We start from the raw sequence: 56812 nt of genomic DNA on the forward strand, positions 1-56812 counted from the left end.
CGCGACCCTCGACTTCGGCGACGGGCGCGTCGGCGTGTACGACTTCATGAACATGCAGTGGTGGAACCCGCTGCTGGCCCGCCGCGTCGTGGTGCGCGGCACCCTCGGCGAGCTGGTCGACGACACCGTGACCTCGTGGGACGGCCACGACCCGGTCACCTCCCGGATCGAGTACCGCCGGACCGGCGTCGACATGAACCTGGAGGGCAACGAGGTGGTCCACGCCTCGTTCAACGGCACGGTGGTGTGGCGCAACACCTGGGTGGGCACCCGTCTCTCGGAGGACGACCTCGCCGTCGCCGACCACCTGGTCGCCGTCGGGGCGTGGGCGCGCGGTGAGGCCGAGGGCCCCTACTCGCTCGCCGCCGCCTGCCAGGACCACGCGCTCGGTCTCGCGATCGAGGAGTCGGCACGCACGCACCAGGACGTCGTCGTCGAGGGCGAGCCGTGGGCATGAGCGCCCCGGTGCCCGTGGGCGGGCTGATCCAGGTGGCGCTCGTCGTCGAGGACATCGAGGCGTCCCTCGACCGGTGGTGCGCCCTGTTCGACATCGAGCGGCCCGAGGTGGTGACGCTGGAACCCAACCCCGACGAGACCTACCGGGGGCAGCCTGCCGGCTACCGGCTGCGGCTCGCCGTGATCACGGTCCCCGGCAGCCAGGTCGTCATCGAGCTCAACGAGCCCGACGCCAACCCGTCCACGTTCCGCGAGTTCCTGACCGAGCACGGCGAGGGCGTCCACCATCTCGGCTTCGCCGTCGGTGACGCGCGCGACGCCGTCGTCGGCGACCTGGAGGCAGCGGGCTACGCCAAGCGCGTCGAGGCCTACTACCCGGGAGGCTCCTGGACCGTCATGGACACCGAGGCCGCGCTCGGCGTCAACCTCAACCTCAAGCCGCACGCCTGATGTTCGTCGACACCCACGTGCACCTCTGGGACCGGCGCGAGCACGACCTCGGGTACGGGTGGCTGGACGGCGACGACTTCCCCTTCGGGGATCTCGTCGCCGTCCGCACCGCACGCTTCTCGGTACCCGAGCTGCGTGCGGAGGGGCGCCTGGCCGGGCTCACCAAGGTGGTGCACATGAACGCGGCGTCCACCGCCGGGGACCCCGTCGCGGAGACCGCCTGGCTCCAGCGGCTGTCCGACGAGACGGGCTGGCCCGACGCCGCCGTCGTGACGTGCGACCTCGCCGCTCCCGACGTCGCCGCACAGCTCGCCCGGCACCGCGCCCACCCCGTCTTCCGGGGCGTGCGCGAGATGGGGCCCGTCGCACGGTTCGCGGACCCCGCCTTCCGGCGTGGCTACGCCGAGCTGGGCCGGGTGGGCGGGCTGTTCTTCCACACCGTCGGCCTCGCGGGCACGGCGGCGGCGCTCGACCTCGTGCGCTCCTGTCCGGAGACGGTGTTCGTGCTGGACCAGGCGGGCATGCCGCCGGACCGTGGCGTCGACACGTTCGAGGCGTGGAGGGGCATGCTGCGGGGGCTCGCGGCGGAGCCGAACACGCTCTGCAAGGTCTCCTCGCTCGGTATGGCCGATCCCGTGTGGACCCCGGCCTCGCGCAGGCCCTGGGTGCTCGCACCGATCGAGGCGTTCGGCGCCGACCGGGTCTTCCTCGGTTCGAACTGGCCGGTCGAGCGGCTGTACTCCAGCTACACCGACGTGGTCGAGGCCTTCCGGCACGCGGTCCGGGACCTCACCCCCGCGGAGCGGAACGCCGTGCTGGCGGGCACCGCCGAGCGGGTGTTCGGGATCTAGCGGGGGCGTTCCAGGGCGCAGGTCAGGGCACCCGCCGGCCGCCGGAACACGACCGCGGCGAGATCGGTAGGCTCCGACCGTCACTCGGCCTGCGGGAAGCGCGGGACGACGAACGGGAGAGAGATCCATGGGTACCTGGGGCCCGGGCAACTTCGACGACGACACGGCCGCGGACCACCTGTCGCGCCTCACCGACCAGCTCGCCACCGAGGTCGCCGAGGCCATGGCCGGCGACCCGGTGGGGCTGGAGCCCGACGAGTACTGGGGCGTTGCCGTCCCGGCGAACCTCGAGCTCCTGGCGGTGCTCGCCCGCACGAACTACGTCGGCGTCCTGCTGCCGGAGGTCGCGACCCTCGAGACGTGGAAGAGCACGTTCCTGGAGATCTGGGACGGCTCGATCGACGGGCTCGAACCCTCCGAGGCGTTCAAGGAGGCCCGGCGCTCGGTCCTGGTCCGCACGTTCGACGACCTCGTCGAGCTCAGGAAGGCCGAGGACGCCGGCTGAGCACCGGGCCTATTGTCTGGTAGGCGGCCCGTCCGACAGGTCGGACCGGCGAGACACGGCGGGGGACTTGCCGCTGCCGTCCGAGCGCAGGAGAGACATGAGCACGGAGCAGGACGGCGCCGGCGCGCCCGCCGCCGCCCCGCGGGACCTGATCCCGTTCCGGACCGCCGTGCGCGCCTGGTTCGCGATCTCCTGGCAGACGTTCGGCGGCCCGGCCGGCCAGATCGCCGTCATGCAGCGCACCCTGGTGGACGAGAAGCGGTGGATCGGGCAGGGCCGGTTCCTGCACGCCCTGAACTACTGCATGCTCCTGCCCGGCCCCGAGGCGCAGCAGCTCGCCGTCTACACCGGCTGGCTCCTCAACGGGTGGCGCGGCGGCCTGGTCGCCGGGAGCCTGTTCGTGCTGCCCGGGATGCTCGCCCTGCTGCTCCTGTCCGCGGTGTACGTCGCGTTCGGCGACACGACCGTCGTGGCGGGGCTGTTCGCCGGCTTGGCGCCGGCGGTGCTGGCGATCGTGGTCCAGGCCGTGCTCCGCGTCGGACGGCGGGCCCTGACCAGCCCCGCCCTCGTGGTCCTCGCGGTGGCTGCCTTCGTGGCGCTGACGCTGTTCGCGGTCCCGTTCCCGCTGGTCGTGCTCGGGGCGGGCGTGGCGGGGTGGTTCGTGCACCGCTTCGCGCCGTCCTGGATCGCCACGCCGACCGCCCGGATCCAGGACGACGGTGCCGCGCCGCTCATCCCGGACGACTCTCTGCACGCCGAGCGACCGTCGGGCCGCCGGGCCCTGCGCGTGCTGCTGCTCGGCCTGCTCGCGTGGTCGCTCCCGGTCGCCGCGGTCGCCCTGCTGACCGGCGTCGACAGCGTGTTCACCCAGCAGGGCCTGTTCTTCTCCGGGAGCGCCCTGGTGACGTTCGGCGGCGCGTACGCCGTGCTGGCCTACGTCGCCCAGCAGGCGGTGCAGACCTACGCCTGGGTGACGCCGGGGGAGATGACGCGCGGCCTGGCGCTGGCCGAGACCACGCCGGGGCCGCTGATCATGGTCGTGCAGTTCGTCGCGTTCCTCGGCGCCTACCGCAACCCCGGCGACCTCGACCCCTGGGCCGCGGCGCTGCTCGGCGCGCTGCTGACCACCTGGGTCACGTTCGTGCCCTCGTTCCTGTTCATCTTCCTCGGCGCGCCCTACGTCGAGCGGCTGCGCGGCAACCGCACCCTGTCCGCCGCGCTCGCCGCGATCACGGCGGCGGTGGTGGGCGTGATCGCCAACCTCGCGCTGTACTTCACCACGCACACCCTGTTCGCCGACTCCACCACCTGGACCGCCGGACCCCTGAGCCTCGACGTCCCCGACCTGACGACCCTGGAGCCGGTCGCGCTCGGCATCGCCGTCCTGGCCGCGCTCCTGCTCTTCGTCGTCCGCTGGTCGGTGCTGCGCACCCTCGGCGTGTGCGCGGTGCTCGGCCTCGCGCTCGGGCTGGCCGGACTGGTCTGACCGCCCCGTCTCAGCCCGTCGCCTCCGTGAGCAGCACCCCGAGCCGGTTCAGCGCGCCCGGCACCACCGAGTAGTAGGCCCACTTGCCGCGCTGCTCACGGGTGAGCAGGCCGGCGTCGACCATCAGCTTGAGGTGGTGGCTCACCGTGGGCTGGGACAGCCCGACCGGCTCGGTGAGGTCGCAGACGCACGCCTCGCCGCCGTCGTGCGCCGCGACGATCGACAGCAGGCGCACTCGGGTGGGGTCGCCGAGAGCCTTGAACACCCGGGCCAGCTCGGCGGCGGTCTGCGGGTCCGCCGCCTCGCGCACGAGGGGCGCGCAGCACGCGCCCGACGCCGCGTCCGGGCTGGTACGCGACGTGTCCGTCAGGGTGAGAGTGGTGACCATGCCCCCATCTTGCCACGCATCGAAGATTATGGATATGTTGCACACGTCAACCCATCGAGAAACTTCGATCTGAGGAGTGGGTCATGTCCGAGACGTCCCGCGAGAACCTGCCCGTCGTCGTCATCGGCGCCGGGCCGGTCGGTCTCGCCGCCGCGGCGCACCTGGTGGAACGCGGCCTGGAGCCGCTCGTGCTGGAGGCCGGGGGCGGCCCCGGCGCCGCCGTCGCGTCGTGGGGCCACGTGCGCCTCTTCTCCCCGTGGCGGTACGACGTCGACGCCGCCGCCCGCCGTCTGCTGACGGGAACGGGCTGGTCGGAGCCCAACCCGGACGCCCTCCCCACCGGCCGCGACCTGGTGGAGAACTACCTGACACCTCTGGCCGACGCCCTCGGCGACCGCGTCCGTTACGACGCCCGCGTCACCGGCGTGGCCCGGGACGGCGCGGACCGGTCCCGGTCGCTGGGCCGCGAGCGCAGGCCCTACCTGGTGCGGTACACCGCCGGCGGGCAGGTCCGGGAGGCGCGGGCGAGCGCGGTGATCGACGCCTCGGGCACCTTCGGCACGCCGAACCCGCTCGGGCTGTCGGGCCTCCCTGCGATCGGCGAGGAATCGGCGGACGGCCACCTGAGCGGTGCCCTGCCCGATGTGCTGGGCGTCGACCGGGAGCGCTTCGCCGGGCGCACCACTCTGGTGGTGGGCATGGGCCACTCCGCGGCGAACACCCTGCTCGGCCTGGTCGAGCTGGCCCAGGCCGAGCCCGCCACGCGGATCGTGTGGGCCATCCGCGGGGGTTCCCCGCGCCGTCTGTACGGCGGCGGATCGGACGACGAGCTGCCCGCCCGCGGCCTGCTCGGTACCCGGCTGCGCGACGCCGTCGAGGCAGGTGGGGTGCGCCTGCTGACCCGGGTGGCGATCGAGCGGCTCGAGCCCGAGGGGCAGGGAGGCGTCCGGGTGCTCGGGACGGCGCGTGCGGACGGCGTCGACGGCGCCCTGGACCTGCGTGTGGACACGGTCGTCAACGCCACCGGGTTCCGGCCCGACCTGGGCATGCTGCGCGAGGTGCGCCTCGACCTGGATCCCGTGGTCGAGGCGCCGCGTGCCATCGCGCCGCTGATCGACCCCAACCTCCACTCGTGCGGCACCGTGCCCGCGCACGGCGAGACGGAGCTGGCCCACCCCGACGACGGGTTCTACCTGGTCGGCATGAAGTCCTACGGTCGTGCGCCGACGTTCCTGCTGGCCACCGGGTACGAGCAGGTGCGGTCCGTGGTCGCGGCCCTGGCAGGGGACCGCGCCGCGGCCGACGCCGTGGAGCTGAACCTGCCGCAGACCGGCGTCTGCTCGTCGGACCTGGCGTTCGCCGCCGACGCGGACGGCGTGGTCTCCCCGGCGGCCCTGGCGCTGGCGGACGCGTCGGGCGGCGGCTGCTGCGGTGCGCCGTCCGGCCCGCAGGCGGTGACCCTCGGCCTGGGTGCGCCTGCCGAGCCAGCCCAGGCCTGACCTGGGCCGCTACGCCACGGGCTCGACGCCGAGCTGCGCCAGCAGGCCGCGCACGCGGAGCTCGATCTCGTCGCGGATGGGCCGCACCGCGTCGATGCCCTGGCCGGCCGGGTCGTCGAGCTCCCAGTCCTGGTAGTCCTTGCCGGGGTAGTAGGGGCAGGCGTCGCCGCAGCCCATGGTGATGACGACGTCGGAGGCCTGCACGGCCTCGTTCGTCAGCACCTTGGGCTGCTCGGCGCGGATGTCGATGCCCCGCTCCAGCATGGCCTCGACGGCGGTGGGGTTGATCATCTGCGCGGGCATGGACCCGGCCGAGCGCACCTCGACGGCGTCCCCCGACAGCTCGCGCAGGAATCCCGCGGCCATCTGGGAGCGGCCCGCGTTGTGCACGCAGACGAACAGGGCGGACGGCTTGCTGGTCTCGGTGCTGCTCATGAGGGTTCTCCGGCTCTGTGCGGGTGGGTCAGGCGGCCTGAGGGGCCAGGTCGGCGAGCAGGGCGCGCACGCGCTCGTCGAGCTCGTCGCGGATCGCGGCGACGCCGGCGGGTGAGGCGAGGGCCGGGTCGCCCACCATCCAGTCCTCGTACCGGGTGCCGGGCAGCACCGGGCAGACGTCACCGCAGCCCATGGTCACCACGACGTCCGCCGCGCGGACCGCGTCGTCGGTCAGGGGCTTGGGATAGAAGCGCGTCACGTCGTCCACCTCGTCGGCCGCGGCGGCGTCGCCCAGCTCCTCCAGGAGCCCGCGGACGCCGGCGTGCACGTCGGCCGCGGGCGCCGAACCGGCGGAGCGGACCACCACCCGGTCGCCCGCGTGGTGGCGCATCAGGGCGGCGGCGAGCTGGGACCGCCCGGCGTTGGCCACGCAGACGAACAGCACCTGCGGCGGTCGGCGCGCGCCGTCCGCGCCGGTCTCGCGCGCGTGCGCCCGCTCCGCGTCGACGATCCGCTGCCGGGCGAAGTGCTCGGTGAGCGCGACCAGGTGGGTGGCCTCGCCGCCCCGGCGGACCAGCGCCGTGTACGACTCGCGGACCACCCGCAGGCACTCGCCCCGCGGCGTCGCCGGGAACCGCTCGGCCAGCGAGGTGGCGAGCCGGTCGAGGGCGGGATCGACGTCCTTCAGCGCGGTCAGGTGCGCCCGGCCCGCCACGTCGACCGCCGCCGGGGCGAACCGGTCCAGCAGCGTGGTCACGGCGCCGCGGTAGGCGGGCTCGATGCGGTACCAGACCGAGGTGCCGCGGCGGTCCGCGGTCAGCAGGCCGACGTCGCGCAGCACCCTGAGGTGGTGGGAGACCGTGGGCTGGGACACGTCGGTCAGGGTGGCGAGCTCGCCCACGGTGATCTCGCCGTCCGGGCTGGTCGCGATGGCCGACAGCATGCGCAGCCGCAGCGGCTCGGCCAGGGCCTTGAGCGTGGACGCCACGGCCGCCGCGGCGTCCACGCCCATCGCGTGCGACTCCAGCCCGCGCGCGCCTGACGAGGTGAGAGCTACCATCGCCGTCCTCCCGTATATCGACTTGTGTCTATGTTGACAGTTGTCGATACAGGACGGCAAGTCCGCTCAGGAGCAGCCGGCCAGCTCGCCCTCGTCCGGGGTGAACCGGATCCAGTCGAACTCCGCCGTGAGCTCGGGCGTCGCCGCCGGCCCGCGGTAGGCGAACGGCCCCACGCCGGTCGCGGCGAGCTGGCCGGCCGGGGTGGCGCGCCCGAGGTTGACGAACGTCGCGCCGTCCACGCTGTACGAGGCGGTCAGCCAGTCGCCGTGGTGGGTGATCCGCAGCCACACGGTGTCGCCCGTCTCCGGCGGGGCCAGCGCGGAGTCCTCCGCCGTCCACGCGTTGTTCCGGTCCACCCCGTTGTTGCGCCAGACGAAGTCGAACCGCTTGCCGGCGTCGACGTGCGAGATGTCGATCCGCACCGAGTTGGCGTCGTCGCGCCGCACGATCAGCCCCGCCTGCTGGAAGTTGACCTGCGGATCGAGCGTGACCTGCGTCGTCACCTCCCAGGGCGGCTGCGGCACCGGCTGCAGGTTCAGCGGCGCCGACGTCGAGTTGCCGGCGTAGGTCGGGATGCGCCACGCGCCGTCGGCCACGACGGAGCGGTCCAGGGTGCCGCGGACCGCCGTCGACCAGAGCGAGCGGTCCAGGGACGAGCCGTCGAGCTCGTCGGAGCCCGCGCCGGTGCACTGCGCGTACATCGGGTCCTCGGGGCGCGTGTTGAGCGGGTCCCGGACGCCGTCGGGGTCGAGCACCGCGTGCCCGATCGTCGTGTGCGACCGCTCGCCGTACTCGTAGATCAGGTGCGTCCTGCCGCGCTCGGTGACGATCTGCGGGGACGACGCCCGCCCGGCCTCGGGCGGCGCCGGGCGCGGGACGAACAGCGGCTCGGGCTCACCCACGTCGGTGAGGGTCCGGTCCACCTGGCGCGCGAAGATCGTGCCGACGGTGGAGCCGTAGACGATGTAGTCCTTGCCCTTCCAGCGCCACAGGTCGGCGGCCGACACGTTCGTTCCCTCCGCCGGTCCGGGCGTCACGATCGGCTCGGGCTCGACCTGCCAGTCCCGGCCGTCCCGCGAGTAGGCCAGGTTGATGTGCCGCACGTTCGTGTCGTAGTTGGTCATGAACAGCATCGCCCAGCGCTGCGGCGACGACCGGTCGGGGTTGGGGAAGACCCGGGCGTACGACGTCTCGGTGGCGTGCCGGCCGGGCTGGGCGGCGTCGACCATCTCGGTGGTGACCGCCTCGTCGCCGTAGTCGAAGGTGACGCCGTCGGTCGATGTCGCGTAGCGGGTCACCGTGTTGTCGCCGTGGAAGTACAGGTACATCCGGCGCTCGGCGGCGTTCCACACGGCGTCGGGGGAGGAGACGTGCGGCACGTCGTAGACGCCCTCCCACTGGTTCGAGACCACCGGGCTGCCCTCGTACTGGGTCCACGGCCCGTCGAGGGAGTCCGCGTACATCAGGTTGATGCCGCCCGGGTCGTCGTGCGGCGCGTAGTAGACGTACCACTCGCCCAGCGGGTCGCTCAGGTGCGCCCCGGCGTGGAACACCGACGGGAAGATGAACTCCTGGTTGGGGTTGTGCGGGAGCGTGTCGTCGAGCGGGTCGACGATCGCGCCGGTCGAGGCGAAGACCGGCAGCCCGGCCCCGGGCGCCGCGGGTGCGCCGTGACCCGGGGGCGCGGCGGTCGCCGCCTGGGTCATCCCGGGTATCAGCGCGACCACGAGGGCGAGCGTGGCGCCGGCGAGGGCTCGGCGCGCGGTGAGAACAGCCATGATGCGTACTCCTTCGTCGCAGTGCCATGACGTCGTGTGTCACGACCGCGCCAGCCTTCGGGCGCACCGGACGGCCGGTCAAGGGAGGTAATCAAGTCCATCGACGCGGGCGGTGATAATGCGCCACATCCGGCGCCGACGGCGGTCCAGGCGGCCGTTCCGGCCCGCGCGGGCCCTCCGGACGGGGTTGCTAATAATGCGCATCATCAGATTGACCGCACGCTCGGCCTCCCGTGAGACTCCCGGGGTCAACGATGACCCGACCGGGCGTTCGAGGAGGAGCCGTGCCACGTCGTCGCATCACCCAGACGGACGTCGCCGCCATGGCGGGCGTCAGCCAGGCCACCGTCTCGTTCGTGCTCAACGGCAGCACCCCGGCCGGCGTGCGGATCAGCGAGGAGACGCGCCAGCGCGTGCTGGACGCCATCCGCATCACGGGCTACACGGCCAACCCGGCCGCGCAGCGCCTCGCGGGCAGGCTCGCCCAGATCCTCGGCGTCTTCACGTACGAGGCCACGTTCCCGCGCGCCAGCCGCGACTTCTACGGGCCGTTCCTGACCGGGATCGAGCACGCCGCCGAGCGGCTCGGCGTGGACATCCTGCTGTTCACCAGCGCCCCGGTGGCGGACGGCCGCCGCCGGCTCACCCGGGACGGCTGGCAGCGGCTCGGCGTGGCCGACGGCTGCCTGCTGCTCGGGCAGCACGAGCACCGGGGCGAGCTGCAGCACCTGCTCGACACCAACTACCCGTTCGTGTTCATCGGCAAGCGCGGCAGCGACGGGGGCCGGCTGCCCTACGTGGGCGCCGACTACGTGGGCGGGACCGTGCGGCAGATCGACCGCCTGGTGGCCCACGGGCACCAGCGCATCGGCTACGTGGGGATGCGCGGCACCGACCAGCCCACGCTCGACCGCGTCGAGGGCTACCGCACCGCGATGAAGACGCACGGCCTCACGACGCGGTTCGTCGAGCTGGAGGACGTCGCCGCCACCGCGGCCGAGATCGTCGACCAGCGCTTCACCGCCGTCGTCGTGGCCCCGGAGAACCACCCCGAGGAGCTCGCCGACGAGCTCGAACGGCGCGGCAGGCGCGTGCCCGACGACGTCTCGGTGCTGCTGCTCGGGCAGCCGCACCACCCGCGGCGCGGCGGCCGGCAGTGGTCCGGCTTCTCCGTGCCCCGCGAGGAGATGGGCGCCCGCGCGCTCTACCTCCTCTCTCGCCTCGTCTCCGACGACGGGCCGCGGCGGGAGCGCGACGCCCGGCGGCCCGCCGCCGTGACCGACGCCGAGCTGCACCAGATCCTCGTGTGCCCGGACGTGGAGGGCGCCACCGTCGCGCCGCCGCCTCCGGGCCCCGGCCCCCGAACCGCAACTCACGACAGGACGGACCACGCGTGACCCATCAAGACCTGCAGACCGACGTGCTCGTGGTGGGCGCGGGGCTCGGCGGCATCGCCGCCGCGCTGGCCGCCGCCGACCGGGGCGCCAGCGTCGTCCTCACCGAGGAGCACCCGTGGATCGGGGGGCAGCTGACGTCGCAGGGCGTGCCGCCGGACGAGCACCCCTGGGTGGAGCGGTTCGGCGTGACGGCCCGCTACCGCGCGCTGCGTGACGGGATCCGCGACGTCTACCGGCGGCGCTACCCGCTGACGGACGCCGCCCGGTCGTGGGAGCAGCTCAACCCGGGCGCCGGGTGGGTGTCCAAGCTGTGCCACGAGCCGCGGGTCGCCGTGGGCGTGCTGGAGGACATGCTCGCCCCCTACCGTTCGGCGGGCCGCGTCCGGCTGCTGGAGCGGGTCCGCCCGACGTCTGCCACCACCGACGGCGACCGGGTCACCTCGGTGACGCTCCGGTCCGTGGTGGACGGCGAGGACGTGACGGTCGTCGCGGCCTACACGATCGACGCGACCGAGACCGGCGAGCTCCTGCCGCTGACCGGCACGGAGTACGTGACCGGGTTCGAGTCGCGGCACGAGACGGGGGAGCCCAGCGCCCCGGACGAGGCCCAGCCGGACAACGTCCAGGCCCTGAGCGTGTGCTTCGTCGTCGAGCACACGGACGGCGACCACACGATCGACCGGCCCGAGCGCTACGACTTCTGGCGCACGTACGCGCCCGCCGCCTGGGGCGGCGAGCAGCTGCTCTCGTGGACCGCGCCCAACCCGCGCACGCTCGCGCTGGAGAAGCGGTCGTTCACCCCCAACCCGGGCGACGACCCGCTCGCCGTGGACGCCGACCAGTCGAAGAACGCCGGCGACGGCAACCTCTGGCTGTTCCGCCGTATCGCCGCGCGCGACCTGCACGCCCCCGGCTTCTACGCCAGCGACCTGTGCCTGGTGAACTGGCCGAGCATCGACTACTTCCTGGGCCACGTCCTGGACGTGCCCCGCGAGGTGGAGGAGGCCCGGATCGCGGACGCCCGGCAGCTCAGCCTGTCGATGCTGTACTGGATGCAGACCGAGGCGCCGCGGGCCGACGGCGGCACCGGGTTCCCGGGGCTGCGGCTGCGCCCCGACGTCATGGGCAACGCGGACGGCCTGGCCCAGGCGGCCTACCACCGCGAGTCCCGCCGCATCAGGGCAGTCACGACGATCACCGAGAACGACGTGTCCTACGCCGTGCGCGGCGACCGGGGTGCCACCCGGTACGCGGACTCGGTCGGCGTGGGCATGTACCGGATCGACCTGCACCCGTCCACGGGCGGCGACACGTACATCGACGTGCCGTCCACCCCGTTCGAGATCCCGCTCGGGGCCCTGCTGCCGCGGCGCACGACCAACCTGCTCGCGGGCAACAAGAACATCGGCACCACGCACATCACGAACGGGTGCTACCGGCTGCACCCGGTCGAGTGGAACGTCGGCGAGGCGGCCGGCCACCTGGCCGCGCACTGCCTCGCCACCGGCCGCACCCCGCACTCCGTCCAGTCCGAGCCGGACCTGCTCGCCGAGTACCAGGCCGAGCTCGTCGCCTCCGGCGTCGAGCTCCGCTGGCCGGACGAGGCCCACCCCTACTGACGCACCCCCTGTTCAAAGGAGAACTGATGTCTGCACTGCACCCCCGGACCCGCAGGACGGCGGGAACCGCCGCCGTCCTCGGGACGGCCCTGGCCCTGACCGCGTGCGCGGGCGGGACCGACGCGCCCGTCGGCGAGCCCGAGACCCCGTCCGAGCCGGTCGACCTGCGGATGACCGTCTGGACGGCGGACGAGACCCAGCTCGGCCTCTTCCAGTCCATCGCCGACGCGTACGTGGCTGACAACCCCGAGCTGGTCTCGAGCGTGACGTTCGAGACCATCCCGTTCGAGGACTACACGACGGCACTGACCACCCAGCTCGCCGGCGGCAACGCCCCGGACCTGGCCTGGATCTTCGAGAGCAACGCCCCGGAGTTCGTGGCCAGCGGCGCGCTCGTGGACCTGCGCCCGGTGCTCGAGGGCACAGAGGGCTACGCGTACGACGACCTGGTGCCCAGCGCCCTGTCGCTGTGGCAGGACGGCGAGGGGCTGTACGCCTACCCGTTCTCGAACAGCCCGTTCGCGATGTTCGTCAACACCGACCAGATCGAGGCGGCGGGCCAGCCCAACCCGGTCGACCTGGTCGCCGACGGCAGGTGGACCTTCGACGCCGCCCGGGACATCGCCGCGGCGACCGCCGCGGACTCCGGCAAGCAGGGCCTGGTGGTGCGGGACTTCGACTACCAGGCGTGGGAGAACCTGGCCACGGTCTGGTCCGGGTGGAAGGCGGCCCCGTGGAGCGCGGACGGGACGCAGTGCACCTTCACGGAGCCGGAGATGGTCGACGCCATGACCTGGTTCCACGACGCCGTGTTCACCGACGGTGCCCTGCCGACGCCGGGCACCACCGCCGACTTCTTCGCCGGTGACGCCGCGATGACGATCACCCAGATCAGCCGGGCCTCGTCGCTCGACGACTCCTTCCACTGGGACATCGTGCCCATGCCCGAGGGCCCGGCCGGCAAGCAGAACGTCGTGGGCCAGGCCGGGGTGGGGGTCTTCGCCGCGGGCGAGCACCCGGACGTCGCGGCCGACTTCCTGGCGTACTTCACCAACGCGGAGAACGCCGAGCAGCTCGCGGCCTACTTCCCGCCGCCCCGCCAGTCCCTGCTCAACGGGGACAGCCTGGCCGCCGCCAACCCGAAGCTGACCGCCGACCAGCTCGAGGCCGTGGTCGTCGAGGGCGTCGAGGACGCGGTGACGAAGCCGGCGCACAAGAACTTCGCCAAGCTGTCGGAGACGGTGCGCGCCGAGCTCGACGCGCTCTGGGTCGAGGACGCCGACGTCGAGGCCGTCCTGGCCGACACCTGCTCGGCGATCACGCCGCTGCTGGAGGACTGATCGTGGCAACGGCGTCAGCGGCGGTGCGCCGCGACTGGCTCGTCGGGTACACCATGGTCGCACCGGTGGTCCTGGGATCCCTCGCCTTCGTCGTCCTGCCGCTCGGCATGGTGGTCTGGTACTCCCTGCACGAGTGGAACGTCCTGGCGAACACGTTCACGTTCGTCGGGGCGGAGAACTACCAGCGGATGGCGTCCGATCCGGGGCTGGCGGACGCGCTCGCGGCGACAGTGTGGTTCTCGATCGGGCTCGTCGTGGTGAACATCGCGCTGGCGCTGTTGCTCGCCGTCCTGCTCAACCAGAAGCTGCCCGGGACCACCACGTTCCGGACGTTCTTCTTCTCGCCCGTCGTCGTCTCGCTGGTCGCCTGGACGATCGTCTGGAGCTTCCTGCTCCAGGCCGACGGCGGCATCAACGGGTTCCTGGAGCAGGCCGGCGTCCAGGGGCCGAACTGGCTGCGGCACCCCACCACGGCCATGATCGCCGTGATCATCGTCCAGGTGTTCAAGAACGTCGGGCTGAACATGATCCTGTTCCTCGCCGCGCTGCAGGGCGTGCCCGAGGAGCTGCAGGAGGCGGCCCGGCTGGACGGGGCCGGCGCGTGGCGGCGGTTCCGCTCGATCACCCTGCCGCTGATCAGCCCGACGATCCTGCTGGTCTCGATCATCACGATCGTCGGCTCGCTCGAGGTGTTCGCGCAGATCGACGTCCTGACCGGCGGCGGCCCCGGGAACTCGACCACGGTCCTCGTCTACTACCTGTACCAGCAGGCGTTCCGGTTCAACGAGTTCGGCTACGCCAGCGCGCTGGCGGTGCTCCTGTTCGTCATCGTCCTCGTACTGACGCTGCTGCAGTGGCAGTCGCGCAAGAGGTGGGTCTTCCATGAAGTCTGACGTGAAGGCGGACACGACGTCCGACGTGCTGTCCGTCGCCGGGCGCGGCGCCCCGGCCGAGCCGCCCGGCGCGCCCGGGGACGGCGTGACCCGGGACGGCGAGACCGGGGGAGCGGCCCCGCGCCGCCGGGGCCTGGGCGCCCGGGCCCGTGGACGCCTGACCCGCTGGCTGCTCGTGCTGGTCCTGGCCGTGCTGAGCGTGCCGTTCGTCTTCCCCACCTGGTGGATGGCGACCTCCAGCCTCAAGCCGATGAGCGAGATCCTGCGCCGGGTGCCGACCATCTGGCCCCAGGACCCGTCGCTGGAGGCCTACGGGCGGGTGTTCACGCTGCAGCCGTTCGCGCAGCAGTACTGGAACTCGCTCTACATCGCGGTGCTGGTCACGATCGGCACCATGCTCGTGGCGGCGATGGCGGGCTACGCGTTCGCGCGGATCCGGTTCCCCGGGGCCAACGCGCTGTTCGTCCTGGTGCTCGTGGGGCTGCTCGTGCCCTCGGAGGTGACCATCGTCCCGCTGTTCCGGATCGTCAACAGCCTGGGACTGATCAACACGCACTGGCCGCTCATCGTGATCCCGGTGCTCGGGGCGCCCGCCGTCCTGGCCGTGTTCATCATGCGCCAGTTCTTCCTGGGGCTGCCGACCGAGCTGGAGGAGGCGGGCCGGATCGACGGGCTCGGGCGCTGGGGAGTCTTCTGGCGCATCGCGGTCCCACTGTCGCGGTCCGCGCTGGGCGCCGTGGCGATCTTCACGTTCCTCAAGTCCTGGAACCTGTACCTCGAACCCGTCGTGTACCTGTCCAGCAAGGAGAACTTCACGCTCCCGCAGGCGCTGACGCAGTACGTCGACGCGTACGGCGGCCCCATGTGGAACGTCCAGCTAGCAGCGACGACGCTCACCGTGCTGCCCGTACTGGCCGTGTTCCTCGTGGCGCAGAAGCAGTTCGTCCAGGGGCTCGCGCACAGCGGCCTCAAGGGCTGACCGACGGCGGCACGCTCCCGGGCGTGCCGCCGTCCGCCGTGCCCCCGCGCCAGGGTGAAAAGCAGGTGTGATGCTAACGTGAAGCGCTCTGTAAGTCGCCGCTTCATGTGTAAAGGAGTCCTGGCCCTCCCGTGTGACCACCCGGCAGACCCGGGCGGAAAGGAGGGCCGTTGTGATGAGTACCTCAGAAACCACCAAGACCCTGCTGGGGCGGGTCCAGCACGCTGCACGCCGGGTCGAACGGGCCGCACGCGGGCCACAGGACCACCGTGTCGGCACCGACCGGATCGTCTTCGGCGTCGCCGGCCTGATCGCTCTCGCCTTCATCGTGTGGGGCTTCGTCAGCCCCGACAGCCTCGGCTCGGTGTCCGACAGCGCGCTGAGCGGCGTCCTGAAGAACTTCGGCTGGCTGTTCGTCACGGCCGCCACGATCTTCACCGTCTTCGTGATCGTCGTGGCGATGGGCAGGTTCGGCAAGATCCCCCTGGGCCAGGACGGCGAGAAGCCGCAGTTCTCCACCCCGTCCTGGATCGCGATGATGTTCGCGACCGGCATGGGCATCGGCCTCATGTTCTACGGCGTGGGCGAGCCGCTCTACTTCTACATGGCGCCCCCGCCCGGCACCGTCGACGGGTCCACCCCCGCAGCCGCGTCCACCGCGATGGGGCAGACCCTGTTCCACTGGACCCTCTACCCCTGGGCGATGTACGCCATCGTGGGCCTCGGCATGGCCTACGGCACCTACCGCCTGGGCCGCGCGCAGCTGTTCAGCTCGATGTTCACCTCGTTGTTCGGCCGCAAGGCCGTCAACGGCGCGGGCGGCCGGGTCATCAACATCCTCGCCATCCTCGCGACCCTGTTCGGCTCCGCCTGCTCCCTGGGCCTCGGCGCCCTGCAGATCGGCGGCGGCATCCAGCACTCGGGCGTCATGGAATCGGTCGGCACGGCCACGCTCGTGGTCATCATCGCCACCCTGACCTGCCTGTTCGTCCTCTCGGCCGTCTCCGGCATCGAGCGCGGCATCCAGTGGCTGTCCAACGCCAACATGTGGCTCGCGCTCCTGCTCGCGATCATCGTCTTCATCGGCGGACCCACGCTGTTCATCCTCAACGTGCTGCCCGCCTCCCTCGGCGCCTTCGTCGGCAACCTGCCGGAGATGGCCTCGCGGACCGCGGCGTCGGGCGACCAGGCGCTCGCGGACTGGATGGGTTCCTGGACCATCTTCTACTGGGCCTGGTGGGTGTCCTGGACGCCGTTCGTCGGCCCGTTCATCGCCCGCATCTCGCGGGGCCGCACCGTGCGCCAGTTCGTCACCGGCGTGCTGCTGGTGCCGTCCATCGTGTCCACGGTGTGGTTCGCGATCTTCGGCGGCGGCGCCATCGGCCTGCAGGAGCGCGCCGAGCAGGCGCAGGACACCGGCGCGGCCCTCGCCGCGATCGGCCAGGGCGGGGCCGACATCAACTTCGACCTCATCTTCTTCCAGCTGCTCGGGGCCCTGCCGGTGCCCGGCTGGGTCGGGATCGCGCTGATGATCCTCGCCGTCGTGCTCGTGGCGATCTTCTTCGTCACCGGCGCCGACTCCGCCTCGATCATCATGGGCGGGCTGTCCGAGAACGGCGCCGAGAACCCCACCAGGAAGTCGGTGATCTTCTGGGGCGTGAGCACCGGCGCCGTGGCGGCCGCCATGCTTCTGGCCGGTGGCGACGACCCGGCCGCGGCGCTGAACGGCCTGAAGAACATCACCATCGTCTCGGCCCTGCCGTTCGTCGTGGTGATGCTGGTGCTGTGCGTCGCGCTCTGGAAGGACCTCTCCAGCGACCCGCTCGTCCTCAAACGGGAGCTGGCGGTCCAGGTGCTGGCCGAGACGGTCGACACCGGCGTCGAGAAGCACGACGGCGAGCCGTTCGAGCTCTCCACGTCGGCGTCGGCCCCCGAGGCGGACCCGGACGACACCCCGGCGACCCCGGAGAACGGGGTGCCGCTCGTCGCCGACGGCGGCGTGGTCGTCAAGGACTGATATTCCGTTGCCGGGCTCCGGCCCGGCAACGGAGCATCGCCCCATGACCGATCCCTCGCGCCTGCTCCAGGCGTACGACGAACAGCTCCGCACCGACGCCGAGACGCCGAGCGCGATCTCCGTGACCGGCCTCGGCCCCCTGCGCCTGGTGACCTTCCTGGGTGGACGCGGCTTCGTCACGTACCGCGACCTGGGCGGGGCGGACGAGGCGCGGGTGCGGGAGCTCGTCGAGGAGGCCGTCGCCCACTTCCGGGCTGACGGCGGCATCACCAAGGTCGAGTGGAAGACCCGCGGCCACGACCGCGCGCCGGGGCTGCACGAGGCGCTGCTGACGCACGGGTTCGTCCCCGAGGAGCCCGAGTCGATCATGATCGGCGACGCCGCGGCCCTCGCGGTCGACGTCCCCCTGCCCGACGGCGTCACCCTGCGCCGCGTCACCGAGGAGCCGGACGTGCGGGCCATGTGTGCCATGCAGGACGAGGTGTTCGGCAGCCCGGTGTCCGACCGGACGGCGAACGCGATCCTGCGCCGGCAGGCGGTCGACCCCGAGATGGAGCTGTGGGTCGCGGAGGCCGACGGCCAGATCGTGACGGCCGGCCGGCTGGAGCCCGTGCCGGGCACCGACTTCGCCGGGATCTGGGGCGGCAGCTCCCGTCCCGAGTGGCGCGGCCGGGGCATCTACCGGGCCCTGACGGCGGCGCGGGCGCGCTCGGCCCTCGCGCGGGGCAAGACCCTGATCCACAGCGACTCCACCGAGTACTCCCGCCCCATCCTGGAGCGGTACGGCTTCGTCCGGGTGTCCACCACGACGCCCTACGCCTGGCAGCGGTGACGGCGGGCAGCGCTGACGGCGGGCGGCGCTGACGGCAGGCCCGCCGCGGGCGTCAGCCCGCGCGCCGTCGGCCCATGATGTTCGCCCGCTCGGTGACGCCGGCGTACCGGAACCCGGGCACCAGGTCCACGAAGCCGAGCCGGCGGTAGAGCACCTTGGCCCGGTCGGCGGGGTCGGCGGTGGTGGACAGCAGGGTGTGGCGGTGCGGGGCCCGGCCGAGCAGCTCGCGCATCAGCGCGGTCCCCAGGCCCCGCCCCTGGTGCTCCGGCAGGACCTCCAGCTCGTTCAGCTCGAACGCGTCCTCGGTCCACTCGCCGTGCCCGGCACGCTCCAGCGCCGGACCCACCTGCTGCGGCCACCAGTGGCCGGGCTGGTAGTCGAACCCGTACACGAAGCCCACGAGCGCCCCGCCCTCGAACGCCCCGAACGTCAGCGCGCCGTCGTACAGCGGCAGGTAGGCGAGCCGGGTGTCCCGGAAGTGGTCGCGCCGCTCGTCGGAGTAGCCGAACGCGCGCTGGAACACCCCGGCGATCTCGTCCGCGCGCCGGAGCACCTCGGAGGTCTCCAGCGCGCGGATCGTCATGCCCGCACGCTAGCGCCGTCGGGCGGCGCCGTCGCGAGGGACGACGGACGCCAGGTAGGTGCGCACCTCGGCGTCGGACCAGCCGTGCGCCTCGCGCAGGCCGTCGGCGATCATCGCCAGGTAGGCCGGCGACGGCGTCGTGTGCGGACGCCCCGCGTGCCCGTGCGGCGCGGTGAAGGTGAGCATCGGCAGCCCGTCCAGCCGCCCGACGTCGATCAGCGTCTCGTACCGGCCCGGGCCCGCGGTGTGGCGCCGCGCGATCCCCGAGCGGAGCGTGGCCTCCAGCGGATCGTCGAGCACGGGGACACGGTGCATCTCCTGGGCGGCGATGTCGGCGAGCTGGGCGGTCGTGACACGGTAGGCGCGGGCGGGCGTCGGGCCCACGGCGTCGTGGTCGTAGAACGCCGTGCCCCCGCCCCAGACGGCGGAGTCGCCGGCGAACCAGAGGCGTCCGGGCAGCTCGACCGCGCGGTCCTCGCGCGGCATCGTGCGGTCGCGCGCCCCGGGGTAGCGGCGTCGCGCCCCCGGCGGGGAGCCGCCCTCGAGGTAGCAGGCCAGCCGGGCCCGGGCCATGTTGGACCCGTAGCTCACGTACCAGACCTCGGTGCTCAGCGGACTCTCCTCGGGTGCCGGGGCTCCCGGACACGCTACGTGGTATGCCACCGCCAGGGAACCACGGCGGCCGCCGCCGGCCCGCGAGAAAGGGCCCGGACGGAACGCGAGAGGCGCCGTGCGCGTTGCCCAGGCGGAGTTGGACAAGCGTCCTAGACTCGATCATGCAGGGTTTCTCACGAGGTGGAGTGTGTGCCGTGGTTCAAGGCAAGGTCATCAGGTTCGACGAGGTTCGCGGCTATGGGTTCGTTGCCCCGGACACCGGTGGGGACGACGTGTTCATCCACGTCAACGACCTCGAGTTCGACAAGCGCAACCTCGCGGTGGGCGCGGTCGTGGACTTCGCGGTGGAGGACGGCGACCGGGGCCTGAAGGCCTCGACGGTCACGCTGGTGACGCCCGCGCCGGCCCTGGCCCCGACGATGGCGTCGGCCGCCGTGGGCGGAGGTGCGACCACCGCGCCCGTCCCCACCTTCCTCCCGCCCCTGCCCGACGCCGGGTCGCGGCCCGACGGCGACGGCCCGTCCGAGCGGGAGCTCGCGGTGGAGGTGACCGAGGTGCTGCTCGCCGGGGTGCCGACGCTGACCGCCGAGCAGGTGCTCGCGACCCGGGGTGCGTTCGTCGCGGTGGCACGTTCGCACGGATGGGTGTGAAATTTCACCCGAGGTGTTACCGCCCTGTTTCCGTCCTTGATGCGCGGCGACGGTGCCGCTACGGAGCGATATCAGGTCGGTAACGATCAGTTCCGGCAAACGGCGAAGTAGGGCAAACCCTCCCATCGCGTGAGTAGCGTGAGCGGAAACCTTGACGGTGACGGATATCTCACCCCCTGCGCTGAGGCGGACGGCGGTGGTTCGTGACCGTCATCCCCATGAGGAGGAACATTGAAGATCAGGCGACTGAGCGCCGCCGTCGCAGTGGCCGCCAGTGGCGCGCTGCTGTTCTCGGCGTGCACCAGCCCGGCGGGGAACGACGACCCGACCGAAGGTGAAGCCACTGCGACCTCGGCCTCGGCCGACGGCCCGTGCAAGGCGGACCTCGGGGACGTGACCACGGCTGACGGTGAGATCAAGGTGTCCGTCGAGGACGAGTTCCTCGGCTACAACTCGAACACCCCGGAGACCTACTCCACGTACAACAGTGCCGTGACCGAGCGCCTGTTCGGCGGCTTCTGGTACTTCGGCGACGACGGTTCGATCTGCACCGACGAGGAGTACGGCACCTACGAGGCGCTGTCCGAGGACCCGCTCCAGGTGGAGTACACCCTCAACGACGAGGCGGCCTGGTCCGACGGCACCCCGATCACCTACGCCGACTACCTGCTCGACTGGGCGGCCCAGGCGATCACCGAGGACGGCAAGGTCACCGAGGACGGCTCCGAGGTGCCCCTGTTCAACCACATCTCCGGCCTGACGCTGGGTGACTACGTGCCCGAGGGTCCGCAGGCGGACTCCCCGGACGCCAAGTCGTTCACCTACGACTACGAGCGCGTGTACGCCGACTGGAAGATCCAGATCGGCTCGCCGTTCCCGGCGCACGTCGTCGCCGAGCAGGCGGGTGTCTCCACCGAGGAGCTCGTCACCGCCATCCAGGACCTCGACCTGGACGTGCTGAAGAAGGCCGCCAAGTTCTGGAACGAGGGCTGGCTGTCGCAGCCGGGCGAGGTCCCGGACCCGGCGATCACCCCGGTCAGCGGCCCGTACAACTTCAAGGCCGACGGCTGGGAGGCCGGTCAGTACATCACCCTTGAGGCGAACGACAAGTACTGGGGTACGCCGGCTGCCACCAAGGAGCTGACGATCCGGTTCGTCGCCGCCGACGCGCAGATCCAGGCGCTCGCCAACGGTGACCTCGACGTCATCCAGCCGAACGGCCCCACGGTCGACACGGTGACGCAGCTCGAGCAGCTCGGTGACGCCGTCACGGTGGACACCAACCAGAACCTGACCTGGGAGCACCTCGACTTCAACTTCAAGTCGGGCATCTTCGCGGACAGCCTGGAGGCCCGTGAGGCGTTCGCCCTCTGCGTGCCGCGCCAGAAGATCGTGGACGACCTGATCAAGCCGATCGCCCCCGAGGCCGTCGTCATGGACGCTCGCGAGGTCTTCCCGTTCCAGGACAACTACGAGGCCACGGTCTCCGAGTCCTACGACGGCCGCTACGACGAGGTCGACCTCGACGCCGCCAAGGAGAAGTTCGCTGCCGCGGGCCTCAAGGAGGGCGAGAAGGTTCGCATCGGCTACGCCGCGCCGAACCCGCGTCGCGCCGCCGAGGTCGAGGCCATCAAGTCCTCGTGCGACCAGGTCGGCTTCGAGATCGTCGACAACGCCGCGCCGGACTTCTTCGACAAGGACCTGCCGAACGGTGACTACGAGGTGGCGCTGTTCGCCTGGGCCGGCTCGGGCCAGATCGCCTCGGGCGAGAACATCTACTCGACCACCGGTCAGCAGAACTACGGCGGCTACTCGGACGAGACGGTCGACGAGGCGTGGAAGACGCTGGCCGGGACCACGGACGAGGCGGTGCACGCCGAGCAGACCGTGATCATCGAGAAGCAGCTGTGGGACACGCTCTTCGGCATCCCGCTGTTCGCCCACCCGGGCGTCATCGCGAGCAGCTCGAGCGTGGAGAACGTGCGCAACACCGCCGCCCAGAGCGGTGTCGTGTGGAACTCCGAGCAGTGGGCCCGCGCCTCCTGACGCGAGCCTGACGCAAGACCTGCGGGGAAGGGTGCCTCTGGTCCCTTCCCCGCAGGGCTGTTCGCTCCAGGTCGGGATTATTTCCAGTCCTGACCTGGGCGAATGGCGGCAATTTTCATCCGGTGTCCTATAGTGACACGCTGATCGCATTCCCCAGCAGACGCCGTGCTGCGTCCGCCTCGAAGGGCCAACCCGTGCTCAAGTTCATCCTCCGGCGCATCGGCGCCTCGGCGCTCGTCCTGCTCGGCGCCTCATTGCTCATGTACGTCCTGACCATCAACTCGGGCGATCCGCTCAAGGACCTGCGCGAGTCCAACGTCCAGAACAAGCAGCAGCTCATCGACCAGCGGATCGCGCTGATGCGGCTCGACGATCCCTGGTACGAGCGGTACTGGGACTGGCTCAGGGGTGTCGGAGGCTGTTTCACCGGTAACTGCGACCTCGGCGTCACCATCAACGGCGTGGACGTGCTGGGCCTGACCCAGCAGGCGGCGGTCTCGACGCTGCGGCTCATCACCGTGTCCACGGTGCTCGCCATCATCGTCGGCATCGCGCTCGGCATCCTCACCGCGATCCGGCAGTACTCGGGCTTCGACTACTCCATCACGTTCAGTGCCTTCCTCTTCTTCTCGCTGCCGGTCTTCTGGGCGGCGACGCTGCTCAAGGAGTACGCGGCCATCCAGTACAACAACTGGATCGCGGTGGGGCAGTACGCCCCATGGACGATAGTCATCATCGCCGTGGTGACAGGGTTCCTGATCCAGGCGGTGCTGGGCGGGAGCAGGAGACGCCGACTGGTCACGGCGGCGGCCGTGTTCGCGTTCGTCACGATCATGCTCTTCGTCTTCAACGCCCTCGACTGGTGGCGCAACCCGATGTTCGGCATCGGCGGCGTGCTCGTGGTCTCGGCCGCCGCGGGTGTGCTCGTCACCGCGCTGGTCGCGGGCCTGCGGAACCGGCGTGCGCTCTACGCGGCCTTCACCACCGTGGTCGTCGGCATCGTCGCCTACCTCGCCTTCGCACCGCTCCTGGTCAACAGCCCGAGCTGGGGTCTGCTCGCCGGGCTGTTCGTGCTCGCCGTGCTGGTCTCGGTGGGGATCGGCGCCGCCTGGGGTGGTTACGCCCGCAAGCAGTCCATGCTGGTCACCGGCATCACCGGCGTCATCACCAGCCTGATGGTCTTCGCGGACCTCCTGATCGCGCACTGGGCCAGCTTCCTGGGCGTCAAGTCGCGGCCCATCTCGACCATCGGCTCGCAGACCCCGAACTTCACCGGGGGCTTCTGGGAGCAGGTGCTCGACATGGCCACGCAGATCCTGCTGCCGACCATCCTGCTCACCCTGGTCTCCGTGGCGACGCACTCGCGGTACACGCGGTCGTCGATGCTCGAGACCCTGAACCAGGACTACGTGCGCACGGCCCGGTCGAAGGGCCTGTCGGAGCGCGAGGTCATCGTCAAGCACGCCTTCCGCAACGCCCTCATCCCGATCACCACGATCGTCGCCTTCGACTTCGCGGCCCTCATCGGCGGCGCGGTCATCACCGAGCAGGTGTTCGGCTGGAAGGGCATGGGCGCCCTGTTCCAGGACGGCCTGAACGCCGTGGACCCGGCACCGGTCATGGCGTTCTTCCTCGTCACGGGCGTTGCCGCGGTGCTGATGAACCTGCTGGCAGACATCGCGTACGCGGCCCTCGACCCCCGGATCCGGCGCTGAGCGCGGGCCACGGCAGGAGACACAGACATGAGTGACATCAGGAACAGCAACCCCGGCGGCGAGGACTACGAGCCCCAGGTGTCCGTGGCCAGCACCGACGCGATCGGCCTCGCGGCCGGCGGCTCGGCGGCCCCGCTGCCCGGCGAGGACAAGTCCTACAGCCAGGGCCAGCTCGTCGCGCGCCGGTTCTTCCGGCACCGGGCGGCGCTCAGCTCGATGATCGTGCTCGGCATCATCATCATCGTGGCCTTCACGTCGATCGGCATCGGACCGATCCCCGGGTGGTGGCCCAACAGCTACACGCTCCAGTACGACAAGATCGGCGACGGCGCGCCCACCTGGCAGTACCCCTTCGGCCAGGACACCGGCGGCAAGGACTACTTCGCCCTGGTCATGCGCGGCACGCAGTTCTCGCTGATCATCGCGTTCGCCGTGGGCATCATCTCCACGGTCGTGGGCACGCTGATCGGCGCGCTGGCCGGCTTCTACCGCGGCTGGGTCGAGTCGCTGCTCATGCGGCTGACCGACGTCTTCATCGTGATCCCCCTGCTCGTCGTCGCGGCCGTGCTCGGCAAGACGGCGTCCGGCTGGGGCATCTGGGGCCTGGCCCTCGTGCTCGGCCTGGTCACCTGGACCAGCCTCGCGCGCCTGGTGCGCGGTGAGGTGCTCTCGCTGCGCGAGCGCGACTTTGTGCTCGCCGCCCAGGCGGTCGGCACCAGCCCCTGGCGCATCATCAGCAGGCACGTGCTGCCCAACGCGGTCGGCGTGATCATCGTGTCCGCGACGCTCTCGATCTCCAGCGCGATCCTCCTGGAGACCTCGCTGAGCTTCCTCGGCTTCGGCGTCCAGCCGCCCGACACGTCGCTCGGCACGCTGATCTCCGAGTACCAGGCCGCGTTCACGACCCGGCCGTGGCTGTTCTGGTGGCCGGGCCTGATGATCCTCGCCATCGCCCTGTGCGTGAACTTCATCGGCGACGGCCTGCGCGACGCGTTCGACCCCCGCCAGAACCGGAGCAAGGACTGAGGACATGACCACTCTCGACATCAGCGCACCGGGTTCTGCTTCGGCGACCGGCGACGCCGTCCTCTCCTTCGAGGACCTCAACGTCACGTTCAAGACCGAGTTCGGCGACGTGCACGCCGTCAAGGGCATCGACCTGGAGGTCCGGCCCGGCGAGGTCGTCGCGCTCGTGGGCGAGTCCGGCTCGGGCAAGTCCGTCACCTCGATGACGGCGCTCGGCCTGCTGCCCCGCAACGCGCGCGTCGGCGGCACCATCCGCGTGGGTGACAAGGTCGTGGGCGGCCTCGACGGCCGGGGCCTGCGCAACATGCGCGGCAACGACGTGGCCATGGTGTTCCAGGAGCCCATGACCGCCCTGAACCCGGTGCTCACGATCGGCGACCAGCTCACCGAGGGGCTGCAGCTGCACGGCATCGCGTTCGGCAAGCAGGCCATGGCACGGGCGGCCGAGCTGCTCGCCATGGTCGGCATCCCCGAGCCCGAGCGTCGCCTCAAGCAGTACCCGCACGAGCTCTCGGGCGGTCAGCGCCAGCGCGTGGTCATCGCCATGGCCATCGCGTGCGACCCCAAGGTGATCATCGCCGACGAGCCCACCACCGCCCTCGACGTGACCGTGCAGGCCGACATCCTCGACCTGCTGCGCTCGCTCAAGGACAAGCTGAACACCGGCATCCTGCTGATCACCCACAACATGGGCGTCGTGGCCGACATGGCCGACCGCGTCGCCGTCATGCTCAAGGGCGACCTCGTGGAGACGGGCACGGCCGACCAGGTGCTCAACCACCCGCGGCACGAGTACACCAAGCGTCTGCTGGCCGCCGTGCCCCACCTGGGGTCCGGGCCGGGCCAGTTCGGCGACGTCGCCCCGGTCGACGCGGCGCCCGAGGACCTGCCCGCGCTCGACCTGGGCAACCTCGTGATCGAGTATCACCGGGTGGGCAAGCCCACCTTCCGGGCCGTCGACGACGTGTCGCTGTCGGTGGCCCAGGGCGAGATCGTGGGCCTGGTGGGCGAGTCGGGCTCGGGCAAGTCCACGATCGCCAAGTGCGCGCTGGGGCTCATCCCCGCGGCCTCCGGCTCGGTGTCGATCCTCGGGACCGACTTCGGCAAGCTGCGCGGCAAGGAGCTCAAGGCCCTGCGCAAGCGCATCGGCGTCGTGTTCCAGGACCCGGCGTCCTCGCTCAACCCGCGCCTGCCCATCGGCGACGTGATCGCCGAGCCGCTCGTGGTGCACAAGGAGGGCGACGACCGGTCGCGCCGTCGCCGCGTGCTGGAGCTGCTCGACGCCGTCGAGCTGCCGCGCAGCGTCTACAACCGGTACCCGCACGAGCTCTCCGGTGGCCAGCGCCAGCGCGTGAGCATCGCCCGCGCCCTCACGCTCGACCCCGAGCTGCTGGTCGCGGACGAGCCGACGTCGGCCCTGGACGTGTCCGTGCAGGCCAACGTGCTCAAGATGTTCACGGCGCTGCAGGAGCGGTACAAGTTCGCCTGCCTCTTCGTGAGCCACGACCTGGCGGTGATCGACCTGCTGGCCCACCGCGTGGTGGTGCTGCAGAACGGCCGGATCGTCGAGCAGGGCCCGCGCGAGGAGGTGCTGCACCACCCCCGCGAGGAGTACACGCAGCGCCTCATTGCGGCCGCCCCCGTGCCGGAGCCGCTGGAGCAGCGGCGCCGTCGCGAGGCGCGGCACGCGCTGCTGAACAAGCTCGGCGACGACGTCGCGGAGCTGCACGTCGAGGAGGACTACGAGCGGCCGCGCCCGAAGCAGGACGAGGGCGCCAACCCCTCGGGCCTCGGCGGCTTCATGGCGGACGGCGGTAGCTGACCCGCCCCCCTCGTAGACGTGTCAGACCCTCAGGTCACCCCGGTGACCTGAGGGTCTGACACGTTGTGGCTACTCGGCGGCGTCCACCGTGATGCGGACCTCGCCGGGGTTCAGCCGCGTCTCGGCCTCGGTCCAGGCGGCCTCGTCGCGCAGCCACACCTGGTCGTCCACGTGCACCTCGACCGCCTGCGTGGCCTGGGCCGTCGCGACGGCCCACTGGGCGGTGGCCCAGGCGCCGCGCACGGGGTCGTCGGGGGTCAGCGGTGTCGCGTCCACCGTCACGGTCGCCGACGCCGGGTCCTGCCGGTTGGGGTCCGCCGCACCGGTCGCGGGCGCGAGCCCGAGGTCCCGGCCCAGGCGGCCCGCCACGACGTCGCGGGCGGCCTCGGGGGCGAGCTGGTCGCCGTCGGCCACCGGGGCGAGCTCGCACGACAGGGCGGCGGGAGAGTTGCCCGTGAGGGCGGAGGCCCAGGCGCGCGACCGCGTCTCGTGCTGGGCGTACGCGTCGGGGTAGGCGGAGCGCTGCACCGTCTGCGCGGCGTCCGTCACCTCCATGTCCTCGTAGCCCTCGACCTCGACCAGCACGTCGTAGAAGGCGTTGGTGGAGTAGGCCGGGTCGAGGATCTCGTCGACCGTGCCCCAGCCCTGGGACGGCCGCTGCTGGAACAGCCCCACCGAGTCGCGGTCGCCGTAGTCGATGTTGATGAGCTTGGACTCCTGCAGCGCCGTGGCCAGGCCGATCGTGGCCGCCCGGGCGGGCAGGCCGCGGGCCACCGCGGTGCCGGCCACGAGCGCCGCGTTGTCCGCCTGGTCGGGCGAGAGGTACCAGTTCGCGTCCTCCAGCACCGCCGTGCAGCGCTCGGTGACGGGACCGGACCCCGCGAGGCGGTTCAGCCCAACGACGACGCCCACCGTCGCGACCACGCACACCGCCCCGACCGCCGCGGCGTACTTCAGGGCGCGACCGACTGACTGCTGCGGCGTGGGGCCGCCTGCGGGTGGCGGGACCGACGAACCGGTCTCAGCCAGGAGGGCCATGCGAGCTCCCTGTCGTCCGGGGCGGTATCAGGAGGGCCACGAATTGTAATCCGCCTGGTCAGGGATGGTGCAAAACGGGAACGGGTGCCTCAGTTGGCGTGCAGCACCTCGTTGAGCTCGATGCCGACGCCGGTCCGGTCGAGCACCTCGACGGTTCCCGTGGTGGAGTTGCGCCGGAACAGCAGGTTGCTGCGGCCCGCGAGGTCGCGCGCCTTGACGGGGGCGGTGCCGTCACCGTACGGGTCGGCCGCCGCGCCGAGCACCGTCACCTTGGTGCCCGCCGTGAGGTACAGGCCCGCCTCGACCACGCAGTCGTCGCCGAGGGGGATGCCGAGGCCGGCGTTGGCGCCCAGCAGGCAGCGTTCGCCGAGCGACACGACCTGCTTGCCGCCGCCGGACAGGGTGCCCATGATCGACGCGCCGCCGCCGACGTCGGACCCGTCGCCGACCGTGACACCCGCCGAGATGCGGCCCTCGACCATGGACGTGCCGAGCGTGCCCGCGTTGAAGTTGACGAAGCCCTCGTGCATCACGGTGGTGCCCGGGGCGAGGTACGCGCCGAGGCGGACGCGGTCGGCGTCGGCGATGCGGACGCCCGACGGGACGATGTAGTCGACCATGCGGGGGAACTTGTCGACGCCGAACACGGTGACGTGCCCGCGGGCGCGCAGCCGCAGCCGGGTCTCCTCGAAGCCGTCCACGGCGCACGGGCCGGCGCTGGTCCAGACGACGTTGGTCAGGGCCCCGAAGATGCCGTCCATGTTGAGGCCGTGCGGCTGGACGAGACGGGCCGAGAGCAGGTGGAGCCGCAGGTAGGCGTCCGAGACGCTCCGCGGCGGCTCGGCGAGGTCGATCTGCGTGGTCACGACCTCCAGCCGGACCCGGCGCACGTCGTCGGCGCCGGCGGCCGCGGTGAGCGACCCGGGCGGCGTGGCGCCGGCGGGCGCGTCGCCGAGGGCGGGCGCCGGGTACCAGGTGTCGAGGGTGGTGCCGTCGTCGGCGATCGTGGCAAGGCCGAAGCCCCATGCGGTCGTCATGCGTCCAGCCTAACGGCCACGCGGAGCCCATAGGCTTGTCCTGTGGACACCGCGATCGACCCTGCCCTGCTCGACCCGTCCGGCGAAGGGGCCGACCTGGTCGCCCTCACCCGGATCCTCTGCGACATCCCGTCCGTCAGCGGCGACGAGAAGGCCCTCGCCGACGCGATCGAGGTGGTCCTGCGCGGCTGCCCGCACCTGGAGGTGGTGCGCGACGGCGACGCCCTGGTGGCCCGGACGCACCTCGGCCGCGACCGGCGCGTGGTCGTGGCCGGGCACATCGACACCGTGCCGATCGCGGACAACCTGCCGACGCGTCTGGTCGAAGGGGCTGGCGGGGTCGACGGCGCAGGTACCGGGGGCGGTACGGGCGCCGTGCTCTGGGGCCGCGGCACCGTCGACATGCTGGGCGGCGTCGCCGTGGCCCTCGCGCTGGCGGTCGAGCTCGGGGCGCCCGGCACCGCGCCCGCCCACGACCTGACGTGGATCTTCTACGACCACGAGGAGGTGGACTCCGCGCTGAACGGCCTGGGCCGGCTGGCGCGCAACCAACCCGAGCTCCTGCGGGGCGACTTCGCGATCCTGGGGGAGCCCTCGAACGCCGGCATCGAGGGCGGCTGCAACGGCACGATGCGCGTCGAGGTGCGCACGCACGGCGTCGCCGCGCACTCGGCGCGGGCCTGGACGGGCGAGAACGCGATCCATGCGGTCGCGCCCGTGCTCGGCCGGCTGGCGGCCTACGAGCCGCGCGAGGTCGAGGTGGACGGACTGGTCTATCGCGAGGGCCTCAACGCCGTGCGGATCGAGGGCGGCATCGCGGGCAACGTGATCCCGGACGCGTGCACGGTGGAGGTGAACTACAGGTTCGCCCCCTCGCGCTCCGTCGCGGAGGCGGAGGCCCACCTGCGGGAGGTCTTCGACGGTTTCGAGGTCCTCGTGACGGACGCCGCCGGCGGCGCCCGTCCGGGCCTCGACGACCCGCTGGCGGCCCAGTTCGTGAAGTCGGTGCTGGCCACGACGGGTGGCGCCCCGGCGCCCAAGTACGGGTGGACCGACGTCGCCCGGTTCTCGGAGCTGGGGGTGCCCGCGGTGAACTTCGGGCCCGGCGACCCGCTGCTCGCGCACAAGGACGACGAGCACCTGCCGGTCGCGCAGCTCGCGCAGTGCCGCGACGCGCTGCGAGCCTGGCTCCTGGACGACTAGTTTGGTCGCATGAGCGACGACGGCATTCCACAGTCCGGCCGCGGCTATCGCCGTGGTCCGGTGCTCCTGCGCGGGAACCAGATCCCGCGCACCACGACGGACCAGCGCCTCCTGGCCTCCGACCAGGACACCGACTGGCTGCACTCCGACCCGTGGCGGGTGCTGCGCATCCAGAGCGAGTTCGTCGAGGGTTTCGGCGCGCTGGCCGAGCTCGGCCAGGCCGTCTCGGTCTTCGGCTCGGCGCGGACCAAGCCGGGCCACGCGGACTACGCCGCCGGCGAGACCGTGGGCCGGCTGCTGGTCGAGGCCGGCTACGCCGTCATCACGGGTGGCGGCCCCGGGATCATGGAGGCCGCGAACAAGGGTGCCGCCGAGGCGGGCGGCACGTCCGTGGGCCTCGGTATCGAGCTGCCCTTCGAACAGGGCGTGAACGAGTACGTAAATCTCGGAATCAACTTCCGCTACTTCTTCGCGCGAAAGACGATGTTCCTGAAGTACGCGCAGGGATTCATCGTCATGCCGGGCGGTTTCGGCACGTTCGACGAGCTGTTCGAGGCCGTCACCCTGGTGCAGACGCACAAGGTCACCCAGTTCCCGATCGTGCTCGTGGGCACGCGGTACTGGGGCGGTCTCCTGGAGTGGGTCCGCTCGACGGCGCTGGAGCACGGCACCATCAGCGAGGCCGACCTCGACATCGTCCACCTCACCGACGACCCGGCGGACGCGGTGCGGCACGTGGTCGACCGCGCCCACCAGATCGCGGCGGAGCAGGCGGCCCTGCAGGCGGCGGTGGCCGCCGAGCGCGCCACGGAGGAGGCCGCGGGCAACCGGCAGGGGCAGCTGAACTCCCTGGGCACCGCGTAGGTGGACCGCCCGGAGGTTCCCGGGACGGCGGTTCCGCCGCCGTCCGAGCGGCTGGTGCTGCGCGGGCGCGAGGTGGGGCGCGACGGCCGCGCGGTGCGACCGGTCGTGATGGCGGTGCTCAACCGCACCACCGACTCGTTCTACGCGCCCGCCCGGGTGCCCGACGACGCCGCGGCGCTGGCCGCCGCGGAGCGCGCCTGGGCCGACGGCGCCGAGATCCTCGACGTCGGCGGCGTGCGGGCGGGCAACGGCGCTCCCGTCGACGAGGCCGAGGAGATCCGGCGCGTCGTGCCGTTCGTGGCCGCCGTGCGCCGCGCCGTGCCCGACCTGCTGGTCTCGGTCGACACGTGGCGTGCGGGGGTGGCCCGCGCCGCGATCGACGCCGGCGCGGACCTGATCAACGACACCTGGGCCGGGCACGATCCCGGCCTCGTGGAGGTGGCGGGTGCCGCCGGCGTCGGCGTCGTGTGCTCGCACACGGGCGGCGCCGTGCCGCGCACGGACCCGTACCGCGTGGAGTACGGCCTGGCCGCGGGGGCGGGGGACGGGCGCGACGGCCTGGTGGCCGACGTCGTGGCGACCCTGCGGGCCGCCGCGGAGCGGGCCGTCGCGACCGGTGTGCCGCGCGAGTCCGTGCTCGTGGACCCGACCCACGACTTCGGCAAGAACACGTGGCACTCGCTGCATCTCCTGCGGCGCACGGAGGCGCTCGCCGGGCTCGGCTTTCCGTTGCTCATGGCGCTCTCCCGCAAGGACTTCGTGGGGGAGACGCTCGACCTGCCGCCCGAGGAGCGCCTGGAGGGGACGCTGGCCGCGACGGCGGTGGCCGCGTGGCTCGGCGCGCGGGTCTTCCGGGCCCACGACGTGGCCGCGACGCGTCGGGTGCTCGACCTCGTGGCTGCCCTGCGCGACGAGGCGCCGCCGGCCGCCGCCCTGAGGGGTCTTGCCTGAGCCCACGCACGATTCGACTCCCTTCCGGGCACCCGGTCGGGTGAACGACCGACGAATGGGCGAGTGGAAAGTAAGGAGCGCCATTTGAACTAGAATGGGTCTGTGCCCTCGGCGTTCGCCGGAGACATGAATGCTGCTACACACCGGACAACGGAATGGGAGAGCCACACATGGCTGCGATGAAGCCGCGAACGGGTGACGGACCGCTCGAGGTCACCAAGGAGGGGCGCGGCATTGTCATGCGTGTGCCGCTCGAGGGCGGCGGTCGGCTCGTCGTCGAGCTCAACGCGACCGAGGCCAGCGAGCTCGGAGACGCTCTCCAGACCGTCGTCGGCTGACCCGGCCGACCCGGTCTCCAGTCTTTCGGCGGCCGTCCGTCGCGAGAACCGGCCTCTCGGCAGGTCAGCGGCGGACGGCCAGCAGCAGCCCGTCCCCGCTCGGCAGCATGGCGGGCAGCACCCGCTCGTCGTTCCGCAGCGTCCGGCCCACCTCGCGCACCACGGTGGTGAGCTCGTCGCGACGTGCGGGGTCCGCCACCCGGTCCCGCAGCAGGGCGCTGTCGACGGCGAGCACGCCGCCCGGGCGCAGCAGCCGCAGGGCCTCGTCCACGTACTCGGGGTACGCGAGCGGGTCGCTCGCCACGAGCACCAGATCGTAGGCGCCGTCCGCCAGCCGCGGCAGCACGTCCCCGGGCCGCCCGGGGATGATCCGGGTGCGGTGCGGGGCCACGCCGTCCTCCACGAACGCCGCGCGCGCGGCGCGCTGGTGCTCCACCTCCCGGTCGATGGTGGTGAGCTGGCCGTCCTGCGGCATGCCCCGCAGCAGCCAGAGCGCTGCCACCCCGGCCCCCGTGCCGACCTCCACCACGGCGTGCGCGTTCGTGGCGGCCGCGAGCACCCGCAGCACCGCGCCGACCCCGGGCAGCACGGCGGTGCAGCCCAGCTCCGAGGCGCGTTCGCGGGCGCGCAGCAGCACCTCGTCCTCGGGGACGAAGGCCTCGCTGTAGACCCAGGCCGCGACCCTGCCGTGGCCTGACGGCTCCGCTGTGCTGATGGCTTCCTCCGCTGAACCGGGCAGTTGTGTACATCACGTGCGGCGTCAGGGTACAGCCCGTGGGAACGCCTGGGCTTTGACGTACGTTGAGAGGACGATGACTTCTGTGAGCACTCGCCCAGCAGCAGACGCGGCCGCGTCGGTACCCTCCGGGGCCGGCGCGGCAGACCTGCCCTGGCAACCGCCTACCTGGGAAGAGATCGTGCGCGAGCACTCCGCGCGCGTCTACCGGCTCGCCTACCGTCTGACCGGCAACAAGCAGGACGCCGAGGACCTGACGCAGGAGACCTTCATCCGGGTGTTCCGTTCGCTGTCCAGCTACACGCCGGGCACGTTCGAGGGCTGGCTGCACCGCATCACCACCAACCTGTTCCTGGACCAGGCGCGCCGCAAGAAGCGCATCCGCATGGAGGCGATGGGTGACGACGACGGTCACGTCGCCGACACCGGCGACTTCGGCCGCCCGGAGCGCGGGTACGAGCATGCCAACCTGGACCAGGACGTGCAGCGCGCGCTCGACGCCCTGCGCCCCGAGTACCGCGCGGCCGTGGTGCTGTGCGACATCGAGGGCCTGAGCTACGAGGAGATCGCCGTGACCCTGGGCGTCAAGCTCGGCACCGTGCGCTCCCGGATCCACCGCGCCCGGGCCCAGCTCCGCGACGCCCTGGAGCACCTGGCGCCGACGCGCGGGGGCGTGCGATGAGCCACCTCGGTGACCTGGTCAGCGCGCTGGCCGACGGGCAGCTCTCGCCCGCGGAGACGGAGCGCGCGCTCTCCCACGTGACGATGTGCCGCCTGTGCGCCCGCGAGCTCGACACGGCGCGCGCGGCTCGGCGGGCGCTCCTGTCGGCCGCCGACGTGGTGCCCGACCCGGCCCTCACCGCTCGGCTGATGGCGCTGCAGGCCAGCATCCCGTCCACCGACGAGGACCCGCTGCGCCGCCCGTTCCTGGGTCCGGACCCGCTGGCCGCGCCGGTGTGGCAGGCCTCGGCCTTCGGCGACTTCGACGGCCGGATCGACCGCCCGGCGCGCCGCCGCAGGACGGCCCGGATCACCGCGCTCGGCGTCGGCGGCGCCGGCGTGCTGGGCCTCGCCCTCTTCACGCTCGGCGACGTGCCCGTGGTGTCCCCGCAGCTCTCCGCGCAGACCAGCATGACGATGCTCGGCCGCACGGGGCCCGACGCCGCGGCGGCCGGCCAGGACGTGCTCGCGGAGCTCGACGTGGACCCCGCCCAGGTCACGCCCGCCGCGCTCGACTGGGCCGCGGACAACGGCTGGGTGGCGCCCGCCGACCTGCCCGACGGCTACACCGTCTCGGCCATGCGCCTGGTGGGCGACGAGGGCCAGACGCTGGAGATCGACCTCACCGGTCCCTCGGGCCACGCCGTGGTGCGCGAGCGCGCCGGGCAGCTCGCCCAGGGCGGTACGACGGTCGGCGGCGTCCAGGTGCTCGCCACGGAGCCCGCCCACGTGGCGTGGCAGTCCGACGACATGGTGGTCGACGTCGTCGCCGACGCGCCGGAGGAGGTGCTGACCGAGCTCGTGGCATCGTTCGGTGAGCATGGCTACGATGCCGGGGTCCTGCCCCGCATCGCCCGCGGGTGGCACACCGTGACAGGAGCCATCGAAAGCCCATGACCGACGAGAACCCGTTCGCGCCTCCCACACCGCGCGCAGCAGTGCCCCCCGCGAACGAGCCGACGCCGGCCGCGGGGCGCACGCCCGAACCCGCGCCCACGGGGGCGCCGGCAGAGGAGCCGGCGGCCGAGCGTCCGACGGAGCAGCTCCCGGTGCAGCACGCCCCCGCGCAGCACGCCCCCGCGCAGCACGCCCCGGCGCAGGGCCAGCCGGCCCAGAGCCAGCCGACGCAGCAGCTCCCGACGACGGGCTACCTGACCACGATCCCCGCGCCGCCGGCCGTCGGGCAGGACGCGCCGCACACGGGCTCCGAGCACCCGGGAGCGTCCCGCACGGGGACGGACCCCCACGGCACGGCACCCCACGGGACCGCCCCGTACGGCACGGCGCAGCCGCCCCGGTCGCGCCGGAGCAGGCTCGGCGCGGGGACGGTGTCCGCCGTCGTGCTGCTGGGCCTGCTCGCCGGTGCGGGCGGCGGCGTGGGCGCCTACGCGCTCCTGGACGCCCGCGAGACGGCACGCCCGGCGGACGCCGCGCTGCCCCGGCCCGCCGCGGGCACCACCCACGTGGACCGTCCCGAGGGCTCGGTGGCCGCGATCGCCGCGGCCGCGCTGCCGAGCGTGGTCTCGATCGAGGTGCGCGCCCAGCAGGGCGTGGCCACCGGGTCGGGCATGATCCTGAAGTCCGAGGGCTACATCCTCACGAACAACCACGTGGTCGCCGAGGCGGCCTCGGGGGCGGACGTGACGGTCACCTTCTCGGACGGCCACGAGCAGCCCGCCGAGCTGGTGGGGGCCACGCCGGACTACGACCTCGCCGTCATCCGGGTCGAGGAGACGGGGCTGGAGCCGCTCGTGCTGGGCGACTCCGACGACGTCGTGGTCGGCGACTCGGTGCTCGCCGTCGGTTCGCCGCTCGGCCTGGAGGCAACGGTGACCACCGGCATCGTCAGCGCGCTGCACCGCCCGGTCAAGGCGGGGGAGTCCGCGGAGGCGGCCTTCATCGACGCCATCCAGACGGACGCCGCGATCAACCCCGGCAACTCCGGCGGCCCGCTCGTCAACTCGGCGGGCGAGGTGATCGGCATCAACTCGGCCATCGCGCAGGGGCCGGGCACCACCACGGCCACCGGCAACATCGGCCTCGGTTTCGCCATCCCGTCCAACCAGGCGCGGCACACGGCCGAGCAGCTCATCGAGACGGGCACCGCGACGTTCCCGATCATCGGCGTGCTGCTCGACCCCAGCTACCAGGGCGAGGGTGTCCAGGTGTCCGAGGAGGCCCAGCAGGGCACGCCCGCGGTGACGCCGGACGGTCCCGCCGACCAGGCCGGCATCAAGCCCGGCGACGTGATCCTCGCGGTCGACGGCCGCCCCGTGTCGGTGGCCGACGAGCTCATCGTCGCGATCCGCGCCAAGGCGCCCGGCGACCCGGTGACGCTCGAGGTGCGGTCCGGGAACGACGAGCGCGAGGTCCGCGTGGTGCTCGAAGAGCGGTCGAGCGGCCAGTGAACGGGGTTCATCCGGCGTTCTCCGGGCCGTCCCGCGACGCGAGTAGGCTCTGACCGTGTTCGGTATCAACGGCTGGGAGTTCGTGATCATCCTGGTGGTCGCGATGCTCGTGATCGGCCCGGAGCGCCTGCCCACCTACGCGGAGCAGCTCGGCGCCCTGGTGCGTCGTGGCCGCGACCTGCTCCAGAACGCCAAGGCCCGCGTCGACGACGAGCTCGGGCCGGAGTTCAGCGACGTGGACTGGTCCAAGCTCGACCCGCGCCAGTACGACCCGCGCAGGATCGTGCGGGACGCGCTGATGGACGACGGCCCGTCCGAGTACTCCCGGTCCGCCGCCTCGCGGGCCGCGGACGGGGTCGCGGCGCGCAACGGCATGTCAGCGACGTCGGCCGGACCGGCCGCGGAACCCGGGAAGGCGCCGTACGACGACGAAGCGACCTGAGGATTCGGTGAGCGCGCATGGACCTGCCAGAATGTTGGCCATGTCGTCCCACACCCCGACCGCGCCGGACACCGCTGCCGTGGCCGACCACCCCACCCGGAAGCGCATCTTCTCCGGGATGCAGCCGACCGACGGCTCGCTCCACCTGGGCAACTACATCGGTGCCCTGTCCCAGTGGATCGCGCTGCAGGACTCCTACGACGCGCTCTACTGCGTCGTCGACCTGCACGCGCTGACGGTCAACCCCGACCCGGCGCTGCTGCGCGAGCGCACCCGCCGCACCGCCGCGCAGTACCTGGCCGGCGGCATCGACCCCGAGCGGTCCATCCTGTTCGTGCAGTCGCACGTGGCGGCGCACGCCGAGCTGGCGTGGCTGCTGAGCTGCCAGACCGGGTTCGGCGAGGCCGGGCGCATGACGCAGTTCAAGGACAAGTCGGCGAAGCAGGGCAGCGAGGGCACCACGGTCGGGCTCTTCACGTACCCCGTGCTGATGGCGGCCGACATCCTGCTGTACGACGCCGGCCTGGTCCCCGTGGGCGAGGACCAGCGCCAGCACCTGGAGCTCACCCGCGACCTCGCGGAGCGCCTGAACAGCCGCTTCGGTGAGGGCACCGCCGTCGTGCCGGACGCGCACATCGTCAAGGCCGTGGCGAAGATCCAGGACCTGCAGGACCCGAGCGCCAAGATGAGCAAGTCCAGCACCGGCGGCAAGGGCGTCGTCTGGCTGCTGGAGGACCCCAAGAAGGCGGTCAAGGCCATCAAGTCGGCCGTGACCGACGCCGACGAGTCCTACGGCGTGCGCTTCGACCCGGCCGAGAAGCCGGGCATCTCGAACCTGCTGACGATCTTCTCGGCCGTGACCGGCCGTGACATCGACTCGATCGCCAAGGAGTACGACGGCCGCGGCTACGGCTACCTCAAGGTGGACCTGGCCGACGCCGTCGTCGCCTTCCTCGAGCCGTTCCAGGCCCGGGCCAACACGTACCTCGCGGACCCCGCGCAGCTCGACAAGGTGCTGGCCGACGGCGCCGACCGGGCCCGCGCGATCGCCCGCCCGGTGCTGGACCGGATGTACGAACGGTTCGGGCTGCTGCCCGCGCGAGGCGAACGGTGAACCTCCCCGAGCGCGGACCGGGCCAGGTCCGCATCGGGATCGCGATCGAGATCCCGGAGCCCTACGCCGCGCAGCTCAGCGCGGCGCGGGTGGCTGCCGACGACCCGCTCGCGAACTTCATCCCTCCCCACATCACGCTGCTGGGACCCACGCTGCTCGACGCCGGGCGGCTCGCCGAGGCGCGGGAGCACCTGGCCGCCGTGGCCGCGGCCGCGCCGCCGTTCACCGTGCGGCTGCGCGGCACGGCCACCTTCCGGCCCATCTCGCCGGTGGTGTTCGTGGCCCTGGCGCAGGGCATCTCCGAGTGCGAGCGGCTGGAGGCGAGCGTGCGCACGGGGATCCTGGACGGCGAGCTGCGGTTCAACTACCACCCGCACGTGACCATCGCGCACGAGGTGCCCGATGCCGACCTCGACAAGGCGTTCGAGGCGATGGCGGACTACTCCGCGGACTTCGACGTCGACCGGTTCTACCAGTACGAGCACGGTGACGACGGGATCTGGCGACCACAGGCGGCGTTCCCCCTCGGCGTCTAGTCTCGTCGCGATGAGGCGGCTGATCGAGCTCGGGCGGGCGGCCTGGGCGGCCTGGGAGGCGACGCGCGCCGGGCGTGCCCTCAACCGGTACAACACGGCCAACGGCAGCGTGCTGTCCGGCGGTATGGCCTTCGCGGCGCTGTTCTCGCTGTTCGCGGCCCTCGCGATCGGCTACACGGTGTTCGTCCGGGTGCTCGGCGGCGACAACGACCTGCGGGTCGCGGTGCTGGCGCAGGTCGACGACTGGGTCCCTGGCCTGGTGGACACGGGCAGCGGGGGCGTGCTGACGCCGTCGGACCTGGTGCTGTCGACGGGACTGAGCTGGACGTCCGTCGTCGCGGCTGTCGTGCTGCTCTGGTCCGCGACGGGCTTCATGGGCGCGCTGCGCTCGTCGGTGCGCGCGATGTTCGGCCTGACGGAGAGCACCGGCAACCCGGTCACCGAGCGGCTGCGCCAGCTCCTGGGGTTCGTGCTGCTGGGGGCCGGCGTGCTGCTGGCGGCGGCGGCGAGCGTCGCGGCGTCGGCCGCAGTGCCCTGGGTGCTGGAGAGCCTGGGTCTGGACGGCGGGGTGGTGTCGTTCGCCGTGCGCGCCGGCGGGATGGCCGTGACGCTGGCGCTCGACGTCGCAGTGGTGGCCGCCGTGGTGCGCTACGTGGGCGGCGTGCGCGTGCCGCGGCGCGACCTGCTGCTCGGCGCCGTGGCCGTCGGCGTCGTCTCCGGGGCCCTGCGCTACCTCGGCACCGAGGTGATCACGAGCGCGGCCTCCCGCAACGCCCTGCTGGCGTCCTTCGCGGTGGTGGCCACCGTGCTGATCCTGGTCAACATCCTGGCCCGGGTCCTCCTCCTGGCCTCGGCCTGGATGTCGGAGGCCGATCCCCCGGCCTCGGAGGCCGATCCCTCGGCCGCGGACACGCAGAACGGGGCGGCATAGGACCTCGTCCCGTGCCGCCCCGCTCTCCCCGAAGGATCAGAACGCGCGGGTGATCATCGCGCGCTTGACCTCCTGGATCGCCTTCGTCACCTCGATGCCGCGGGGGCACGCCTCGGTGCAGTTGAAGGTCGTGCGGCAGCGCCACACGCCCTCCTTGTCGTTGAGGATCTCCAGGCGCTGCGTGCCACCCTCGTCACGGCTGTCGAAGATGAAGCGGTGCGCGTTCACGATCGCGGCCGGGCCGAAGTACTGGCCGTCCGTCCAGAACACCGGGCAGGACGACGTGCACGCGGCGCACAGGATGCACTTGGTGGTGTCGTCGAACTTCGCGCGGTCCTCGGGGGACTGGTAGCGCTCCTTGGAGGGCTCGTTCCCGGAGGTGATGAGGAACGGCATGATCTCGCGGTAGGAGGCGAAGAACGGCTCCATGTCGACCACGAGGTCCTTCACGACCGGCAGGCCCTTGATGGGCTCGACCGTGATGGGCTTGTCCGGGTTGACGTCCTTGAGCAGCGTCTTGCAGGCGAGGCGGTTGCGGCCGTTGATCCGCATCGCGTCCGACCCGCAGACTCCGTGAGCACAGGAGCGGCGGAACGTGAGCGAGCCGTCCTCGTCCCACTTGATCTTGTGCAGGGCGTCGAGGATGCGGTCGGTGCCGTGCGCCTCGACGGTGAAGTCCTCCCAGGTGGCCTCTTCGGACACCTCGGGGTTGAACCGCCGGATGCGCAGCGTGACCGTGAACGAGGGGATCTCGCCCGCGGCGGGAGTCGGGGTGGCGGCTTCGAGTGTGGCAGTCATCAGTACTTACGCTCCATCGGCTCGTACCGGGTCTGGACGACGGGCTTGGAGCCCAGGACGACCTTGTAGCCGTCGAACTCCTCGACGTGGTCGAAGTAGCCCTCGACGTGACCCTCGGCCTGGTCGGACGCCGCGGTGGGGCGCCGGTAGGCCATGGTGTGCAGCATGTAGTTGGCGTCGTCGCGGTGGGGGAAGTCCTCGCGGTAGTGACCGCCGCGCGACTCCTTGCGGTTGATCGCCGCGACCACGGTGACCTCGGCGATGTCGAGCAGGAAGCCCAGCTCGATCGCCTCCAGCAGGTCGGTGTTGAAGAGCTTGCCCTTGTCCTGGACGGACGCGTTGCGGTAGCGCTTCTGCAGCTCGCGGATGTCGGCCAGGGCCTGGTTCAGCGAGTCGCCCGTGCGGAACACCTGGGCGTTGAGGTCCATGGTGTCCTGCAGCGCCTTGCGGATGTCCGCCACGCGCTCGCCGTCGGGCCGGTTGCGCATCTCGTCGAGCTGCTCGACCACGCGCACCGTCGGGTCCGCGGGGAGGTCGTGGAACTCCGCGGTCTTCGCGTACGCGGCGGCCGCCCGGCCGGAGCGCTTGCCGAACACGTTGATGTCGAGCAGCGAGTTGGTGCCGAGGCGGTTGGAGCCGTGCACGGACACGCAGGCGACCTCACCGGCGGCGTAGAGGCCCTTGACCACGTTGACGCCGTCTCGGAGCACCTCGCCCTGGATGTTGGTCGGCACGCCGCCCATGGCGTAGTGCGCCGTGGGGTACACCGGGACGGGCTCGGTGTAGGGCTCGATGCCCAGGTAGGTGCGCGCGAACTCGGTGATGTCCGGGAGCTTGGCGTCGATGTGCGCCGGCTCCAGGTGCGTCAGGTCGAGCAGCACGTAGTCCTTGTTCGGCCCGGCGCCCCGGCCCTCGCGGACCTCGTTGGCCATGGACCGGGCCACGATGTCGCGCGGCGCGAGGTCCTTGATGGTGGGGGCGTAGCGCTCCATGAAGCGCTCGCCCTCGGAGTTGCGCAGGATGCCGCCCTCGCCGCGGGCAGCCTCCGACAGCAGGATGCCCAGGCCCGCGAGACCTGTCGGGTGGAACTGGAAGAACTCCATGTCCTCCAGCGGCAGGCCGCGGCGGTACGCCAGCGCCATGCCGTCACCGGTCAGGGTGTGCGCGTTCGAGGTGGTCTTGAAGATCTTCCCGGCGCCGCCCGTGGCGAAGATGATCGCCTTGGCCTGGAACACGTGGATCTCGCCGGTGGCCAGGTCGTAGGCGACCACGCCGGTGGCGTTGACCTCCTCGCCGTCCGCGATCTCCTCGGTGGTGAGGTCGTGGTCGGTGATGAGGTCCAGCACGTAGAACTCGTTGAAGAACTCGACGTCCTGCTTGACGCAGTTCTGGTAGAGCGTCTGGAGGATCATGTGGCCGGTGCGGTCGGCGGCGTAGCACGCGCGGCGCACGGCGGACTGGCCGTGGTCACGGGTGTGCCCGCCGAAGCGGCGCTGGTCGATCTTGCCCTCGGGGGTGCGGTTGAACGGGAGGCCCATCCGCTCCAGGTCGAGGACGGACTCGATGGCTTCCTTCGCGAGGATCTCGGCCGCGTCCTGGTCGACGAGGTAGTCGCCGCCCTTGACGGTGTCGAACGTGTGCCATTCCCAGTTGTCGTCCTCGACGTTGGCGAGGGCCGCGGCCATGCCGCCCTGGGCGGCACCCGTGTGGGAGCGGGTGGGGTACAGCTTGGAGATCACCGCGGTGCGGGCCTCCTTCGACGACTCGAGGGCGGCGCGCATTCCTGCGCCGCCGGCGCCGACGATCACGACGTCGTACTGATGGGTCTGCATCGGGCTCGATGCCTCCTGCTATGAGGTTCGGAGTGTGGGGCTGGGGGTGTGCCGGGAGTGCGGGAGCGCTAGGCCGTGCAGAAGGAGGCGAGCAGCTCTGCGGGGGCGTCCGGCGGGCACGGGTCGAACGTGAAGATCACGAGGGTGCCGAGCACGACCACCACGGTGAACGCCAGGAGCAGCAGGCCCTTGAGGATGCCGCGCGTCAGGTCCCGCGTCGCGTAGTCGTTGATGATGGTGCGCACGCCGTTGGTGCCGTGGATCATCGCGAGCCACAGCATGAGGAGGTCCCAGACCTGCCACAGCGGGCTCGCCCACTTGCCGGCCACGAAGCCGAAGTCGATGGCGTGCACGCCGTCGCCGACCATCAGGTTCACGAACAGGTGGCCGAAGATCAGGACGATCAGCACCACGCCGGACGCGCGCATGAAGACCCAGGAGTACAGCTCGTAGTTGCCGCGCGTCGTCTTGCGGCGCGCGTACGGGGAGCGGGGGGAGTCGATCTTGGCCACCGCAGCGGTTCCGTGTGCCATCAGTGACCCCCGGTGAAGACGTTGATGAGGTGGCGCGGCAGGAAGCCCGCCATCGTCACGACGAAGAGGCCGACGACGACCCACAGCATGACCTTCTGGTACTTGGGGCCCTTGGCCCAGAAGTCCACCAGGATGATGCGGATTCCGTTGAAGGCGTGGAAGACGATCGCGGCCACGAGCCCGGCCTCGCCGAGCCCCATGATCGGGGTCTGGTACGTGCCGATCGCGGCGTTGTACGCCTCGGGGGACACGCGCACCAGGGCTGTGTCGAGCACGTGCACGAGCAAGAAGAAGAAGATCAGCACGCCGGTCACGCGGTGCGCGACCCACGACCACATGCCTTCACGGCCGCGGTACAACGTGCCTGCTGGTGCGGTGGGCACTTCGGGAGCCTCCTATGGCTGTCCGGCTGGGGGGTGGCTGGTCCCCACTGTAATGACAAAGGTTCGCCTCGATCGCCGCCCGGCAGCCCTCGCGGGCATCAAGACACGGCATTTGTGACTGATCCCACAGGGGAGATGTCGTGGCTTCGGGCACCCGTCAGGTTGCTCGTGCGTTGCTGCCCGGACCCGCCCCTGGGATCAGCCAGGGTTCGCCCGGAATTCGGCGAGTTTTGGCTGCGGGAACGTGGTCCTGCTGACATCCTGCGGGGCATGACTTCGGCCGCCGCCCTATCGTCCCCGATCGACGACTTCTTCGCAGTGGTACCCGCCGGTGGGTCCGGCACCCGGCTCTGGCCGCTGTCGCGCGGCGGGGAGCCCAAGTTCCTGCACGACCTCGTCGGATCGGGCCAGTCCCTGCTCCAGGCCACCGAGCGCCGGCTGCGCCCGCTGGCGGGGCCCGACGGCGTCGTCCTGGTCACCGGTGAGCAGCACGTCGCGGCCTGCCGCGCGCAGCTCCCGGGCCTGTCGGACGACGCGGTGCTCGCCGAGCCGTCGCCGCGCGAGTCCATGGCGGCGATCGGGCTGGCCGCGGCCGTCCTGGAGAACCGGCACGGCGACGTGGTGATCGGGTCGTTCGCCGCCGACCACGTGATCCACGGGACGCGCGCGTTCGAGCTGGCGGTCCGCGAGGCCGTGGCCGCCGCGCGCGCGGGCTACGTCACCACCGTCGGGATCGCGGCGTCGCGGCCGTCGACCGCGTTCGGGTACGTGCGCTCGGGCGAGCCCCTCGGCGTCGAGGGCGCGCCGCACACGCTGCACGTGCGCGGGTTCACCGAGAAGCCGGACGCCGCCACCGCGCGCACCTACCTCGCCTCGGGCGAGTACCGCTGGAACGCGGGCATGTTCGTCTCGCGCACCTCCGTGCTGCTGGGGCACCTCGCCGAGCAGCGGCCCGCGCTGCACGACGGCCTGCGGACCGTCGCCGACGCGTGGGACACGCCGCGCCGCGCCGCGGTGCTCGCTCAGGTGTGGCCGGGCCTGGAGAAGATCGCCATCGACCACGCGGTGGCCGAGCCGGTCGCGGAGGCCGGCGGCGTCGCCGTCGTGCCGGGGACGTTCGGGTGGGACGACGTCGGGGACTACAACTCGCTGGCGGTGCTCCTGCCGTCCGACGACGACCGCGGCGCCAAGGTGCTCGGCGACCCGCGCGACGTGCTGCGCATCGAGAGCGCCGGCTCCGTGGTGGTCCCGGCGTCCGGCCGCCTGGTGACGGTGCTCGGGCTGGACGACGTCGTCGTCGTGGACACGCCCGACGCGCTCCTGGTGACCACGCGCGCACGTGCGCAGCAGGTCAAGGACGTGGTCGCCGCGGTCCGCGAACGGGGCAGGGAAGATCTGCTCTGAATCAAGGATCTTTCCCTGATGTCTCACAGTTGTCCGCATGGTGGGACGCATCGCCCGCTGCCGTGTCTCGCGGGGCGGACGGCGCTACCGTGAGTGCGTGAACCCGACCCAGCAGCCCGTCAGTCTCGCCGACTTCGATCAGATCGTTTCGGACGATCAGATGCCGGTCGGGGACGTGCCCGGGGGGAACACGACGGACGTCGTCGCAGGTCTGGCGGCCCGGGTGGGCGAGCTGGCCGACGGGTTCGACGCGGAGCTGGTCGCGTTCCGCCGCGACGTGCACCGGCACCCCGAGCTGTCGCGCCAGGAGATCCGCACCTCCGCGCTGCTGGTCGAGCGTCTGCGGGCCGCGGGGCTGGACCCGCGCCCGCTGCCGACGGGTTCCGGCCTGGTCTGCGACATCGGCCCCGACCACGGGCCGGACGGCGAGGGCCGGGTGGGCCTGCGCGCCGACCTCGACGCGCTGCCGCTGCACGAGACGAGCGGCGTGGAGTTCGCCTCGACCCGGCCGGGCGTGGCGCACGCCTGCGGGCACGACGTGCACACCACGGTGGTGCTCGGCGCGGGCCTCGTGCTCGCCCGCCTCCAGGAGGAGGGGCGGCTGCGACGCGGCGTCCGGCTCTTCTTCCAGCCCGCCGAGGAGGTCTTCCCGGGCGGCGCGGAGGACATCATCAACAAGACCTCGGAGCTGGACGGCGTGGACCGGATGGCCGCGCTGCACTGCGACCCGAAGTTCGACGTCGGCTACGTGGGCACCCGCATCGGCCCCATCACGTCCGCGAGCGACTCCGTCATGGTGACCATCTCGTCGGCAGGCGGTCACACCTCGCGCCCGCACCTCACCGGCGACGTCGTGTTCGCGCTCGGCCAGGTCATCACGCAGACGCCCGCCGTGCTCGGCCGGCGGCTGGACCCGCGCTCGGGCGTCAACCTCACGTGGGGCGCCGTCCAGGCGGGCTCGACGCCCAACGCGATCCCGTCCACCGGCATCCTGAAGGGCACGCTGCGCTGCCTCGACGTGCGGGCCTGGGAGAAGGCCGGCGAGCTGGTGCGCGAGGCCGTGGAGCAGGTCGTGGCCCCGTACCAGGTGGACATCTCGGTGACCGTGACCCACGGCGTGCCGCCCGTCGAGAACGAGGCGGAGGCCACCGGCGACCTCGAGGCGGCGATCCGGGACGCCGTCGGCCCCGACGCCGTGCAGCTCACCGAGCAGTCCATGGGCGGCGAGGACTTCGCCTGGTACCTGCGCAAGGTTCCGGGCACCATGGCGCGGCTCGGCGTGCGGACGCCCGGCGGCCGCACCTATGACCTGCACCAGGGAGATCTGGTCGTGGACGAGCGGGCGATCGGCGTGGGCGTAAGGACACTCGCCCAGTTCGCTGCCTCCTGAGCGAGAACTGTTGCTGTCGATGACGCTTCGGTAACGACTTACTCCGGTTACCGTCTCGAAACGCGAAATGCCAGATGCGCTGGCTACCCTCGGTGCGGTATAGGGCTCCAGATCCGTCTGGAACATCGCCCTCAGGATCATCGAAGGAGCACCAGTGAAGAAGGCTGTCTGGCTCACCGCCCTTGCGGGAGCAACGGCGCTCGCGCTCTCGGCGTGCGGCGCCGCCCCGGAGGAGTCCACCGGTGGCGAGAGCGCCGCCGCCAGTGACTTCAAGCCCTGCATCGTCTCGGACGCCGGCGGGTTCGACGACAAGAGCTTCAACCAGCTCAGCTTCGAGGGTGCGACGGCTGCGGCCGAAGAGCTCGGCACGGAGCTCGTCGACGTCCAGTCGACGTCCGAGAGCGACTACAAGGGCAACGTCGAGTCCCTCGTGGCCGAGGGCTGCAACGCCATCGTGACGGTCGGCTTCGCGCTGTCCGCCACCACCGTCGAGTCGGCCACGGCCAACCCGGACATCGACTACATCCTGGTCGACGACGCCGCGGACGCGGACTTCGACGGCAACGCCGACGCCGAGAACATCAAGCCGCTGCTGTACGACACGGCGCAGGCCGCGTTCCTCGCCGGCTACCTCGCCGCGGGCTACTCGGAGGCCGGCAAGGTCGGCACCTTCGGCGGCATGGACTTCCCGACCGTCACCATCTTCATGGACGGCTTCAAGCAGGGCGTCGACTACTACAACGAGACCAAGGGCGAGAACGTCGAGCTGGTCGGCTGGGACGGCAAGAAGGGCTCGTTCACGGGCGGCTTCGCGGCCGACCCGGCGGCCAAGCAGACCGCGCAGAACGTCCTGGACCAGGGCGTCGACGTGATCCTCCCCGTCGGTGGCCCGATCTACCAGTCCGCCATGGACGCCATCGCCGACTCCGGCGAGGACGTCGCCCTGATCGGTGTGGACGCCGACTTCTTCGAGTCGGACCCGACCACCCAGGACCTGGTCCTCACCTCGATCCTCAAGGGGATGGACGTCTCCACCCAGGAGGCCGTGGTCGCGTCGGGCAACGACGAGTTCGACCCGACCCCGTACGTCGGCACCCTCGAGAACGGCGGCGTGGACATCGCACCGCTGCACAACTTCGAGGACAAGGTGGACCCGGCCCTGTGGGAAGAGGTCCAGGCCCTCAGGGAGTCGATCATCGCCGGTGACGTCGCGGTGGAGTCCTACCTCGCCGAGTGACCCGCGGGCCACGGCCGTGGACGGCTGATCGGTCGACGGTCGAGACTTGACGCAAGATGGTCCCGGGGGGCACGGCGCACGCCGTGTGCCCCGGGACCTGTCATGAGCAGGACCCCTGTCGGGAAGGATTCCTATGCGGCTCGAGCTGCGCGGCATCACCAAGCGCTTCGGCGCGCTCGTCGCGAACGACCACATCGACCTGGTGGTGCAGCCAGGCGAGATCCACTCGCTCCTGGGCGAGAACGGGGCGGGCAAGTCCACCCTGATGAACGTGCTGTACGGCCTGTACGAGGCCGACGAGGGCGAGATCCTCCTGGACGACGTCGTCCAGGACTTCGCCGGCCCCGGCGACGCCATGGCCGCGGGCATCGGCATGGTGCACCAGCACTTCATGCTCGTGCCCGTCTTCACCGTGGCGGAGAACGTGATGCTCGGTCACGAGCAGACGCGCGGCGGCGGTCGCCTCGACCTGGAGGCGGCCCGCGCCCAGGTGCGGGAGATCTCCGCGCGGTTCGGTTTCCACGTGGACCCCGACGCCGTGGTCGAGGACCTGCCCGTGGGCGTGCAGCAGCGCGTCGAGATCATCAAGGCGCTCTCCCGGAACGCCGACGTGCTGGTCTTCGACGAGCCGACCGCGGTGCTCACGCCGCAGGAGACCGACGAGCTGATGGCGATCATGCGCCAGCTGCGCGACGAGGGCTCCGCGATCGTGTTCATCACCCACAAGCTGCGCGAGGTCCGCGCCGTGGCCGACCGCATCACGGTGATCCGGCACGGCAAGGTCGTGGGCGAGGCCAGCCCGACGGCGTCGGACGCGGAGCTCGCCTCCCTGATGGTGGGCCGCGCCGTCGAGCTGACCGTGCAGAAGGACGCGCCCACCCTGCGCGAGAACGCGTTGCAGGTCAGCAACCTCGTGGTCACCAGCGAGACCGGCGTCGTCGTGGTCGACGACGTCACCTTCGAGGTGCGCGGCGGCGAGGTGCTCGTCGTGGCGGGCGTGCAGGGCAACGGGCAGACGGAGCTCACCGAGGCCCTCATCGGCCTGGAGGGCGACGTGTCCGGCAGCATCAGGCTCGACGGCAAGGAGCTGGTGGGCCGGTCGGTGCGCCGCATCCTCGACGAGGGCGTGGGCTTCGTGCCCGAGGACCGGACGCTCGACGGCCTGATCGGCGAGTTCACCATCGCCGAGAACCTCATGCTCGACCGCTCCGACGGTCCGCCGTTCGTGAAGGGCGGAGCGCTGCAGCTCGCCTTCCGCGACCAGTTCGCCGACGAGAAGGTCGCCGAGTTCGACGTCCGCACGCAGGGCATCACGACGCCGGTGGGCCGGCTGTCGGGCGGCAACCAGCAGAAGGTGGTGCTCGCCCGCGAGCTGTCCCGCGACCTGCGGCTGTTCGTCGCGGCGCAGCCGACGCGCGGCGTGGACGTGGGCTCCATCGAGTTCATCCACAAGCGGATCGTCGCCACGCGCGACGCCGGGGTGCCGGTGGTCGTGGTCTCGACCGAGCTGGACGAGGCGGTGGCCCTGGCCGACCGCATCATGGTGATGTACCGCGGCAAGGTGGTGGGCATCGTGCCCGCCGACACCCCGCGCGACGTGCTGGGCCTGATGATGGCGGGGATCTCGCCGGAAGACGTGAAGGACGGAGGCGAGGCGGCATGAGCGCGCCCGAACCGAGCCCGGGGTCGAACCCTGAGCAGGAGCCGGGCCTCGACCCCGGCACCGCCGAGGAGCTGGAGCAGGAGCGCGCCCGCGAGCTCGGCGCACCGGCCGGCGAGGAGGTGCAGGACACGGCCAGCCGCATGGCCAGGGCTCTGCAGCAGACGATGACCAGCTCCTGGACGGTCGCCGTCGGCGCGGTGCTGCTCGCGGTCCTGGCGGGCTCGATCATGATCGCCTTCACCGACGAGGAGGTGAAGGCGGCCGCGGTGTACTTCTTCGCGCGGCCCGTCGACACCTTCGTCGCGGTCGGGCAGGCGGTCGGCGGCGCGTACGCCGCCCTGTTCCGCGGTTCCGTGGTGAACCTGCAGGCGCCGGACTTCGTCACCGCGATCCGGCCGTTCACGGAGACGCTCAGCTACGCGACCCCGCTCATCGCGGCGGGGCTCGGCGTGGCGCTCGCGTTCCGGGCCGGCCTGTTCAACATCGGTGGTCAGGGCCAGATGCTCGTGGCGGCCGCGGCGGCCGGCTGGGTGGGCTTCGGCGTCAGCGGGGTGCCGTTCCCGCTGCACCTGCTGCTGGCCCTCGTGGCCGGAATCGCGGCCGGCGCGGTGTGGGCCGGGATCGCGGGCCTGCTCAAGGCCCGCACCGGGGCGCACGAGGTGATCGTCACGATCATGCTCAACTACGTCGCGTACTACCTCATCTCCTACTTCCTGGCGACGCCGGGCCTGCTGCAGGCGCCCGGCTCGTCCAACCCGAAGACGCCGCCGACGGCGGAGTCCGCCCAGCTGCCGAACCTGCTCGGCGCCCGGTTCAACCTGACCTGGGGCTTCGTCCTGGCGGTGCTCGCCGTGGTCGGCGTGTGGTGGCTCCTGAACCGCTCGTCGACCGGTTTCGCGTTCCGCGCCGTGGGGGAGAACCCCCGCGCCGCGCGGGTGGCGGGCATCGACACCGGGCGCGCCACCATCAACTCCATGCTCGTGGCCGGCGGCCTCGTCGGGCTGGCCGGCGCCTCGCAGGTGCTGGGCGCCGTCACCACGGGCTTCAGCTCCGACATCGACGCCGGCATCGGGTTCGACGCCATCACCGTCGCCCTCCTCGGCGGGTCCAACCCGTGGGGCGTGCTCGCGGCGGGCATCCTGTTCGGCGCGTTCAAGGCGGGCGGCACCACCATGCAGGCCGCCGAGGGCGTCCCGAGCGACATCGTGCTCGTGGTCCAGTCGCTCATCGTGCTGTTCATCGCCGCGCCGCCGCTGGTGCGGGCCATCTTCCGGCTGCCCGACCCGAACCGGCGTCGGACACCGAAGAAGGCCAAGGCGGCCCGGAACCGGAAGGAGGCGGCCGCGTGAGCGCCGACCACAAGACCACCCAGCTCGACGCGCCGCTGTCGGAGACGACGCGCACCGTCACGGTCGTGTCGTGGAAGACGGCGGGCGTGCTGCTCACCGTGACCGTGCTGTACGCGCTGCTGCTGCTCGCCGTGCCGCACTCGGGTGACACCCGGTTCCTGCTGTCCCAGCGCGGCGACTTCTTCCAGATCCCGGTGATCGTGGTGCCCGCGACGGTGTTCGCGTGGGGGTGCGGCGCGGTGATGCTGGCGGTGACCGCCGTCGCCTTCGCGCTCACGGCGCGCGGGCGCCGGACGTCGCTCTGGCTCGTCGTGCTCTACTCCCTGGCCGGCCTGCTCGGCTTCCTGGCCTGGGCCGGCGCGGGCAGCCCCCGCGACCTGTCGATCGTGGGCCTGCTCGGCGGCGCCGTGCTGTGGTCCGTGCCGTTCGTCTACGGCGCGCTGGGCGGCGTGATCGGCGAGCGCGCGGGCGTGGTCAACATCGCGATCGAGGCGCAGCTGCTCGGCGCGGCGTTCACGGCGGCGATCGTCTCCTCGATCACGAACAGCGCGGTGGCCGGGCTGGTCGCGGCCCTGTTCGCGGGCGCGCTCGTGGCGCTGGTCCTCGGCGTGTTCGCCATCACGTACCACGTGAACCAGGTGATCGTCGGTGTCGTGCTGAACGTGCTGGTGGTCGGGCTGACCAGCTTCCTGTACTCGCAGGTGCTGGTGCCCAGCGCGGAGACGCTGAACTCGACCACGCGGTTCCAGTCCATCCCGATCCCGGTGCTGTCCGACATCCCCGTGATCGGCCCGGTGCTGTTCGACCAGCCGCTGCTCATCTACCTGATGTTCATCGCCGTGCCGACCGTCTGGTACACGCTGAACCGCACCCGCTGGGGCCTGCGGCTGCGTTCCGTGGGCGAGCACCCGAAGGCCGCCGACACCGTGGGCATCGACGTGGTGCGCACCCGGTACAACGCCGTGCTCGTCGCCGGTGCCGTGGCGGGCCTGGGTGGCGCGTTCTACACCACCGTCCAGCTCAGCCAGTTCGGCGAGAACATGACCGGGGGCGCGGGCTACATCGCCCTGGCCGCCGTCATCTTCGGCAAGTGGGACCCGGTGCGCGCCGCCTTCGCGGGCCTGCTGTTCGGCTTCGCGTCGAACCTGCAGAACGTGCTGTCCGTGGTCGGCTCGCCTGTGCCGAGCCAGTTCATGCTCATGATCCCGTACATCGTCACCCTGCTCGCCGTCGCGGGCCTCGTCGGGCGCTCGCGCCCGCCGGCCGCGTCGGGCGAGCCGTACGTCAAGGGGTGAGGATGGTGGACGTGAGCTCTGTGGAACAGGTGCGCCCGGACGGCGCCGTGGACTGGGACGGCCTGCGGGCCGCGGCCCGCGACGCGGTCGGCAAGGCCTATGCGCCCTACTCGGAATTCAAGGTCGGCGCGGCGGCCTACGCCGCCGACGGCCGCCTCCTGACCGGCGCGAACATCGAGAACGCGGCGTACGGGGTCACCCTGTGCGCCGAGTGCTCGCTGGTCAGCGCCCTGATCATGTCGGGCGGCGGGCGGCTGGCCGCGTTCACCTGCGTGAACGCGCTCGGCGAGACGATCATGCCGTGCGGCCGGTGCCGGCAGCTCCTGTGGGAGCACGGCGGCGCCGAGCTGCTGGTGGACACCCCGCTGGGCATCGTGCCGATGACGGAAGTACTGCCCCAGGCCTTCGGGCCGGGCGACCTGGACCACGTGCGGGAGGCAACCCGATGACCGAGCCGTTCGACGCCGTCGACCTGATCCGGGTCAAGCGCGACAACACGGAGTCGCTGACCGACGCCCAAATCGACTGGCTGGTGGACGCCTACACGCGCGGCGCCGTGGCCGACGAGCAGATGTCCGCGATGACCATGGCGATCCTGCTCAACGGGATGACCCGGCAGGAGATCTCCCGGTGGACCGCCGCGATGATCCGGTCCGGCGAGCGCATGTCGTTCTCCGCGCTCTCCCGGCCCACGGCGGACAAGCACTCCACCGGCGGCGTGGGCGACAAGATCACGCTGCCCCTGGCACCCCTGGTCGCGGTGTTCGACGTCGCAGTGCCGCAGCTGTCGGGCCGGGGCCTCGGCCACACGGGCGGCACCCTGGACAAGCTGGAGGCCATCCCGGGCTGGCGGGCCTCGCTGACCAACGACGAGATGATGGCCCAGCTCGACTCCGTGGGCGCCGTCATCTGCGCCGCGGGCGCCGGCCTCGCCCCGGCGGACAAGAAGCTGTACGCGCTGCGGGACGTCACCGCGACCGTCGAGGCGATCCCGCTCATCGCGAGCTCGATCATGTCCAAGAAGATCGCCGAGGGCACCGGCGCGCTGGTGCTCGACGTCAAGGTCGGCTCCGGCGCCTTCATGAAGACCCTGGACAGCGCGCGCGAGCTCGCGCGCACCATGGTGGACCTCGGGACCGACGCCGGGGTGCGCACCGTCGCCCTGGTCACGGACATGTCCGTGCCGCTCGGGCTGACCGCCGGCAACGCCCTGGAGGTGCGCGAGTCGCTGGAGGTGCTGTCGGGCGGCGGCCCGTCCGACGTCGTCGACCTGACCGTGGCCCTCGCCGTGGAGATGCTCGCCGCGGCGGACCGGCCCCGGTCGGAGGACGACGTGCGGGCCGCGCTGGCCGACGGCCGTGCCATGGACAAGTGGCGGGCCATGATCGCCGCGCAGGGTGGTGACGTGGACGCGCCGCTGCCGGTCGCGAAGGAGACCGAGACGGTGGTGGCGCCCGAGTCCGGCGTGCTCACCTCGCTGGACGCGTACGCGGTGGGCGTGGCGGTCCGGCGCCTGGGCGCGGGCCGGGCCCGCAAGGAGGACGAGGTCCAGGCGGCGGCCGGTATCGAGATCCACGTGAAGCCGGGTGAGGAGGTGACGGCCGGGCAGCCCCTGCTGACCCTCCACACCGACACGCCCGAGCGGTTCGCCCGGGCCCGCGAGGCCCTGGACGGCGGATGGTCCGTGGACCCGGCCGGCAACGGCGTGCTGGGCGGGGCCCTCGGGGGTGCCGCCGGCGCGCTGGCGAGCCTGGACATGGGGGCCGGCGCCCTGGTCGGCGCGGCCCTGGCGTCCGGGGGATCGGTGGTGCTCGACCGCATCGTCTGAGGTGGGAGGCGGTTTTCACCCACCGGAAGAGGTCGCCCTGCTTCCCCAGCGTGGCGAACCGGCGAGTCGCCCGAGCGCGGCTTAGCCTGACGAGCGTGCAGTCGACATTGCGCCTTTCGTCCCTGCTCGGTGCGATGCGTGCATTCGCCGGGCCCGTACCCGCGCCGCCGCCGCGGGGTCGCTTCGAGCGCCCGGCGATCCCGGACGACGTCGAGCGCCGCCTCGAGTCGGTGACCTCCCGCGCCCGGCGGTCCGTCCTGGACCCGCTGGGGCGCGAGCGCGGCACCGGGACCGTCGGCTTCCCCCGGCGGCTGAACCTCCCGTCGCTCGACGGCGACACCGCCGCCGCCGTGCAGGTCGACGAGACCACGTGCGGGTCGGCCGTGCTCGCGATGCTCGGTCTGGCCGGCGACCCGCGGGCGGCCCTGCGGATCGCCGGCGACGACCCCGCGGCACGGTTCGTGCGGCTGCAGCACGCCGTCCAGGCGGCCACGAACCGGCACGGGCTGGTCGTGGCGGGCTGGCCGCGCACCTACGGCACGCCCCCGTGGGGCGCCGCGCGGTTCGCCAGCTACGGCGGCGTGCGCTACACCCACCGGGTCGCGGGCTCCCGCGGGCTGCTGGAGGCGGCGGTCGCCGCCGCCCGCGCGGGCATCCCGGTGCCCCTGTACACGGGCGGCGACGTGACGAGCGGGTGGGACGCCGCCGTCCCGCGCCACGTGGTGCTGCTCACCCTGGCCGACGGCGAGGGGACCGAGGGCAACGCGGTGATCTACGAGCCGTCCGGTGCAGGCCTGCACACCGTCCCGGTCGCCGTGCTGCTCGACCCGCCGCCCGCCCCGTCGCGGGAGGCCGAGACGCAGCAGACCACGGGGGAACGCACCGCGGCGCGCGTGCGCAAGGCGCTCACCGCGGCGCTCGGCGGCTGGCCGCACGTGACCTGGGTGGTGCTGCCGGAGCGCGCGGGCCGGTGGCAGGGCGGCGGCACCGGGGCGACGATGGAAGCCCACTGACGGGCCGTCCCTGACGGGCGGCCCGCCGACGAGGAGGCCCCGATGAGCACGCTGCCCGGTCCCGACTCGTGGCGTGACGCCGGCCTGGACCCGCCCCGGGACGCCGACGTCGACACCACGCACGAGCCCGACGAGTACGTCCCGGACGCGCCCCGCCCGGACAGCGACGGCGACGCCGACGAGGCCGACGTCGTCCAGCAGGCCCTCGACGCCCTCGCGGACGTGGACGACGAGAGCCCCGGCGCCGGCTGACGCCGGTGTCGGTGCCGGACGGTAGGTTGTCAGCATGACCACGCAAGACCACGGGGCGCGCCCCGGCGAGGCGCTGATCCGCGCCCTGCCCAAGGTAGTGCTCCACGACCACCTCGACGGGGGCCTGCGGCCACAGACCGTCCTCGAGCTCGCGGACGCCGCCGGGCACGAGCTGCCCGCGGCCGACGCCGACTCCCTCGCCGCCTGGTTCCGCGACGCGGCCGACTCGGGCACGCTGGTGCGCTACCTCGAGACCTTCGAGCACACCATCGCCGTCATGCAGACGGCCGACGACCTGGCCCGGGTCGCCCGCGAGGCGGTGCTGGACCTCGCCGCCGACGGTGTCGTGTACGCCGAGCAGCGCTGGGCGCCCGAGCAGCACCTGAGAGGCGGGCTGTCGCTCGGCGAGGCCGTCGAGGCGGTGCAGGCCGGCATCGACGACGGCATCGCGGCCGCCGCGGCCGGTGGCCACATCATCCGCGTCGGCCAGCTCGTCGGCGCGATGCGGCAGGCCGACCGCTGGCAGGAGGTCGCCGACCTCGCCGTCACCTACCGGGACCGCGGCGTGGTCGGGTTCGACATCGCGGGACCCGAGGACGGGTTCCTGCCGTCGCGGCACCTCGGGATCTGGCGCTTCCTCGCCGAGCACGACGTCCCCGTGACCATCCACGCCGGAGAGGCCGCCGGCCTGGACTCCATCGGGCAGGCCGTGCACCTCGGGCAGGCGGACCGCCTGGGCCACGGGGCCCGGATCATCGACGACATCGCCTTCGTGTCCGACGGCGACCACGACTCGTCCGACGGCGCGCTCTCGGCCGACGGCCGCGGCGGCTCGGCCGACCTCGGCCGGCTCGCGCACTGGGTGCGCGACCACCAGATCCCGCTCGAGCTGTGCCCCGTGTCGAACCTGCAGACGGGCGTGGCCGAGTCGATCGCGACGCACCCGATCACGCGCCTCAAGGAGCTGGACTTCGCCGTCACGCTCAACACGGACAACCGCCTCATGTCGCGCACGTCGATGACGCACGAGATGAAGCTGCTCGTCGACGAGGCCGGCTGGACGATCGACGACCTCGTCGACGTGACCGTCACCGCCGCCTGGGGTGCCTTCATGCACCACGACGAGCGCCGCGACCTGGTCGACCAGGTCATCATGCCCGGATTCCAGAAAGTCGAAGGTGCCCTCGTATGACCGCACAGACCCACGCGCCGCAGCCCGCCGGGGTACCGCGCGACAAGGCGGCCCTCGCCGCGTTCGTCGACCACACCCTGCTCAAGCCGGAGACCATGGCGGCCGACGTCGCGGCGCTCGTCGAGGAGGGCGCCGGGCTCGGCGTCTACTCGGTGTGCGTCTCGCCGTCGTTCGTGTCGCTCGCGGTCGAGGTCGCCGCCGGGCGCCTCGCCGTCGCGACGGTGTGCGGGTTCCCGTCCGGCAAGCACATGACCGACGTGAAGGCGTTCGAGGCAGCCCGCGCCGTGGCCGACGACGCCGACGAGGTCGACATGGTGATCGACGTCGGCACCGCGCGCGCCGGCCGGTTCGACGTGGTGGAGGCCGACATCGCCGCGGTCCGCGGGGCCGTGCAGCCCGGCCGCATCCTCAAGGTCATCATCGAGTCGGCCGCCCTCACCGACGAGCAGATCGTGGGCGCGTGCAAGGCGGCCGAGGCCGCCGGCGCCGACTTCGTCAAGACCTCCACGGGCTTCCACCCGGCCGGCGGAGCCTCGGTCCACGCCGTCTCGCTCATGGCGCGGACCGTGGGCGCTGCGGGCGGCGGACGGCTCGGGGTCAAGGCCTCGGGCGGCATCCGGGACCTCGACACCGCGCTCGCGATGATCGAGGCGGGCGCCACCCGCCTGGGCCTGTCGGGCACGGCCTCGGTCCTGGCGGGCTTCGACAAGGACGCCCCGGTCACCGCACCCACCCCAACCGACTACTGATCGTTGAGTGCTGGATATTCGCCTTTTTTCGTGTGCCAGAAGGGCGAATATCCAGCACTCAACGTTGCCGGCGGGCTAGCGGCGGGCGGCCAGCCAGGTCTCCGCGGCCGTCCAGTGCTCCTTGAGCAGGATGTACCGGTCCTCGTGCCAGGGCTTGACCGGCCCGGCCCAGTGGATCAGCCCGGGCTCGGTGACGAGCTCCTGCGTGGGCCACGCGTTCCACCGGGCGTCCAGGACGCGGTAGCGCGACCCGGCGTAGGCGTTCAGCACGTCCTGGTCGTTGAGCCCGTACCGCTCCGCGTACGGCACGAACTCCGTGGTGAAGCCGTCGGCGCGCATGACCGCCAGGTCGAGCACCAGGATGCCCGCGTTGAAGCCCTGGTAGCCGTGCCGGTGCCGCTGCATCATGGCCCGCACCAGGTCGCGCGCGGCGCCCGGGTCGTGCTGGAGCAGTCGTGTGGACCGGATGACGTTCCCGACGCCGTGCCGGTAGTTGTACGAGATCGACGGGCGGGCCGCCAGCGGCGCGCCGCCGAGGTCGGTGTCGTACAGCTCGGCCACGTCCACCACGCACAGCGCGTCCAGGTCGTGGTAGAGCACGCGATCGAGGTGCGGCAGCAGGTCGGGCAGCAGCAGCCGGTCCATCGTGGCGACCGTGATGTGCTTGAGCATGCCGAGCACGGGCCCGTAGTCGATCCCGTCGCACGAGTACCACTCGAACGTGACCTCGGGGAACAGCGCGGCGAGCCGGGCGTGGTCGGCCGGCGTGTGGTCGCGCGTCAGCGCCACGACGCGCACCGGGCGGTCGGTGTGCCGCACCACCCCGGCCACCACCACCTCCATCTGGGAGCGCAGGTTGCCGTCGAGCGCCACCGCGATGTTCAGCGCCGCGCCCGTCCCGCCGCGGGGCGAGACGGCCTCCACGAGGGTCCGCGTGGCGCGCACCCCGGCGACGATGCCGGCCACGTCGCAGGTGCCGGGCGGCACCGCCACGGGTGTGGCGTGCACCGCCCGCGCCAGCTCGACCTCGGAGGCCACGGTGGCGGCCCAGGTCGCGTAGACCTCGTCGCGCGTGGCCCCGGCGAGGATCCTGGACATCGCGGGCGCGACGACGTCCCGGATGCGCCGCTGCA

The 56812-nt window shown here is 72.1% G+C and carries 55 protein-coding genes (2 of these 55 only partly in view); 41 read left to right on the plus strand and 14 right to left on the minus strand.

Annotated features, from left to right (window positions below):
• The 5 genes from QRN56_RS09630 to chrA all read left to right on the plus strand — a co-directional run.
• A protein-coding gene (locus tag QRN56_RS09630) for a Gfo/Idh/MocA family protein (RefSeq protein WP_285102685.1) crosses the window boundary here: on the plus strand, positions 1–457 show its 3' end. Its footprint begins 617 nt before the window's first position; 457 of the gene's 1074 nt are visible here — the last part of the coding sequence; its start codon lies off the left edge, out of view; its stop codon occupies positions 455–457.
• Positions 454–906, plus strand: a complete 453-nt coding sequence (locus QRN56_RS09635) for a VOC family protein (RefSeq protein WP_285102686.1) — start codon at positions 454–456, stop codon at positions 904–906. Before QRN56_RS09630 ends, QRN56_RS09635 begins: the two co-directional genes overlap by 4 nt.
• Positions 906–1757: an amidohydrolase family protein gene (locus QRN56_RS09640; RefSeq protein WP_285102687.1), complete on the plus strand. Its 852-nt coding sequence runs from the start codon at positions 906–908 to the stop codon at positions 1755–1757. The genes QRN56_RS09635 and QRN56_RS09640 overlap by 1 nt, the downstream gene beginning before the upstream one ends.
• Positions 1758–1884: 127 nt before the next feature.
• Positions 1885–2262, plus strand: a complete 378-nt coding sequence (locus QRN56_RS09645; protein WP_285102688.1) for a DUF4259 domain-containing protein — start codon at positions 1885–1887, stop codon at positions 2260–2262.
• 97 nt (positions 2263–2359) lie between these two features.
• Entirely contained in the window at positions 2360–3748 is a 1389-nt protein-coding gene (chrA, locus tag QRN56_RS09650) for a chromate efflux transporter (RefSeq protein WP_285102689.1), read from the plus strand.
• A 10-nt stretch (positions 3749–3758) separates the two neighbouring features.
• On the opposite strand, the gene QRN56_RS09655 is transcribed toward chrA, so the two are convergent.
• A complete protein-coding gene (locus tag QRN56_RS09655) occupies positions 3759–4136 on the minus strand; it encodes an ArsR/SmtB family transcription factor (protein ID WP_285102690.1) in 378 nt (125 codons plus the stop codon).
• 83 nt (positions 4137–4219) lie between these two features.
• On the opposite strand from QRN56_RS09655, the gene QRN56_RS09660 reads away from it, so the two are divergent.
• The gene (locus tag QRN56_RS09660) at positions 4220–5635 is read left to right on the plus strand and encodes an FAD-dependent oxidoreductase (RefSeq protein WP_285102691.1); all 1416 of its coding nucleotides are present in this window, start codon (positions 4220–4222) and stop codon (positions 5633–5635) included.
• A 9-nt stretch (positions 5636–5644) separates the two neighbouring features.
• On the opposite strand, the gene QRN56_RS09665 is transcribed toward QRN56_RS09660, so the two are convergent.
• The 3 genes from QRN56_RS09665 to QRN56_RS09675 all read right to left on the minus strand — a co-directional run bounded on the left by QRN56_RS09665 (position 5645) and on the right by QRN56_RS09675 (position 8909).
• Positions 5645–6070, minus strand: a complete 426-nt coding sequence (locus QRN56_RS09665) for an arsenate reductase ArsC (protein ID WP_285102692.1) — start codon at positions 6068–6070, stop codon at positions 5645–5647.
• 28 nt (positions 6071–6098) lie between these two features.
• Complete coding sequence (locus QRN56_RS09670) at positions 6099–7130, minus strand: metalloregulator ArsR/SmtB family transcription factor (RefSeq protein ID WP_285102693.1); 1032 nt, start codon at positions 7128–7130, stop codon at positions 6099–6101.
• A 66-nt stretch (positions 7131–7196) separates the two neighbouring features.
• On the minus strand, positions 7197–8909 hold the full coding sequence (locus QRN56_RS09675; RefSeq protein ID WP_285102694.1) for a beta-xylosidase family glycoside hydrolase: 1713 nt from the start codon (positions 8907–8909) through the stop codon (positions 7197–7199).
• A gap of 284 nt (positions 8910–9193) precedes the next feature.
• Between QRN56_RS09675 and QRN56_RS09680 the strand changes: the two genes are divergently transcribed.
• The 7 genes from QRN56_RS09680 to QRN56_RS09710 all read left to right on the plus strand — a co-directional run bounded on the left by QRN56_RS09680 (position 9194) and on the right by QRN56_RS09710 (position 17986).
• The gene (locus QRN56_RS09680) at positions 9194–10306 is read left to right on the plus strand and encodes a LacI family DNA-binding transcriptional regulator (protein WP_285102695.1); all 1113 of its coding nucleotides are present in this window, start codon (positions 9194–9196) and stop codon (positions 10304–10306) included.
• Positions 10303–11925 (plus strand): FAD-dependent oxidoreductase, encoded by a 1623-nt coding sequence (locus QRN56_RS09685; RefSeq protein ID WP_285102697.1) that lies wholly within the window; start codon positions 10303–10305, stop codon positions 11923–11925. Before QRN56_RS09680 ends, QRN56_RS09685 begins: the two co-directional genes overlap by 4 nt.
• Positions 11926–11951: 26 nt before the next feature.
• The gene (locus QRN56_RS09690; RefSeq protein WP_285102699.1) at positions 11952–13265 is read left to right on the plus strand and encodes an ABC transporter substrate-binding protein; all 1314 of its coding nucleotides are present in this window, start codon (positions 11952–11954) and stop codon (positions 13263–13265) included.
• Between the two features lie 2 nt (positions 13266–13267).
• Positions 13268–14158, plus strand: coding sequence for a carbohydrate ABC transporter permease (locus QRN56_RS09695; RefSeq protein ID WP_285102701.1), 891 nt, complete (start codon positions 13268–13270; stop codon positions 14156–14158).
• Positions 14148–15137, plus strand: coding sequence for a carbohydrate ABC transporter permease (locus QRN56_RS09700; RefSeq protein ID WP_285102703.1), 990 nt, complete (start codon positions 14148–14150; stop codon positions 15135–15137). Before QRN56_RS09695 ends, QRN56_RS09700 begins: the two co-directional genes overlap by 11 nt.
• Before the next feature lie 175 nt (positions 15138–15312).
• Positions 15313–17154 carry a BCCT family transporter gene (locus QRN56_RS09705; protein WP_285102705.1) on the plus strand — a complete coding sequence of 614 codons (1842 nt, stop codon included), beginning with the start codon at positions 15313–15315 and terminating at the stop codon, positions 17152–17154.
• A gap of 43 nt (positions 17155–17197) precedes the next feature.
• Positions 17198–17986, plus strand: a complete 789-nt coding sequence (locus QRN56_RS09710; RefSeq protein ID WP_285102707.1) for a GNAT family N-acetyltransferase — start codon at positions 17198–17200, stop codon at positions 17984–17986.
• 52 nt (positions 17987–18038) lie between these two features.
• Here QRN56_RS09710 and QRN56_RS09715 read toward each other — a convergent pair whose 3' ends face one another.
• Both QRN56_RS09715 and QRN56_RS09720 read right to left on the minus strand, forming a co-directional pair.
• The gene (locus QRN56_RS09715; RefSeq protein WP_285102709.1) at positions 18039–18569 is read right to left on the minus strand and encodes a GNAT family N-acetyltransferase; all 531 of its coding nucleotides are present in this window, start codon (positions 18567–18569) and stop codon (positions 18039–18041) included.
• Between the two features lie 9 nt (positions 18570–18578).
• A complete protein-coding gene (locus QRN56_RS09720) occupies positions 18579–19232 on the minus strand; it encodes a histone deacetylase (protein WP_285102711.1) in 654 nt (217 codons plus the stop codon).
• 146 nt (positions 19233–19378) lie between these two features.
• Between QRN56_RS09720 and QRN56_RS09725 the strand changes: the two genes are divergently transcribed.
• The 5 genes from QRN56_RS09725 to QRN56_RS09745 all read left to right on the plus strand — a co-directional run bounded on the left by QRN56_RS09725 (position 19379) and on the right by QRN56_RS09745 (position 26443).
• On the plus strand, positions 19379–19834 hold the full coding sequence (locus tag QRN56_RS09725) for a cold-shock protein (RefSeq protein WP_285102713.1): 456 nt from the start codon (positions 19379–19381) through the stop codon (positions 19832–19834).
• Between the two features lie 231 nt (positions 19835–20065).
• Positions 20066–21880, plus strand: coding sequence for an ABC transporter family substrate-binding protein (locus QRN56_RS09730; protein WP_285102714.1), 1815 nt, complete (start codon positions 20066–20068; stop codon positions 21878–21880).
• 194 nt (positions 21881–22074) lie between these two features.
• Positions 22075–23595 (plus strand): ABC transporter permease, encoded by a 1521-nt coding sequence (locus tag QRN56_RS09735; RefSeq protein WP_285102715.1) that lies wholly within the window; start codon positions 22075–22077, stop codon positions 23593–23595.
• Between the two features lie 27 nt (positions 23596–23622).
• Positions 23623–24621: an ABC transporter permease gene (locus QRN56_RS09740; protein WP_285102716.1), complete on the plus strand. Its 999-nt coding sequence runs from the start codon at positions 23623–23625 to the stop codon at positions 24619–24621.
• Positions 24622–24625: 4 nt separating this feature from the next.
• Positions 24626–26443: an ABC transporter ATP-binding protein gene (locus QRN56_RS09745; protein ID WP_285102717.1), complete on the plus strand. Its 1818-nt coding sequence runs from the start codon at positions 24626–24628 to the stop codon at positions 26441–26443.
• Between the two features lie 69 nt (positions 26444–26512).
• Here the strand turns inward: QRN56_RS09745 and QRN56_RS09750 are convergent, their stop codons facing one another.
• Entirely contained in the window at positions 26513–27481 is a 969-nt protein-coding gene (locus QRN56_RS09750; RefSeq protein WP_285102719.1) for a hypothetical protein, read from the minus strand.
• 89 nt (positions 27482–27570) lie between these two features.
• The gene (gene dapD / locus QRN56_RS09755) at positions 27571–28518 is read right to left on the minus strand and encodes a 2,3,4,5-tetrahydropyridine-2,6-dicarboxylate N-succinyltransferase (RefSeq protein WP_285102720.1); all 948 of its coding nucleotides are present in this window, start codon (positions 28516–28518) and stop codon (positions 27571–27573) included.
• A gap of 42 nt (positions 28519–28560) precedes the next feature.
• Here dapD and dapE point away from each other — a divergent pair, with 42 nt between their 5' ends.
• From dapE to QRN56_RS09775, 4 genes are all read left to right on the plus strand, one after another.
• A complete protein-coding gene (dapE, locus tag QRN56_RS09760; protein WP_285102722.1) occupies positions 28561–29721 on the plus strand; it encodes a succinyl-diaminopimelate desuccinylase in 1161 nt (386 codons plus the stop codon).
• 9 nt (positions 29722–29730) lie between these two features.
• Positions 29731–30585: an LOG family protein gene (locus tag QRN56_RS09765; RefSeq protein WP_285102724.1), complete on the plus strand. Its 855-nt coding sequence runs from the start codon at positions 29731–29733 to the stop codon at positions 30583–30585.
• Entirely contained in the window at positions 30586–31536 is a 951-nt protein-coding gene (gene folP / locus QRN56_RS09770; protein ID WP_285102726.1) for a dihydropteroate synthase, read from the plus strand.
• A gap of 170 nt (positions 31537–31706) precedes the next feature.
• Entirely contained in the window at positions 31707–31874 is a 168-nt protein-coding gene (locus tag QRN56_RS09775; protein ID WP_084467633.1) for a DUF3117 domain-containing protein, read from the plus strand.
• Positions 31875–31938: 64 nt separating this feature from the next.
• On the opposite strand, the gene QRN56_RS09780 is transcribed toward QRN56_RS09775, so the two are convergent.
• Positions 31939–32511 (minus strand): O-methyltransferase, encoded by a 573-nt coding sequence (locus QRN56_RS09780; protein WP_350224564.1) that lies wholly within the window; start codon positions 32509–32511, stop codon positions 31939–31941.
• A gap of 175 nt (positions 32512–32686) precedes the next feature.
• Here QRN56_RS09780 and sigE point away from each other — a divergent pair, with 175 nt between their 5' ends.
• The 7 genes from sigE to QRN56_RS09815 are packed head-to-tail and all read left to right on the plus strand — an operon-like array spanning position 32687 to position 38761.
• Complete coding sequence (gene sigE, locus QRN56_RS09785) at positions 32687–33292, plus strand: RNA polymerase sigma factor SigE (RefSeq protein ID WP_285102728.1); 606 nt, start codon at positions 32687–32689, stop codon at positions 33290–33292.
• Positions 33289–34227 (plus strand): zf-HC2 domain-containing protein, encoded by a 939-nt coding sequence (locus tag QRN56_RS09790; protein ID WP_285102729.1) that lies wholly within the window; start codon positions 33289–33291, stop codon positions 34225–34227. Before sigE ends, QRN56_RS09790 begins: the two co-directional genes overlap by 4 nt.
• On the plus strand, positions 34224–35738 hold the full coding sequence (locus QRN56_RS09795; RefSeq protein WP_285102730.1) for a S1C family serine protease: 1515 nt from the start codon (positions 34224–34226) through the stop codon (positions 35736–35738). Before QRN56_RS09790 ends, QRN56_RS09795 begins: the two co-directional genes overlap by 4 nt.
• 55 nt (positions 35739–35793) lie before the next feature.
• Positions 35794–36180, plus strand: a complete 387-nt coding sequence (locus tag QRN56_RS09800) for a twin-arginine translocase TatA/TatE family subunit (protein ID WP_285102732.1) — start codon at positions 35794–35796, stop codon at positions 36178–36180.
• Between the two features lie 40 nt (positions 36181–36220).
• Positions 36221–37294 carry a tryptophan--tRNA ligase gene (trpS, locus tag QRN56_RS09805; protein ID WP_285102734.1) on the plus strand — a complete coding sequence of 358 codons (1074 nt, stop codon included), beginning with the start codon at positions 36221–36223 and terminating at the stop codon, positions 37292–37294.
• Positions 37291–37830, plus strand: coding sequence for a 2'-5' RNA ligase family protein (locus QRN56_RS09810; protein WP_285102735.1), 540 nt, complete (start codon positions 37291–37293; stop codon positions 37828–37830). The genes trpS and QRN56_RS09810 overlap by 4 nt, the downstream gene beginning before the upstream one ends.
• Positions 37831–37840: 10 nt before the next feature.
• The gene (locus QRN56_RS09815; protein WP_285102736.1) at positions 37841–38761 is read left to right on the plus strand and encodes a YihY/virulence factor BrkB family protein; all 921 of its coding nucleotides are present in this window, start codon (positions 37841–37843) and stop codon (positions 38759–38761) included.
• 36 nt (positions 38762–38797) lie between these two features.
• On the opposite strand, the gene QRN56_RS09820 is transcribed toward QRN56_RS09815, so the two are convergent.
• The 4 genes from QRN56_RS09820 to sdhC form a co-directional block, all read right to left on the minus strand.
• Positions 38798–39559, minus strand: coding sequence for a succinate dehydrogenase iron-sulfur subunit (locus tag QRN56_RS09820; protein ID WP_285102738.1), 762 nt, complete (start codon positions 39557–39559; stop codon positions 38798–38800).
• Positions 39559–41391, minus strand: coding sequence for a succinate dehydrogenase flavoprotein subunit (gene sdhA, locus QRN56_RS09825; RefSeq protein WP_285102740.1), 1833 nt, complete (start codon positions 41389–41391; stop codon positions 39559–39561). The genes QRN56_RS09820 and sdhA overlap by 1 nt, the downstream gene beginning before the upstream one ends.
• Positions 41392–41459: 68 nt before the next feature.
• Positions 41460–41924 carry a succinate dehydrogenase hydrophobic membrane anchor subunit gene (locus tag QRN56_RS09830; RefSeq protein WP_285102741.1) on the minus strand — a complete coding sequence of 155 codons (465 nt, stop codon included), beginning with the start codon at positions 41922–41924 and terminating at the stop codon, positions 41460–41462.
• Entirely contained in the window at positions 41924–42307 is a 384-nt protein-coding gene (gene sdhC / locus QRN56_RS09835) for a succinate dehydrogenase, cytochrome b556 subunit (protein WP_285102742.1), read from the minus strand. The genes QRN56_RS09830 and sdhC overlap by 1 nt, the downstream gene beginning before the upstream one ends.
• 270 nt (positions 42308–42577) lie before the next feature.
• On the opposite strand from sdhC, the gene QRN56_RS09840 reads away from it, so the two are divergent.
• From QRN56_RS09840 to deoC, 12 genes are all read left to right on the plus strand, one after another.
• The gene (locus QRN56_RS09840) at positions 42578–43711 is read left to right on the plus strand and encodes a mannose-1-phosphate guanylyltransferase (RefSeq protein ID WP_285102744.1); all 1134 of its coding nucleotides are present in this window, start codon (positions 42578–42580) and stop codon (positions 43709–43711) included.
• 160 nt (positions 43712–43871) lie between these two features.
• A complete protein-coding gene (locus QRN56_RS09845; protein ID WP_285103155.1) occupies positions 43872–45101 on the plus strand; it encodes an amidohydrolase in 1230 nt (409 codons plus the stop codon).
• 154 nt (positions 45102–45255) lie between these two features.
• Positions 45256–46338: a BMP family lipoprotein gene (locus QRN56_RS09850; RefSeq protein ID WP_285102746.1), complete on the plus strand. Its 1083-nt coding sequence runs from the start codon at positions 45256–45258 to the stop codon at positions 46336–46338.
• A 133-nt stretch (positions 46339–46471) separates the two neighbouring features.
• On the plus strand, positions 46472–48001 hold the full coding sequence (locus QRN56_RS09855) for an ABC transporter ATP-binding protein (RefSeq protein WP_285102748.1): 1530 nt from the start codon (positions 46472–46474) through the stop codon (positions 47999–48001).
• The gene (locus QRN56_RS09860) at positions 47998–49350 is read left to right on the plus strand and encodes an ABC transporter permease (protein ID WP_285102750.1); all 1353 of its coding nucleotides are present in this window, start codon (positions 47998–48000) and stop codon (positions 49348–49350) included. The genes QRN56_RS09855 and QRN56_RS09860 overlap by 4 nt, the downstream gene beginning before the upstream one ends.
• Entirely contained in the window at positions 49347–50645 is a 1299-nt protein-coding gene (locus tag QRN56_RS09865; RefSeq protein WP_285102751.1) for an ABC transporter permease, read from the plus strand. The genes QRN56_RS09860 and QRN56_RS09865 overlap by 4 nt, the downstream gene beginning before the upstream one ends.
• Positions 50646–50647: 2 nt before the next feature.
• Entirely contained in the window at positions 50648–51094 is a 447-nt protein-coding gene (locus tag QRN56_RS09870) for a cytidine deaminase (protein WP_285102752.1), read from the plus strand.
• Positions 51091–52473: a thymidine phosphorylase gene (locus QRN56_RS09875; protein WP_285102753.1), complete on the plus strand. Its 1383-nt coding sequence runs from the start codon at positions 51091–51093 to the stop codon at positions 52471–52473. The genes QRN56_RS09870 and QRN56_RS09875 overlap by 4 nt, the downstream gene beginning before the upstream one ends.
• A gap of 134 nt (positions 52474–52607) precedes the next feature.
• Positions 52608–53486, plus strand: coding sequence for a hypothetical protein (locus QRN56_RS09880; protein ID WP_285102754.1), 879 nt, complete (start codon positions 52608–52610; stop codon positions 53484–53486).
• Positions 53487–53528: 42 nt separating this feature from the next.
• The gene (locus tag QRN56_RS09885; protein ID WP_285102756.1) at positions 53529–53738 is read left to right on the plus strand and encodes a hypothetical protein; all 210 of its coding nucleotides are present in this window, start codon (positions 53529–53531) and stop codon (positions 53736–53738) included.
• Positions 53739–53772: 34 nt separating this feature from the next.
• A complete protein-coding gene (locus tag QRN56_RS09890; protein WP_285102758.1) occupies positions 53773–54930 on the plus strand; it encodes an adenosine deaminase in 1158 nt (385 codons plus the stop codon).
• Positions 54927–55679 (plus strand): deoxyribose-phosphate aldolase, encoded by a 753-nt coding sequence (gene deoC, locus QRN56_RS09895; RefSeq protein ID WP_285102760.1) that lies wholly within the window; start codon positions 54927–54929, stop codon positions 55677–55679. Before QRN56_RS09890 ends, deoC begins: the two co-directional genes overlap by 4 nt.
• 75 nt (positions 55680–55754) lie before the next feature.
• Here the strand turns inward: deoC and QRN56_RS09900 are convergent, their stop codons facing one another.
• A protein-coding gene (locus tag QRN56_RS09900) for a glycosyltransferase (protein WP_285102762.1) crosses the window boundary here: on the minus strand, positions 55755–56812 show its 3' portion. It continues 1669 nt past the right edge of the window; 1058 of the gene's 2727 nt are visible here — the last part of the coding sequence; the start codon falls outside the window, past its right edge; it ends in the stop codon at positions 55755–55757.

The organism is Promicromonospora sp. MEB111, from assembly GCF_030209445.1.
Lineage (GTDB): Bacteria > Actinomycetota > Actinomycetes > Actinomycetales > Cellulomonadaceae > Promicromonospora.

Bases quoted from the DNA above. Each gene is read 5' to 3' on its own strand.
- QRN56_RS09775 (WP_084467633.1), top strand. From the start codon at position 31,707: ATGGCTGCGATGAAGCCGCGAACGGGTGACGGACCGCTCGAGGTCACC.
- QRN56_RS09890 (WP_285102758.1), top strand. From the start codon at position 53,773: ATGACCACGCAAGACCACGGGGCGCGCCCCGGCGAGGCGCTGATCCGC.
- sigE (WP_285102728.1), top strand. From the start codon at position 32,687: ATGACTTCTGTGAGCACTCGCCCAGCAGCAGACGCGGCCGCGTCGGTA.
- dapD (WP_285102720.1), bottom strand. From the start codon at position 28,518: ATGACGACCGCATGGGGCTTCGGCCTTGCCACGATCGCCGACGACGGC.
- QRN56_RS09640 (WP_285102687.1), top strand. From the start codon at position 906: ATGTTCGTCGACACCCACGTGCACCTCTGGGACCGGCGCGAGCACGAC.
- QRN56_RS09815 (WP_285102736.1), top strand. From the start codon at position 37,841: ATGAGGCGGCTGATCGAGCTCGGGCGGGCGGCCTGGGCGGCCTGGGAG.
- QRN56_RS09660 (WP_285102691.1), top strand. From the start codon at position 4,220: ATGTCCGAGACGTCCCGCGAGAACCTGCCCGTCGTCGTCATCGGCGCC.
- trpS (WP_285102734.1), top strand. From the start codon at position 36,221: ATGTCGTCCCACACCCCGACCGCGCCGGACACCGCTGCCGTGGCCGAC.
- chrA (WP_285102689.1), top strand. From the start codon at position 2,360: ATGAGCACGGAGCAGGACGGCGCCGGCGCGCCCGCCGCCGCCCCGCGG.
- QRN56_RS09820 (WP_285102738.1), bottom strand. From the start codon at position 39,559: ATGACTGCCACACTCGAAGCCGCCACCCCGACTCCCGCCGCGGGCGAG.
- QRN56_RS09710 (WP_285102707.1), top strand. From the start codon at position 17,198: ATGACCGATCCCTCGCGCCTGCTCCAGGCGTACGACGAACAGCTCCGC.
- QRN56_RS09675 (WP_285102694.1), bottom strand. From the start codon at position 8,909: ATGGCTGTTCTCACCGCGCGCCGAGCCCTCGCCGGCGCCACGCTCGCC.
- QRN56_RS09830 (WP_285102741.1), bottom strand. From the start codon at position 41,924: ATGGCACACGGAACCGCTGCGGTGGCCAAGATCGACTCCCCCCGCTCC.
- QRN56_RS09700 (WP_285102703.1), top strand. From the start codon at position 14,148: ATGAAGTCTGACGTGAAGGCGGACACGACGTCCGACGTGCTGTCCGTC.
- QRN56_RS09855 (WP_285102748.1), top strand. From the start codon at position 46,472: ATGCGGCTCGAGCTGCGCGGCATCACCAAGCGCTTCGGCGCGCTCGTC.
- QRN56_RS09765 (WP_285102724.1), top strand. From the start codon at position 29,731: ATGAGCGACGACGGCATTCCACAGTCCGGCCGCGGCTATCGCCGTGGT.
- sdhA (WP_285102740.1), bottom strand. From the start codon at position 41,391: ATGCAGACCCATCAGTACGACGTCGTGATCGTCGGCGCCGGCGGCGCA.
- QRN56_RS09870 (WP_285102752.1), top strand. From the start codon at position 50,648: ATGGTGGACGTGAGCTCTGTGGAACAGGTGCGCCCGGACGGCGCCGTG.
- QRN56_RS09885 (WP_285102756.1), top strand. From the start codon at position 53,529: ATGAGCACGCTGCCCGGTCCCGACTCGTGGCGTGACGCCGGCCTGGAC.
- QRN56_RS09740 (WP_285102716.1), top strand. From the start codon at position 23,623: ATGAGTGACATCAGGAACAGCAACCCCGGCGGCGAGGACTACGAGCCC.
- deoC (WP_285102760.1), top strand. From the start codon at position 54,927: ATGACCGCACAGACCCACGCGCCGCAGCCCGCCGGGGTACCGCGCGAC.
- QRN56_RS09845 (WP_285103155.1), top strand. From the start codon at position 43,872: ATGCCGGTCGGGGACGTGCCCGGGGGGAACACGACGGACGTCGTCGCA.
- QRN56_RS09715 (WP_285102709.1), bottom strand. From the start codon at position 18,569: ATGACGATCCGCGCGCTGGAGACCTCCGAGGTGCTCCGGCGCGCGGAC.
- QRN56_RS09880 (WP_285102754.1), top strand. From the start codon at position 52,608: ATGCGTGCATTCGCCGGGCCCGTACCCGCGCCGCCGCCGCGGGGTCGC.
- QRN56_RS09665 (WP_285102692.1), bottom strand. From the start codon at position 6,070: ATGAGCAGCACCGAGACCAGCAAGCCGTCCGCCCTGTTCGTCTGCGTG.
- QRN56_RS09655 (WP_285102690.1), bottom strand. From the start codon at position 4,136: ATGGTCACCACTCTCACCCTGACGGACACGTCGCGTACCAGCCCGGAC.
- QRN56_RS09690 (WP_285102699.1), top strand. From the start codon at position 11,952: ATGTCTGCACTGCACCCCCGGACCCGCAGGACGGCGGGAACCGCCGCC.
- QRN56_RS09790 (WP_285102729.1), top strand. From the start codon at position 33,289: ATGAGCCACCTCGGTGACCTGGTCAGCGCGCTGGCCGACGGGCAGCTC.
- QRN56_RS09840 (WP_285102744.1), top strand. From the start codon at position 42,578: ATGACTTCGGCCGCCGCCCTATCGTCCCCGATCGACGACTTCTTCGCA.
- QRN56_RS09645 (WP_285102688.1), top strand. From the start codon at position 1,885: ATGGGTACCTGGGGCCCGGGCAACTTCGACGACGACACGGCCGCGGAC.
- QRN56_RS09860 (WP_285102750.1), top strand. From the start codon at position 47,998: ATGAGCGCGCCCGAACCGAGCCCGGGGTCGAACCCTGAGCAGGAGCCG.
- QRN56_RS09750 (WP_285102719.1), bottom strand. From the start codon at position 27,481: ATGGCCCTCCTGGCTGAGACCGGTTCGTCGGTCCCGCCACCCGCAGGC.
- QRN56_RS09795 (WP_285102730.1), top strand. From the start codon at position 34,224: ATGACCGACGAGAACCCGTTCGCGCCTCCCACACCGCGCGCAGCAGTG.
- QRN56_RS09875 (WP_285102753.1), top strand. From the start codon at position 51,091: ATGACCGAGCCGTTCGACGCCGTCGACCTGATCCGGGTCAAGCGCGAC.
- QRN56_RS09635 (WP_285102686.1), top strand. From the start codon at position 454: ATGAGCGCCCCGGTGCCCGTGGGCGGGCTGATCCAGGTGGCGCTCGTC.
- QRN56_RS09745 (WP_285102717.1), top strand. From the start codon at position 24,626: ATGACCACTCTCGACATCAGCGCACCGGGTTCTGCTTCGGCGACCGGC.
- QRN56_RS09670 (WP_285102693.1), bottom strand. From the start codon at position 7,130: ATGGTAGCTCTCACCTCGTCAGGCGCGCGCGGGCTGGAGTCGCACGCG.
- QRN56_RS09705 (WP_285102705.1), top strand. From the start codon at position 15,313: ATGAGTACCTCAGAAACCACCAAGACCCTGCTGGGGCGGGTCCAGCAC.